The organism is Tepidibacter sp. Z1-5, assembly GCF_037844525.1.
Lineage (GTDB): Bacteria > Bacillota > Clostridia > Peptostreptococcales > Peptostreptococcaceae > Tepidibacter_A.
The window spans coordinates 1-57,671 of the sequence record NZ_JBBMMD010000020.1; the positions used below are offsets into that span (position 1 = coordinate 1).

46 protein-coding genes and 2 pseudogenes (1 of these 48 running past the window's edge) are annotated in these 57,671 nt (G+C 29.4%); 42 read left to right on the forward strand and 6 right to left on the reverse strand.

From position 1 onward, the window contains the following. Nucleotides 1-120: 120 nt before the first annotated feature. The 3 genes from WJW32_RS04530 to WJW32_RS04540 all read right to left on the reverse strand — a co-directional run bounded on the left by WJW32_RS04530 (nt 121) and on the right by WJW32_RS04540 (nt 3,969). Nucleotides 121-1,467: an MATE family efflux transporter gene (locus WJW32_RS04530; RefSeq protein ID WP_340255629.1), complete on the reverse strand. Its 1,347-nt coding sequence runs from the start codon at nt 1,465-1,467 to the stop codon at nt 121-123. 5 nt (nt 1,468-1,472) lie between these two features. Beyond that, nucleotides 1,473-1,946, reverse strand: a complete 474-nt coding sequence (locus WJW32_RS04535) for a MarR family winged helix-turn-helix transcriptional regulator (protein WP_340255632.1) — start codon at nt 1,944-1,946, stop codon at nt 1,473-1,475. Nucleotides 1,947-2,118: 172 nt separating this feature from the next. Then, nucleotides 2,119-3,969 carry a leucine-rich repeat domain-containing protein gene (locus tag WJW32_RS04540; protein ID WP_340255635.1) on the reverse strand — a complete coding sequence of 617 codons (1,851 nt, stop codon included), beginning with the start codon at nt 3,967-3,969 and terminating at the stop codon, nt 2,119-2,121. 154 nt (nt 3,970-4,123) lie between these two features. Between WJW32_RS04540 and recQ the strand changes: the two genes are divergently transcribed. The 13 genes from recQ (at nt 4,124) to WJW32_RS04605 (ending at nt 17,323) form a co-directional block, all read left to right on the forward strand. Continuing rightward, nucleotides 4,124-6,241, forward strand: coding sequence for a DNA helicase RecQ (gene recQ / locus WJW32_RS04545; RefSeq protein WP_340255638.1), 2,118 nt, complete (start codon nt 4,124-4,126; stop codon nt 6,239-6,241). A gap of 509 nt (nt 6,242-6,750) precedes the next feature. Beyond that, nucleotides 6,751-6,897 (forward strand): hypothetical protein, encoded by a 147-nt coding sequence (locus tag WJW32_RS04550; protein WP_340255641.1) that lies wholly within the window; start codon nt 6,751-6,753, stop codon nt 6,895-6,897. Nucleotides 6,898-7,767: 870 nt separating this feature from the next. Beyond that, the gene (locus WJW32_RS04555; RefSeq protein WP_340255644.1) at nt 7,768-8,031 is read left to right on the forward strand and encodes a DUF4153 domain-containing protein; all 264 of its coding nucleotides are present in this window, start codon (nt 7,768-7,770) and stop codon (nt 8,029-8,031) included. 200 nt (nt 8,032-8,231) lie between these two features. Then, nucleotides 8,232-8,375: a hypothetical protein gene (locus WJW32_RS04560; protein WP_340255647.1), complete on the forward strand. Its 144-nt coding sequence runs from the start codon at nt 8,232-8,234 to the stop codon at nt 8,373-8,375. Nucleotides 8,376-8,438: 63 nt separating this feature from the next. After that, nucleotides 8,439-8,846 (forward strand): hypothetical protein, encoded by a 408-nt coding sequence (locus WJW32_RS04565; protein ID WP_340255650.1) that lies wholly within the window; start codon nt 8,439-8,441, stop codon nt 8,844-8,846. Between the two features lie 75 nt (nt 8,847-8,921). After that, entirely contained in the window at nt 8,922-9,332 is a 411-nt protein-coding gene (locus tag WJW32_RS04570) for a hypothetical protein (protein ID WP_340255653.1), read from the forward strand. A gap of 196 nt (nt 9,333-9,528) precedes the next feature. After that, entirely contained in the window at nt 9,529-10,923 is a 1,395-nt protein-coding gene (locus tag WJW32_RS04575; RefSeq protein ID WP_340255656.1) for a dihydrolipoyl dehydrogenase family protein, read from the forward strand. 33 nt (nt 10,924-10,956) lie between these two features. Continuing rightward, nucleotides 10,957-11,424 carry a DUF1499 domain-containing protein gene (locus WJW32_RS04580; RefSeq protein ID WP_340255659.1) on the forward strand — a complete coding sequence of 156 codons (468 nt, stop codon included), beginning with the start codon at nt 10,957-10,959 and terminating at the stop codon, nt 11,422-11,424. A gap of 405 nt (nt 11,425-11,829) precedes the next feature. Continuing rightward, nucleotides 11,830-13,965: a formate dehydrogenase subunit alpha gene (gene fdhF / locus WJW32_RS04585; RefSeq protein ID WP_340255793.1), complete on the forward strand. Its 2,136-nt coding sequence runs from the start codon at nt 11,830-11,832 to the stop codon at nt 13,963-13,965. Nucleotides 13,966-13,993: 28 nt separating this feature from the next. Next, entirely contained in the window at nt 13,994-14,794 is an 801-nt protein-coding gene (fdhD, locus tag WJW32_RS04590; protein WP_340255662.1) for a formate dehydrogenase accessory sulfurtransferase FdhD, read from the forward strand. Beyond that, entirely contained in the window at nt 14,787-15,371 is a 585-nt protein-coding gene (locus WJW32_RS04595; protein WP_340255665.1) for a 4Fe-4S dicluster domain-containing protein, read from the forward strand. Before fdhD ends, WJW32_RS04595 begins: the two co-directional genes overlap by 8 nt. Before the next feature lie 18 nt (nt 15,372-15,389). After that, nucleotides 15,390-16,763 carry a [FeFe] hydrogenase, group A gene (locus tag WJW32_RS04600; RefSeq protein ID WP_340255668.1) on the forward strand — a complete coding sequence of 458 codons (1,374 nt, stop codon included), beginning with the start codon at nt 15,390-15,392 and terminating at the stop codon, nt 16,761-16,763. 2 nt (nt 16,764-16,765) lie between these two features. Next, nucleotides 16,766-17,323: a 4Fe-4S dicluster domain-containing protein gene (locus tag WJW32_RS04605; protein WP_340255671.1), complete on the forward strand. Its 558-nt coding sequence runs from the start codon at nt 16,766-16,768 to the stop codon at nt 17,321-17,323. Between the two features lie 181 nt (nt 17,324-17,504). Here WJW32_RS04605 and WJW32_RS04610 read toward each other — a convergent pair whose 3' ends face one another. Next, the gene (locus WJW32_RS04610) at nt 17,505-18,368 is read right to left on the reverse strand and encodes a formate/nitrite transporter family protein (RefSeq protein WP_340255674.1); all 864 of its coding nucleotides are present in this window, start codon (nt 18,366-18,368) and stop codon (nt 17,505-17,507) included. A 284-nt stretch (nt 18,369-18,652) separates the two neighbouring features. On the opposite strand from WJW32_RS04610, the gene WJW32_RS04615 reads away from it, so the two are divergent. The 9 genes from WJW32_RS04615 to WJW32_RS04655 all read left to right on the forward strand — a co-directional run bounded on the left by WJW32_RS04615 (nt 18,653) and on the right by WJW32_RS04655 (nt 27,538). After that, entirely contained in the window at nt 18,653-19,468 is an 816-nt protein-coding gene (locus tag WJW32_RS04615) for a formate/nitrite transporter family protein (protein WP_340255677.1), read from the forward strand. A gap of 378 nt (nt 19,469-19,846) precedes the next feature. Next, nucleotides 19,847-21,886: a methyl-accepting chemotaxis protein gene (locus WJW32_RS04620; protein ID WP_340255680.1), complete on the forward strand. Its 2,040-nt coding sequence runs from the start codon at nt 19,847-19,849 to the stop codon at nt 21,884-21,886. Nucleotides 21,887-22,145: 259 nt separating this feature from the next. Continuing rightward, nucleotides 22,146-23,060: a UDP-N-acetylmuramate dehydrogenase gene (gene murB, locus WJW32_RS04625; protein WP_340255683.1), complete on the forward strand. Its 915-nt coding sequence runs from the start codon at nt 22,146-22,148 to the stop codon at nt 23,058-23,060. A gap of 15 nt (nt 23,061-23,075) precedes the next feature. Beyond that, entirely contained in the window at nt 23,076-23,798 is a 723-nt protein-coding gene (locus tag WJW32_RS04630) for a PHP domain-containing protein (protein ID WP_340255686.1), read from the forward strand. A 5-nt stretch (nt 23,799-23,803) separates the two neighbouring features. Next, on the forward strand, nt 23,804-24,661 hold the full coding sequence (gene rapZ / locus WJW32_RS04635) for an RNase adapter RapZ (protein ID WP_340255688.1): 858 nt from the start codon (nt 23,804-23,806) through the stop codon (nt 24,659-24,661). 12 nt (nt 24,662-24,673) lie between these two features. Continuing rightward, entirely contained in the window at nt 24,674-25,798 is a 1,125-nt protein-coding gene (locus tag WJW32_RS04640) for a gluconeogenesis factor YvcK family protein (protein WP_340255691.1), read from the forward strand. Nucleotides 25,799-25,864: 66 nt separating this feature from the next. Further along, the gene (locus tag WJW32_RS04645) at nt 25,865-26,287 is read left to right on the forward strand and encodes an NUDIX hydrolase (protein WP_340255694.1); all 423 of its coding nucleotides are present in this window, start codon (nt 25,865-25,867) and stop codon (nt 26,285-26,287) included. Nucleotides 26,288-26,318: 31 nt separating this feature from the next. Next, a complete protein-coding gene (whiA, locus tag WJW32_RS04650; RefSeq protein ID WP_340255697.1) occupies nt 26,319-27,275 on the forward strand; it encodes a DNA-binding protein WhiA in 957 nt (318 codons plus the stop codon). Further along, the gene (locus tag WJW32_RS04655) at nt 27,272-27,538 is read left to right on the forward strand and encodes an HPr family phosphocarrier protein (RefSeq protein WP_340255700.1); all 267 of its coding nucleotides are present in this window, start codon (nt 27,272-27,274) and stop codon (nt 27,536-27,538) included. The genes whiA and WJW32_RS04655 overlap by 4 nt, the downstream gene beginning before the upstream one ends. A gap of 503 nt (nt 27,539-28,041) precedes the next feature. Here the strand turns inward: WJW32_RS04655 and WJW32_RS04660 are convergent. Beyond that, nucleotides 28,042-28,560, reverse strand: coding sequence for a GNAT family N-acetyltransferase (locus WJW32_RS04660; RefSeq protein ID WP_340255703.1), 519 nt, complete (start codon nt 28,558-28,560; stop codon nt 28,042-28,044). Between the two features lie 1,074 nt (nt 28,561-29,634). Between WJW32_RS04660 and dnaE (WJW32_RS04665) the strand changes: the two are divergent. The 14 genes and pseudogenes from dnaE (WJW32_RS04665) to rlmD all read left to right on the forward strand — a co-directional run. Continuing rightward, nucleotides 29,635-31,293 (forward strand): annotated as a pseudogene (gene dnaE / locus WJW32_RS04665) (DNA polymerase III subunit alpha); the annotation flags it as partial. Nucleotides 31,294-31,993: 700 nt separating this feature from the next. Further along, complete coding sequence (gene ltrA / locus WJW32_RS04670; RefSeq protein WP_340255709.1) at nt 31,994-33,865, forward strand: group II intron reverse transcriptase/maturase; 1,872 nt, start codon at nt 31,994-31,996, stop codon at nt 33,863-33,865. Between the two features lie 142 nt (nt 33,866-34,007). Next, nucleotides 34,008-34,367, forward strand: a pseudogene (gene dnaE, locus WJW32_RS04675) (DNA polymerase III subunit alpha); the annotation flags it as partial. A gap of 775 nt (nt 34,368-35,142) precedes the next feature. Beyond that, nucleotides 35,143-37,008, forward strand: a complete 1,866-nt coding sequence (gene ltrA / locus WJW32_RS04680; protein ID WP_340255712.1) for a group II intron reverse transcriptase/maturase — start codon at nt 35,143-35,145, stop codon at nt 37,006-37,008. A 112-nt stretch (nt 37,009-37,120) separates the two neighbouring features. Then, nucleotides 37,121-38,617 (forward strand): helix-hairpin-helix domain-containing protein, encoded by a 1,497-nt coding sequence (locus WJW32_RS04685; protein WP_340255715.1) that lies wholly within the window; start codon nt 37,121-37,123, stop codon nt 38,615-38,617. A 285-nt stretch (nt 38,618-38,902) separates the two neighbouring features. Beyond that, nucleotides 38,903-39,862: a 6-phosphofructokinase gene (gene pfkA, locus WJW32_RS04690; protein ID WP_340255718.1), complete on the forward strand. Its 960-nt coding sequence runs from the start codon at nt 38,903-38,905 to the stop codon at nt 39,860-39,862. Between the two features lie 207 nt (nt 39,863-40,069). After that, on the forward strand, nt 40,070-41,827 hold the full coding sequence (gene pyk, locus WJW32_RS04695) for a pyruvate kinase (protein ID WP_340255721.1): 1,758 nt from the start codon (nt 40,070-40,072) through the stop codon (nt 41,825-41,827). 165 nt (nt 41,828-41,992) lie between these two features. Next, a complete protein-coding gene (locus tag WJW32_RS04700) occupies nt 41,993-42,580 on the forward strand; it encodes a TetR/AcrR family transcriptional regulator (RefSeq protein ID WP_340255724.1) in 588 nt (195 codons plus the stop codon). A gap of 90 nt (nt 42,581-42,670) precedes the next feature. Then, nucleotides 42,671-42,877: a hypothetical protein gene (locus tag WJW32_RS04705; protein ID WP_340255727.1), complete on the forward strand. Its 207-nt coding sequence runs from the start codon at nt 42,671-42,673 to the stop codon at nt 42,875-42,877. A gap of 10 nt (nt 42,878-42,887) precedes the next feature. Continuing rightward, entirely contained in the window at nt 42,888-43,811 is a 924-nt protein-coding gene (locus WJW32_RS04710) for a HAMP domain-containing protein (protein ID WP_340255730.1), read from the forward strand. Between the two features lie 101 nt (nt 43,812-43,912). Next, nucleotides 43,913-44,617 (forward strand): methyl-accepting chemotaxis protein, encoded by a 705-nt coding sequence (locus tag WJW32_RS04715; protein ID WP_340255733.1) that lies wholly within the window; start codon nt 43,913-43,915, stop codon nt 44,615-44,617. 213 nt (nt 44,618-44,830) lie between these two features. Then, nucleotides 44,831-46,411: a sodium-dependent transporter gene (locus WJW32_RS04720; RefSeq protein WP_340255736.1), complete on the forward strand. Its 1,581-nt coding sequence runs from the start codon at nt 44,831-44,833 to the stop codon at nt 46,409-46,411. A gap of 246 nt (nt 46,412-46,657) precedes the next feature. Then, on the forward strand, nt 46,658-47,353 hold the full coding sequence (locus WJW32_RS04725; protein ID WP_340255738.1) for a hypothetical protein: 696 nt from the start codon (nt 46,658-46,660) through the stop codon (nt 47,351-47,353). Between the two features lie 409 nt (nt 47,354-47,762). After that, nucleotides 47,763-49,121, forward strand: coding sequence for a 23S rRNA (uracil(1939)-C(5))-methyltransferase RlmD (rlmD, locus tag WJW32_RS04730; RefSeq protein WP_340255741.1), 1,359 nt, complete (start codon nt 47,763-47,765; stop codon nt 49,119-49,121). Nucleotides 49,122-49,201: 80 nt separating this feature from the next. Here the strand turns inward: rlmD and WJW32_RS04735 are convergent, their stop codons facing one another. Next, a complete protein-coding gene (locus WJW32_RS04735) occupies nt 49,202-50,386 on the reverse strand; it encodes a tyrosine-type recombinase/integrase (RefSeq protein ID WP_340255743.1) in 1,185 nt (394 codons plus the stop codon). A 420-nt stretch (nt 50,387-50,806) separates the two neighbouring features. Here WJW32_RS04735 and WJW32_RS04740 point away from each other — a divergent pair, with 420 nt between their 5' ends. The 6 genes from WJW32_RS04740 to WJW32_RS04765 all read left to right on the forward strand — a co-directional run. Further along, nucleotides 50,807-51,790: an HNH endonuclease gene (locus tag WJW32_RS04740; RefSeq protein WP_340255746.1), complete on the forward strand. Its 984-nt coding sequence runs from the start codon at nt 50,807-50,809 to the stop codon at nt 51,788-51,790. A 42-nt stretch (nt 51,791-51,832) separates the two neighbouring features. Beyond that, nucleotides 51,833-52,567: a hypothetical protein gene (locus WJW32_RS04745; RefSeq protein WP_340255749.1), complete on the forward strand. Its 735-nt coding sequence runs from the start codon at nt 51,833-51,835 to the stop codon at nt 52,565-52,567. Nucleotides 52,568-52,728: 161 nt separating this feature from the next. Continuing rightward, a complete protein-coding gene (locus tag WJW32_RS04750; protein WP_340255752.1) occupies nt 52,729-53,922 on the forward strand; it encodes a hypothetical protein in 1,194 nt (397 codons plus the stop codon). Nucleotides 53,923-54,073: 151 nt separating this feature from the next. Continuing rightward, the gene (locus WJW32_RS04755; protein WP_340255754.1) at nt 54,074-54,292 is read left to right on the forward strand and encodes a hypothetical protein; all 219 of its coding nucleotides are present in this window, start codon (nt 54,074-54,076) and stop codon (nt 54,290-54,292) included. 330 nt (nt 54,293-54,622) lie between these two features. Continuing rightward, the gene (locus WJW32_RS04760) at nt 54,623-55,711 is read left to right on the forward strand and encodes an AAA family ATPase (RefSeq protein ID WP_340255757.1); all 1,089 of its coding nucleotides are present in this window, start codon (nt 54,623-54,625) and stop codon (nt 55,709-55,711) included. 2 nt (nt 55,712-55,713) lie between these two features. Beyond that, a protein-coding gene (locus WJW32_RS04765) for a S8 family peptidase (RefSeq protein ID WP_340255760.1) crosses the window boundary here: on the forward strand, nt 55,714-57,671 show its 5' portion. 340 nt of this gene lie beyond the right edge of the window; 1,958 of the gene's 2,298 nt are visible here — the first part of the coding sequence; the start codon lies at nt 55,714-55,716; its stop codon lies beyond the right edge, outside the window.

Sequence of the window (57,671 nt, forward strand, 5' to 3'; positions counted from 1 at the left end):
TTGTTTGACCTTGAGGGAGTTCAGAACTTTTAGGAGATTCAATAAGATGTAATTCTTAGTTTTATTAAAAATATTTACAACATTAGCGGTATTTTAATGTCATTTATTTTGGGATTAAATCTATTGCTTTGCCATAAGATTCATTTCTCTTTTTAGCATAATACCTGTGATTAAAGTTGATATAGCATCTGACATAGGAAATGTTATCCATACTCCTAAAAGTGAAGGATTAATTATTCTAGGTAGAATAATTAGTAATGGAGCGAATAATATTACCTGTCTTAAAGCAGATAATACAAGTGCTGGAATAGCTTTACCTATGGACTGATAAACAGATCCTCCAACTGATTGAATTCCTATTACTGGCATGAATAAAAGTATTATTCTAAGAACTGTAGCTGATTCATCTACTAGTTTTGAATCAGTTAAGAATAGTCCCATAAGCTGCTTTGGAAATAACATACCAAACAATACAGATGTAGTTGCAAATACTGTAGTTCCTATTAAAGCATATTTAATAGATTTGTTAACTCTATCCATTTGACGAGCTCCATAATTGTAGCCAACAAGAGGTTGAAGCCCTTGAACTATACCGAATAAAGGCATCATTAAAAACATCAATATTTTAAAAGCTGCACCGTAAATTGCAAATGCATCATTTCCACCGTATATTTTAAGCGAGTGATTTAAAAGTATAGCTACAAAGCTACTAGCTATTTGTCTTGCAAAAGACGAAAATCCAATTGAAAATATTTGATTTAATATATTTTTATCAGGCTTATAATGGTGAGCCTTAGGTTTCATATTTGTTTTATCGCCTTTTAAGTAGAATATTACAAAAAGGAATGAACAAAATTGAGATAAAGATGTAGCAATAGCAGCACCTTTAATTCCCATACCAAATCCGAATATAAATATAGGGTCTAGTATAGTATTAAGTACAGCACCTACAAGCATTGTAAACATTGCAGTCTTAGCATTTCCTTCAGCTCTTATAAGTGAGTTAGTAGACATAGCGAATTGATTGAATAAACTTCCTATTAATATAACGCTTACGTAATCTTTAGCATAAGGCATTATTTCAGTTGTTGCACCGAATAACACAAGTATAGGGTCTATGAATATAAGACCAATTGAAACCATTAAAGCACCTAAAACTATATTACATAAGAATGCATTACCTACTACACTTTCAGCTTTTTCATAGTTTTTTTCACCGAGAGATCTTGAATACACAGAAGATGCTCCCATACCTACCATTTGAGCTACTGCTGTCATAACCATTTGGATTGGAAAGGCTACTGTAAGAGCTCCAAAAGCTAAAGTTCCTGCTCCTTTGCCTATAAATATACCATCTATTATATTGTATAGAGCACTTACCAAAAGACCTATTATAGCCGGTAGAGATAATTTAAATAAAGTCTTTTTAATATCACCAGTTTCTAGCATTTGATTACGTTCATTCATGTTTATCACTCCTTATTTTTCAAATGATGTGCAAGTTTTACGTCTCCAGAGTATTCACATGCATTTATAGTTAATTTTGTTATAGTCTTTATAAATTGTTCTATTTCATCTTCTGATATTCCATCAGTTATTATATCCATCCATTTTGCAAGAGATTCATATATATGAGGTTTAACTTTTATAGCCTTTTCTGTTGGATGTAATCTATAAGCTCTTTTATCATCTGGATCTACTTGTCTTACAACATAACCGTTTTCTTCTAGTTTTTTAACTCCACGTGCTATATTTGCTTTATCTATTCTAAGCTTTTTGGCTACATCATCTTGAGTTATTCCATCGTGATAAAAAAGGCATATCAAAATAGAATATTGACCTTTGCTTATTGATAATTCTTTAAATTCATCATTAAAAAATATTTGACCATATCTGTGCAGAATCGATATAGACTTGCCTATTATGTGTCTATCTTCAGCTTTCAATTTAATCTCTCCTTTACTTTGGTTGTCATCGCAACTAAATGTAATTTTAACATAGAATTGTTGCTAGTGCAACTAAATAAAAAAAATATAGTGGCTACATTAGCAACCACTATATTTGGATAGATAGTTTTATTTTGTGTTTCTAGCATGCACTCAATTGCTTATCAATTATTTAATCATCTTTGCTAGATTGTTTCAAATTAGGCAATGTATCTAGAACTGACGTATCCTTTATTTTGTGCTCATCAAACCAGAAATATTCAAGATTTGTAAGATTAGATAAAGAACTTATATCATCAATTTCATTATTTATAATACTTATGTTTACTAAAGAAAGTATATTTGATAAAGGGCTTATGTCTTTTATTTTATTATTATTAATACTTAAAATACTAAGGTTTGGTAAAGAACTAAGTGGTGTTATATCTGATATAAAATTAATGTCCATATAAAGTGTTTTTAAATTAGTTAAGTTTTTAATTGATGAAATAACACTTATATTATTTCCTGAAATATCCAGAAATGTTAAATTGCTTAAACTAGATAGAAAACTTATATCTGATAAATTATTATCGCCAATATTTAGTTCCTTTAGATTTTTTAATTTAGATATATTAGATAAATCAGTAATTTTATTTGATGATAGATCTAAATAATTTAAACTATAAAGGTTTGATAAATCTGGAACAGAATCTATATAATTAGATCCTAGATCTAAGCTTGTAACTCTAGATAAATTAGACACACTTGAAGCATCTTTTATCTTATTATTTTCAAGATTTAATGTATGTAGTTTATTTAGACTGTTTAAAGGTATTATATTTTCAATAAAATTATCTGAAGCATCAAGGTTAGTTAAGTATTCAATAGAGCTAAGAGGTGATATATCTGTTATTTGGTTTTCACCTATATATAAACAATTAAGACTTGTTAAGGTGTTAAAGCAGCTAATATCCTTTATATTGTTATTATCAAGATAAAGGTCTTTTAAATATTTTAAACCACTTAATGTATCTACATTAATAATATTGTTTTCTCCAAGATACAAAGACTCTAATTGTTTGAGGTTATGTATAGGAGTTATATCTATAATTTTATTAGAAGAAAGATCTAAATCTTGCAAGTATCTTAAATCCTTCAATGGGGAAATATCTTGAATTTGATTATCACATAAATCTAAATTTTTTAAACTTGTTAAATTCTTAATATAAGAAATATCGCTTATTTTATTAGATACTAAACTTAGAGTCTCTAAATACTTACAATTGGATAAAAATGACATATCTGATATATTACAATCTTTAATAGAAAGACCATTTAAGTATTTTAAATTACTAATTGAATATATATTTGAAATATTCATACTTTCTATATTTAAAAACTCTAAATTCGGCAAGTACTTTAATTCTTCAAGGTCTACATAAGTTGAAGAATCACTGTTATGTGGAGTGTCTATATATAGTTTAGTTACCTTCTCTAAATCACTTTTTAATAAATCTCCCTCTGCTTTGTCCAAATTAGAGCTTAATCTTATAGATTGATCAAGGATTTTGTCATTTATCTTAATAACAGTATCTTTTGTATCTTTTTTTTGGAAATTAGAATCTGGTTTTATAAGAACGCTCTTTGTTGTTGAATCCCAAAAGACCTTACAGTTAAAGCTTTCAGATACGAATCTTACAGGAACCATAGTTCGATTATTACTAATAGTAGCTGGTGAGTCTAGATTTACTTTAACATCGTTTACAAGCGCGTAATTACGTCCGATTACTAATTCAATTTCAGTATCATTTTTTCTAGCGATAACGGTTTTAGTATTACTATCCCAGTATATACTAGCACCTAAGGATTCAAAGATAGCTCTTACAGGAACCAAAACTCGCCCATTTTGAATTATAGGTTGTGAGTCCATAACTAAAGGTTCATCATCTATATATACTTTGATAGAATCCGCAAAGCATATAGAAAGAGATAAAAAGCTTAATATGAGAGTTAATAATAAAGGTTTAAAATTTAATTTCATAATACAACTCCTTTTGTGTAAATATTTTCAAATATATACTATTATACAATATATGGTGTATATATGATTATTTGATTTGTAAACCATAAGAATTTGTTAGAAAATAAAGATTTAGTATATAATAACAGTATATTTAGTTTAAAGGAGTAAAGATATGATTGATATACAAAAAGATATATTAAAAAGATATTTTGGATACGATAGATTTAGAAAAGGGCAAGAAGAGGTTATAGATAGCATAATACAAGGAAATGATACGATAGCTATAATGCCTACGGGTGCTGGTAAATCACTTTGTTATCAGGTTCCAGCTATGGCACTTTCAGGAATAACAGTAGTTATTTCTCCATTAATATCATTAATGAAGGATCAAGTTGATACACTTAATGAAATAGGCATAAAATCAACATATATAAATAGTACATTAACAAATCTTGAGATAACAGAGAGATTATTTGATGCAAAAGACGAAGAATATAAACTAGTTTATGTTGCACCAGAGAGACTTAACTCAGGTGAATTTCTGAATTTTTTAAATGAAGCAAAAGTATCTTTAATAGCAATAGATGAGGCTCACTGTGTATCTCAATGGGGACATGATTTTAGACCAAGCTACACAAGAATTAGTCAAACTATAGAAAATTTAAATAAAAGACCTATAGTTTGTGCATTTACAGCAACTGCTACGAGCGAAGTTAAAGATGATATAAAAAAATTATTAAAACTTAGAGAACCTAATGAGTACATAAGTGGATTTGATAGAGAAAATCTTACATTTTCAGTTATAAGAGGAGAAAATACTAAAAAATTTATATGTGATTTTGTTGAAAATAATAAAGAACAGACAGGCATAGTATATACATCTACAAGAAAAGAAGCAGAATCTATATATGAATTATTAATTAACAAAGGATATAAAGCAGGTATATATCACGCAGGTCTTACAGATGAGCAAAGAAGTAAGATGCAGGAGGATTTTTCATATGACAATATAAATGTTATTGTAGCAACTAATGCATTTGGTATGGGAATAGACAAGTCAAATGTAAGATATGTAATACACAATAATATGCCTAAAAATATGGAAAGCTACTATCAAGAAGCTGGGCGTGCAGGACGTGATGGAGAAAAAAGTGAATGTATACTTTTATTTAATCCAAGAGACACTCAAACTCAAAAATTCTTCATAGAAGAAACTATACACAATATAGAAAGAAAAGAATATGAGTATAAAAGACTTCAAGACATGATAGATTATTGCCATACCTCAAACTGTTTGAGAAAATCTATACTAGAGTATTTTGGTGAGGAAAATGTAGATGATAAATGTGGAAATTGTAGTGTATGTAATGACAATGAAGAAAAAGAAGATATAACGGTACTTGCTCAAAAAATAATTTCTTGTGTTTATAGAATGCAGGAAAAGTATGGAGCTATACTTATAGCAGAGGTTTTAAGAGGATCTAAGAATCAAAAAGTATTAAAGTTTGGATTAGATAAGCTAAGTACTTATTCAATAATAAAGGAATATACGGTAAAGGAAATACAAGAGATAATAAACAAGTTGATAGCTGATGATTATCTTGTATTGTCACAAGGTCAGTATCCTGTTGTCAAAATGAATAAAAAATCTATAGAGGTTTTAAAGGGCAATGAAAAGGTATTTATGAAAATAAATAAAAAGGTAAAGAAAATATCAAATACTGGAAATGAGCTGTTTGATATATTAAGGGATCTTAGAAAAGAAATATCTACAAAAGAGAATATACCTCCGTATATAGTATTTTCAGATGCATCACTTAAAGAGATGAGTACCTATATGCCTGAGGGTGAAGAGGAGTTCTTAACTATAAAAGGAGTTGGACAATCAAAGCTTGAAAAGTATGGGACTGTATTTATGGAAAAAATAGATGAATATAGAAAAAGCAAAAATATAAAGACTAAAGAAGTCAAACAAGAAAAGGAAAATAAAAAAGAAAAGATAAAAAGCCATGTAATAACTCTTAATATGTATAATGAAAATAAAAGTGTAGAGGAAATAGCAAGTGAAAGAGGTATAGAACCTGCGACTGCAAAGGAACATTTATTTAGATGTGCAATTGAAGGAATGGAAGTTGACTTAGATCAATTACTTCCAGAGGAATATGAAAAACAAATAGAAGAAGTAACAAATAGAATTGGATACAATGGTTTAAAAACTATAAAAGAAAATTTACCAGATGAAATAAGTTATTTTCATATAAAGGTGTTTTTACACAAAGCCAAAGGATAATATTGGAAATGTTTATATAAATATGGTATTATTATAATGCTTTAAATCAAAGGGGGAAATATATATGGAAAATGATAAAAGTGTTATAGATACCAATATTAAAATACAAGATGAAATAGATTCTAAGATTAGCTTAGCTACCTAGATTTCGTACAAACGAAATCTGGGTTATTTTTTTAGGGTCTGTAGGTTATTAAAAATTAAAACTTCATCCCCTATTTTTACCATAGAATAAAAGACAAAAAAATAATACCATATTCTTATAAAAGAATTACCATTCGACAAGTACTCTAAAATAAGAAAGGTGGTATTATTTATGAAAAGCTCGGAACTGAAAAACTATCAGCAAATTTATTTAACATAGATAGTTTCCCTGACCAATCTCAAATTAATATTCTTTTAAGGCGAATGAATGCTACAAATATATCTCAATTTGAAGATATTCATAGTAAACTAAAGAAACATTATTAAAAGATACTCAACTGAAAAATATAGGTATAGGAGACTTAGTGAAAAAAGTAGAAAATGTAAAAGGATTTGTAAAGCGTACTTTCAATGAAATAATTGTAGATATTCCGACCGTAACTAAACTTGCAAACCTTATTGCTAACGCAATGTGTAATCCTTCGTATGAGCAGTTGAGTTTTAATTTATGATGATTTAGGTAAGAAATAAAACAGAATATTCATTACAAATAATGGTAATCAATTAATTACCTTTGTTTCTTTTTGTCTTTTTTGAAAACAACATATATTTAAATCCATTTCATATCTAAGAAACATATTAAAAAACAAATGGCATTAAAATGTTAGCGAATGATTTAAATATTTTTGTATAAAACTTGAATTACAGCGTTTGAATATCCGTTAAGAAAGTTCGTTGTTTGACCTTGAGGGAGTTCAGAACTTTTAGGAGATTCAATAAGATGTAATTCTTAGTTTTATTAAAAATATTTACAACATTAGCGGTATTTTAATGTCATTTGTTTTGGGATTAAGAACTATAATTTTTCCAAATTAGAGATTTGATCAATTGGTATTTTATAGTGAATAAATAATTACATTTGTACGAAATTTAGGTAGCTAAGAAATTAAAAATTGTAATTATATCTGTTTTATTAGGAATTATATTTAGATATTTTTACAATGGAGATAGCATTGGAATATCTGAGCTAATATTTGTATCTTTATTTATTATATCTTGTATATATTCTGTTAAAGATAAGGTTGATTTTAAGAATAAATTCAGCAACTTTATTCTTTTATTTATATTCATAATGTGCTTGAACTTTTGTATTTACAATAATAGTTTAATAAAATTATTTAATTTCTTCTTAGTTCCTATAGCTATAAGTGCTTACATTATAACTGTAAGATATGAGAATATAGATTTTATGAGATTATCAATTGTAAGATACATTATGAATAGACTTTTAAATAGTCCATTTAGTAATATGAAAAAGATATTTTCTTTTTCAAAACAAGTTATAAAGAATGATAAAACAAAGGTTAAGAATGATTATATATATGATAGTCAACTGCGTTAATATAGATAAAATGATAGTAAATAAAAATATAAAAAGGTACAATGAAACTGGTAGATTAGATAAACAATATATACGAAGTCTTTCATATGATGCTATAGATGTTATAAATCAAAATAAGTATAAATTAGATACAAAACTTGTTGAAGAATATATAAAAGAAGAAAAAGAGTACTTACAAGAATCATATGATCATTGGTATGAGTACAATTATTATAGATGTAAGTTTTTAAATACAAACTTATAAACCTAAACTACGCATAGATGAAATTTTTGAATATGCTATAAATTTACATTTTAATTAAAATATGTTAATATTAAATTCTATAATGGCTTAAGATAAAAACACGATCCGGTTGGTAGTCCGGATGCAGATATTCTGTCAGTAACCTGCCCTCCTGGGGTTGTCCATTCTTAATAATAGCCACTAAACAGGAGGAATGGAACATGAGTAGTATTTTATCAGGTAAATTAACAGTTTATTTTGAAACCCAATTTTGGGTTGGGGTATTTGAACGAGTTGAATTAAAGAAAAAAATAGATTTCGAAAAAAAACAAGCAAAGAAAAAGCAAAAGAAAAAAGGACATTAACAAAAATACACAGGGAAAAACTCCCTGTGTATTTTTCTTTTATACAGAAAAGATATTGACTTAATGGTAATAAGAGTTTATAGTGAATCTCAATTTATAATAAATGAATTGAAGTTAACAAAATACAACTACTATCCAAACAAGAAAAAACTTTATGCCGAGATAATTACAAAGAGTTGGGAAGCTACTTTAAAAAAGGAAGACGATATAATGGATATAGATAGTAAAGAAAAAATAAAAGAAATGATAACTACATTGTACGAAGAAACTGTAAAAAGACAAGGTATAGGAAAGGAACTTATAAAGGATATAAATAACAATCAAGGAATAAAGCTAGATGATAATATGCAAAAAAAACTAGCTCAGACTATATTGATTCTTACAATAACTTTTATAAATGAGAATAAGAATGAAAAAGATCAGAATATAAAGTTCATAATAGAACTTTTAGAGTGTACTTATAGTGAATAAATGAAAGGAGATATTTAAATGGAAAGCAGAGAGAAAAGAGTAAAAATGATGTGAGAAGCTAATGTTAAAAAGGTTTTGACTAAACTTACAATTCCTGGAATAATAGCGATGCTTATAAATGCAATTTACAATATAGTAGATACAATGTTCGTTGGAAAGTTAAATAATGCCAGTTCGGTAGCTGCAGTAGCGTCTATGGGAGTAAGTCTTAGGGTGTTTTCGTTAGGAGTTTACGCATCTCTTTTTCAATCACTTGGAAAAGGTAAAGAAGCTTTCTTATTATCAGCTTCAAGACAGGGGATATTCTTAATACCTGCTATATTGATATTGCCTAAGTTTATGGGACTTGATGGGGTAATATTCAGTCAAGTTGTAGCGGACTTCTTCACTATAATAGTGACGTATATACTTTCTAGAAGACTAATTCATAGATTAAAAAATGAAGATAAAAAATTCAAAGGCAATCTAAAAAATATACAAATATAAAGGGAAACTTAATTCAGATGGAGTTTATTGAAATGTTTTTATTTCAATAAATTCCATTTTTTTTCGTATAAGAATCGAAATCATAATAAAGTTCAGAGTGTTAGTTATATCAAATTGTTATAATATCAATATATTGGGTATTAGAATAATATTATTACACAAGCTCAATTTAGGGAGATTAAGTTGGAGGTTAACAATGAACGAATATGACGTAGTAATAATAGGTTCTGGTGCAGGAGGATTAACTGCAGCTTATACAGCTAAAGGTTTTGGAAAAAAAGTAGCATTAATTGAAAAAAATAATTCAGGAGGAGAATGTACTTGGTCAGGATGTGTTCCAAGTAAAGCCTTAATAAATATTGCAAAAGATGTTCATATAGCTAAGAAGTACGCTAATATAAAAGTAGATACTGGTGAAGTTTTACAAAAAGTACGTCAAGTAATACAAAATGTATATGAAGGAGAAACTCCAGATATATTACAGAAAGACGGTATAGATTTTATCAAAGGATTTGCAAAGTTCGTGGATAAAAATATATTAGATGTAAATGGAAATGTAATAAAAGGGAAAAAAATCATTATTTCTACTGGTTCATCTCCATTTATACCACCTATTAAAGGACTTGATAAAGTCGATTTTTTTACAAATGAAAATATATTTACACAAAAAAAGTTACCAGATAACATTATAGTGTTAGGTGGAGGAGCAATTGGGGTAGAATTATCACAAGCTCTAAATAGGTTAGGAATAAAGGTTTCATTAGTTGAGATGATGGACTCGATATTATTTAGAGAAGAAGATGAATTAGTAAAATTATTAGAAGAAAAGCTCACAAATGAAGGCGTAAATCTTTATACATCAACTAAGGCAGTTGATGTTAATGAGGAAAATAACAAAATTATACTTAAAGTTGAGAGAAACAATGAGATGGATATATTAGAAGGAGATGCAATATTATTAGCTCTTGGTAGAACTCCTAATATTAGTGATTTAAATTTAGAAGAAATAAAAGTTAAGTTTAACAGAAAAGGAATAGAAGTTAATGAATATTTAGAGACGAGTGTTAAAGATATTTATGCTGTAGGAGATGTTGTAGGTCCTTACCAATTTTCTCATATGGCAAATGTTCAAGGGATAACTGCTGTTCAAAATGCAGTTTTACCAATAAATAAAAAAATAGATTATTCACATGTTGCATGGTGCACATTTTCAGAACCAGAACTTGCTAGATCAGGACTTACAGAAAAAGAAGCAAGAGAGAAGTATAAAGATAATATAAGAGTTTATACAGAAACCTATAAAAATCTTGATAGAGCTAAAACTAAAGAGGATAGTTTAGGTGTTGTAAAAATTATTTGTGATAAAAAAGGAAACGTTTTAGGTGCTAGTGTTTTAGGAGATCGTGCAGGTGAAATAATTTCAGAAGTTCAAATAGTTAAAACCTTAGGAATAAACTTTGCTAAATTATCTAAAGTAATTCATCCTTATCCAACTTATAGTGAGATACTAGTTAAAATATCAAAGAAGGTTTATGTTGATAATATCTTAAATAATCCTTTTATAAAATTGATTAATGGTTTTAGAAAGTAAGCTTCACTTTATTTTGAAATAGGAGTGATAAAAATGAAAATGTTTTTAACAATTTTAACTTTGATTATAGTTTTGATGGTTATTAAAAATAATACGACACCTAAAAATCTGGGTGTAAAAGATGGTAAACTAGCTAAAATTCCAAGTTCACCAAATGCAGTGTCTTCTCAAACGGATATTGAAGATAAAAAAGTTGAACCACTTAAATTTAATGGTGATTTAGAAGAAGCAAAAACTAAAATAATAAATGTAATAAATGATTATGAAGGAACAGAAATAATTAAAAACGAGAAAAATTATATCCATGCTGTATTTACAACAGGTGGAATGAAATTTAAAGATGATGTAGAGTTTTACTTTGATGAAAATAGTAAGCTTATTCATTTTAGATCGGCGTCAAGAGTTGGATATTCTGATATGGGGTTGAATAAAAAAAGATTCAATGAAATAAAAAATTCGCTTATTTATAATCATTTAAAAGATACTATACAAATAGAATAATTTAGTATTGTAAAAATAACTTAATACTATAGTACTGATTTTAGAGTGAATTTCAAATTTACTCTTTTTTTGTATATTAATACTTAATACTTTTATAAAGTGAAACTTAATGCAGAAGCTGTTAAGTTCTTATCTCTAGCCTTAAGAGGATGGAGTATTAGAACTTTTAGCTTTTGGATAATGGTTTTTATTATAATTATACATTAAAGTGCATAATTATAATGTATACAATATAGCAAATGGATGTATTATTTAAGATTATAAAGGAAATTTGATTTTTCGTCGAAATAAGGGGATTGTTGAATCTTTTTGGTATTTGACTGGAAAATGTATATTTCTTAGAATGGGGATATGTATTTAAAAAAGAAAGTTATTACTCGACATAAAAGGGAGATGTAAAGTTTGATGGAAGAGAAGATATTAACGGTCTGCCCATATTGTGGTGGAGGATGCCAATTATACTTGGTAGTCAAAGATGGAAAAATAGTAAGAGCCGAAGCTGCTGATGGAAGAACCAATGAAAAAAATCTATGTCTGAAGGGATATTATGGATGGGATTTTTTAAATGATCCAAAGATCTTAACATCAAGAATTAAACACCCTATGATAAGAAAAGATGGAGAATTAGAAGAAGTTTCATGGAAAGAAGCTATAGAATTCGTAGCTACTAGACTTAATGATATAAAAAGTAAATACGGACCTGATTCGATAATGGGAACAGGATCTGCAAGAGGACCTGGAAATGAAGCAAACTATATAATGCAAAAATTTATGAGGGCTGTAATTGGAACTAATAATATAGATCATTGTGCTAGAGTGTGACATGCTCCATCAGTAGCCGGTCTGGCTTACTCATTAGGAAATGGTGCAATGTCAAATGGTATACCTGAAATAGAAAATACAGACTTATTATTTGTATTTGGATATAATGCAGCAGATTCACACCCTATTGTTGCAAGAAGAATAGTAAAAGCAAAAGAAAAGGGAGCAAAAATTATAGTTACAGATCCTAGACTTACAGAAACGGGAAGAATATCTGATTTATGGTTACCTATAAAGGGTGGAACAAATATGGCACTAGTTAATGCGTTTGCGAATGTATTAATTAATGAAAACCTTTATGATAAAGAATATGTAAAAAATTATGTAGACGGATTTGAAGAATATAAACAAATGGTATCTAAGTATACACCTGAATATGCTGAGAGTATAACAGGTGTTAAAGCTGATGATATAAGAAAATCTATGAGAGAATATGCAAAAGCTAAAAATGCTATGATACTTTATGGTATGGGAGTATGTCAATTCTCTCAAGCAGTTGATGTTGTTAAGGGTCTTGCATCATTAGCTCTTTTAACTGGTAACTTTGGAAGAGAATCAGTTGGAATAGGTCCAGTTCGTGGTCAGAATAATGTACAAGGAACTTGTGATATGGGAGTATTACCCAATATATATCCAGGATATCAAAGTGTTACAGATGATAAGATTAGAGCTAAATTTGAAAAGGCGTGGGGAGTTAATCTTCCAAGTGAGCCAGGTTACAAGTTGACGGAGGTTCCACATTTAACATTACATGAGAAAAAGATAAAAGCTTATTATATATTTGGAGAAGACCCAGTTCAAAGTGATCCAAATGCAGCGGAGGTAAGAGAAGCTTTAGATAATATAGATCTTGTTATAGTACAAGATATATTTATGAACAAAACAGCTCTTCATGCAGATGTTGTACTTCCTGCTACTTCATGGGGTGAGCATGAAGGGGTTTATTCATCAGCTGATAGAGGATTCCAGATAATGAGAAAAGCAGTAGAGCCTAAAGGCGATGTTAAGCCTGACTGGAAGATTATATGTGAAATAGGTACTGCTATGGGATATCCTATGGAATACAATAATACTAAGGAAATCTGGGATGAAATGAGAAGTTTATGTCCTGATTTTGCAGGAGCAAGTTATGAACGTATAGAAGAATTAGGAAGTATACAGTGGCCGTGTCTAAATGAGGAGGATGAGGGAACTCCATATTTATATGAAGGAAATAAGTTTTCAACTCCTAATGGAAAAGGAAAATTATTTGCATGTGAGTGGAGACCACCAATGGAACTTCCAGATAAAGAGTACCCATTGAGCCTTTCAACTGTAAGAGAGGTAGGTCATTATTCAGTTAGAACTATGACTGGAAACTGTAGAGCATTAAAAGCGCTTGCAGATGAACCAGGATATATACAAATGAGTGTTGAGGATGCTAATCATCTTTCAATAGAGCATGAAGAATTTGTAAGAGTTACATCGAGAAGGGGAAGCGTAATAACGAAAGCTTTTGTTACTGATAGAGTAAAAGAAGGATCTACTTTTATGACTTACCAATGGTGGGTAGCATCTTGTAATGAGTTAACTAGTGATCATGTTGATCCTATCACAAAAACACCTGAGTATAAGTATTGTGCTATAAGAGTTGATAAAATAGATGATCAAGCTTCGGCAAAGCAGTATGTGGCAGATGAATATGAAGATATAAAAAGAAAAATGAATGCAAATAAGTAAAATAATACCATAAAAATAGGGGGTATTTATGGATAAAACTATAAAATATAGTGCTATAAAAATTGAAGAAAATAAAGCGGTTCTTTGTGAAGAAGAATTAGTCTGTGAATATCCACTTAATATTTATGTTAATCAAAAAAAGATGGCTACACTTTTGTGTACTCCAGATAAACTTAAAGAATTAGCAATCGGATTTTTAAGAACGGAAGAGATAATATATAAAAAAGAAGATATCCAATCGATTGAATTAGATGAACTCAAAGGCTTTATAAAAATACAACTTAAAGATGATATAACTATTAAAAATTTCCAGTCAAAAAAGTTAAATATGCAAAATAATCACAATAACTGTATTGATGATTTTTTAGATTCAATAGACTGTGCGATTGTAACTAGTGATATTAAGTTGAGACAAGATAAAGTCCATGAATTTATGAAAAAGAATTTAACGTATTCAGACATATTCAAAAGAACGGGTGGAGTTCATAGTGTAGCACTTTGTGATACACAAAATATAATTATTATAAATGAGGATGTTGCACGTCACAATGCTGTGGATAAGGTTATAGGACAATCTTTTTTAGATGATATAAATTTGAAAGATAAAATAATCGTATTGAGCGGAAGGGTATCTTTTGAGATGATTTTAAAATCTGCTAAAATGCAAATACCAATTATAATATCAAAGTCAGCTCCTACTAATTTATCAGTGGAACTTGCTAAAAAATTGGGAATTACATTAGTTGGTTTCGTAAGAAAAGAAAAAATGAACATATACACAAATAAATATAGAATACAACAATTGGAAAAAGGTGATATATATGAATAATAATCTAAACTCATTCGTAGTAGCTGACTCAAGTAAGTGTATAGGTTGTAAAGAATGTGAAGTTGCATGCTTTGCAGTTCATAATAAAAATAATAATGTCGGATATACTGTTGGAACTGTACAAACACCAGTGATTCCTAGATTATACCTTGTGAAAACACCTTCAGTTACTATGCCTATACAATGTAGACAATGTGAGGATGCACCTTGTGCTAAAAGCTGTTCGGTTAAAGCTATAAGTCAAATAGATAATACTATAGTAGTTGATGAAAAAAAATGTATAGGATGCAAAAATTGCATTATGGCATGTCCGTTTGGAGCAATAGATTTGCTACCTAAATACGATAATGGAAAAGAGGTAGTTCAATTTAATTTAAAAGAAGAATCACATGATGAATTAGAAGAAATTGTGAAAAGTACTGCTTATAAATGTGATTTATGTATAGATAATGGTGAACAAGCATGCATAAAAGCTTGTCCTAACAACGCTTTAAGGTTAGTAAAACCTCTAGATGAAAAAAAATCTAAAAATAAAATGGCTGCACAAGCCCTTATAAATACTATAAAACAACTATAATAAGTGAGGTTAAGTAATATGTCTATAATCAATATCGATAAAGAATTGTGCACAGGGTGTAGACGATGTGCTAGTGTATGTCCTGTTGGGGCTATAAAAGGAGAGCAGGGAGAGGTTCAAACTATAGATGAGCATAAGTGTGTTATTTGTGGTCAATGCGTTCAAATTTGCAGTTCTTATGCATCTGAATTTGATACAGAAATAACTTCTATTGATCTCAAGTTAAAAGAAAGAGGTATGCTAGAAGGTACTAAGGAACCTTTATTTGCAGCTTATAACATGGGAAAGATAGATTTATTAAAAAAATATTTATCTGATGACAATAAATATAAGATTGTTCAGTGTGCACCAGCAGTTAGGGTTGCATTAGCTGAAGAGTTTGGTATGGAACTTGGTAAGTTGACTCCTGGAAAAATGGCGGCAGCTCTTAAAAATCTAAATTTTGATAGAGTATATGATACTAACTTTGCAGCAGATTTAACTATAATGGAAGAGGGAAGTGAACTTATAAAGAGAGTTACAGAAGGGAAAAACTTACCTATGTTTACTTCTTGTTGTCCTGCTTGGGTTAAGTTTGCTGAGACTGAGCATCCAGAAATTTTAAATCATCTATCAAGCTGTAAATCTCCACAGCAAATGGCAGGAACTATATTTAAGACTTATGGAGCTAAAATAGACAATGTAGATCCAAGCACTATATTAAGTGTTGCAGTTATGCCTTGTACTTGCAAGCAGTTTGAATGCGATAGAGAAGAGATGAACGGTAGTAACTATAAAGATGTAGACTTAGTTATAACAACTAGGGAACTTGCTTATTTGATAAAGGATATGGGAGTAGATTTTATAAATATAAAAGATGAAGAATTTGATAAGCCTTTGGGAGAATATACTGGAGCTGGAACTATATTTGGATCAACTGGTGGAGTTATGGAAGCTGCACTTAGAACTGGGTATGAACTTATAACTAAAAAAAGTATACCAAATATAGATTTGAAATTCATAAGAGGTGGACAAGGTTTAAGAAAAGCTACTGTTGAGGTCGGAGATTTAAATTTAACTGTAGCTGTAGTTTCTGGTCTTAAAAATGTAATGCCTATAATTGAAAGTATAAAAAATGGAAAATGTGAGTTTCATTTTATAGAAGTTATGACATGTCCCGAAGGATGTGTAAGTGGTGGAGGTCAACCTAAATTATTGATAGAAGAATATAGAGATATAGCATATAAAAAGAGAAAAGAATCTATATACAATCACGATTCAAACTTAAAAATAAGAAAATCTCATGAAAGTCCAGCTATAAAAAAATTATACGATGAGTTTTTAAAAGAGCCTCTTGGTCATAAATCTCATCATTTATTGCATACGAATTATGTGTCAAGAAAGGAACTTTAAATATGAATACTTTTGTAATAGCAGATCCAGATAAATGTATAGGATGTAGAACTTGTGAAATAGCTTGTGTTGTAGCGCATTCTGAGCAAAATATATTTACTCAAGAAAGTAATGATATAGAGTTTAATCCTAAATTAAGCGTTGTAAAAACTTTAGAAGTAAGTGCACCTATACAATGTAGACAATGTGAAGATGCTCCGTGTGCAAATGTGTGTCCAAATGGTTCGATTGTAAATAAAGATGGAGTAATATACATAAATAAAGAAACCTGCATAGGATGTAAAACATGTGTTATAGCCTGTCCTTTTGGAGCTATTGAATTAGTAAGTGAGTACAAAGGTGGAAAAGTTGTAAATCAAGAAAATCTGAAGTGCATAGACAATAATAAGTGTTATTTTAAGGAACGTATGATAGCTAATAAATGCGACCTTTGTATAGATTCACCAGATGGACCAGCGTGTGTTAAAGCGTGTCCAACAGATGCTTTTAAGATAGTAAAAGGAACGGATTTAGATGAATCTATAAAGAATAAGAGAAAGCAAAGTGCAGCATTTCTTTAAAATTATAATTTAGTAAGTGGGTATAAAAAACTATCTATAAAAATACCGGTAATACTTCGATACTTTGAATATATCTAAAAGCATTCCCTAACATTTTTATAGATAGTTTTAGTAGTAAGTATTTTAATTCTCTTTATTTTGGATTAAACACATAAATCTATTTGTTTTAATTAAATTTAGCTTATACAGATAACTTTTGTGTTTGGCTGTTTTTTCTTACGTATATAAACCAATATGCAGCTCCTACAAATAAAGCTCCTCCGACTATATTTCCTAAAGTTACTGGAACTAAGTTGCTGAATATAAAGCTTTTCCAGTTAAGTGAATTCAAGACTTCCTCTGATAGATGAGAGGCATGTACATAGTGAGGATTTGATTTTGCTAGTATTCCAGCTGATATATAGTACATATTAGCTATACTATGTTCAAATCCTGAAGTTATGAACAACCATATAGGGAAAAATACTCCTAATATTTTACCGGTTATATCTTTAGCAGAATATGCTAACCATACTGCAATGCATACAAGCCAGTTACACATAATACCTAAGAAAAATGCATTTGTAAAAGATAAAGATACTTTATAAGATGCTATTTTTATAGTAGCACCAGCTAACATATTACCTCCCATATGAAGTTGTCCAGACTTAACTATCATGTATGCAACTAAGAGTGATCCTACAAAATTCCCTAAATAAACTAAAGACCAATTTATAAGCATATCTTTTAATTTAACTTTCTTTTCAAGAACTGCCATTATTATAAGGGTATTACCTGTAAAAAGATCCGCTCCTGCTATAAGAACCATCATAAGACCAGTTCCGAATAAAGCACCTGCAATAGCTTTTCCAAGCCCATAAGTTTCAGGTTTTGCCCAAAGTCCGTAAGCTGAAACGTTAGACCCCTCAGCGGCAAATGCTATGAAAGCGCCTGCTAATATACCTAGTATAAATTGTGTGATATAAGGGCGAGTAACTTTTTTGATGCCTGTTTTAACTGTATAGGATGCAATCTCATCAGGTGTTAAGTAATTTTTATTATTCATAATAAAGAATATCTCCTTTCGATGATGTTAAAATATTAATAATCACATATGATTATACATAAATTATATCGCTGTGTATACAAAAAACTACGCATTATTAATAAAAATCAAATTTTAAAAATAATTAGATTGTATATTTTACATAAAACTGACGAAAAATGAAAAAATACACATTAAAAAATCGGAATAAATTGATATTTTATAGACAAGGAAATATTGTAAAAATTTAGGAAGTGGGATAAAATATAAATTAAAGGGGTATAAAATATAAAGGGGGAGAGAGTATGGAAAAAAGATATTTATTACCACCACAAGTAGCTAATGCTACTATAAAATCAGGTGTAGCTAAAGCAAATCTACCAATAAGCAGAATTATATTTCTAGCAATTTTTGCAGGAATGTTTATAGGATTTGGTGCTTATGGAGATATTGTTATAATGCAGACTTTAAAAAACATAGATGTTGGGGTTATGAAGTTTTTTGGGGCTTCTGTATTTCCTATAGGACTTATGCTTGTTGTAATGGCAGGGGGCGAACTTTTTACAGGGAATAACCTGATGACACTTGCTTTAATGGATAAGAAAATAACATTAAATGGACTTTTAAAAAATTGGATATTTGTATATATAGGAAATTTTATAGGATCATTTTTATTAGCTTTAGTTATTTATAAAACCGGACTTTTAAAAGATGCAGCTGCAGATTTATCTCTAGGTATAGCAAAAGGAAAAGTAGGACTAACATTTGAGGTTGCTTTTTATAGAGGAATACTTTGTAATATATTAGTTGTACTTGCAGTATGGATGGCAACAGCAGCTCAAGATATAGTTTCAAAAATATTTGCATGTTGGTTTCCTGTAATGCTATTTGTATTATCAGGATATGAGCATAGTGTTGCAAATATGTTTTTTTTACCAATGGGTAAATTATTAGGTTTATCAATAACTTGGGGAGAAATTTGGTTTAATAATATAATTCCTGTAACCATTGGAAATATAGTAGGTGGAGGTATAATAGTTCCTTTAGTATATTATATATGCTATGTAAAACCTTTTAAAGAAAAGGAAAACGTTAACAAGGACAAAGTTTTAACTAAATAGCTTGAATTTAGAAATCCCACATTATTTTTATTGATTACTTAAACATAATGTGGGATTTTTTGTTTTTCATAAAAATTCAAATTTAAATTATTCGTGAAATTATTTTGAAACAGCACCTTACACTTTATGAAATCAAAGGAAAAATAAAAATAATGTGAATTAAAAAAAACATTGAAAAATATAGAAAAATTTCCGATATATACTAAATGAGCCAGTGAAAATATAATGCAATTGATATTCACATACTAAAATTATACATAATATGAATTTTTATGTATTCAAAATATGGTTGTATTTGATATTATATTTATTATGGTTGGTAATAATAAATGAATTTATATAATTTATAGAAAAAAATGCACTACTAAGGAGGAAAATATGAAAAAGAATAAAAGACAAAGGATTAACATTATACCAAAAAGTTTTAAAAATAAGATGATAATGATATTACTATTAGTAATAATTGTACCTATGTGTATATTGGGGTATATGAGTTATTATAAATCTTATGATGTTTTAGATGAAAATCTTATAAGTTCAAGTCAAGAAACCATAGCATTAGCAGAAAAAATAATAGATGGATATTTTAGTACCATAGAAATACAACTTGATATGCTTACTGATAGTACGGATGTTAGAAGAATAAATGAACTTCAAAAAGAAGGTATAGATAAGGATTTAGAACAAAAGAAAATCGATGAATATTTAAGAGTTAACAAAGAAAAGAATATAAATATAGAGCATAGTTATATAGCTGATAATAATAAGAACTTATATATTTATCCATATGTAGAATTACCTGATGGTTTTGATCCAACTACTAGGCCTTGGTATACAAAGGCTGTTGAAAATAATGGAAGTGTAGCTTGGACAGATCCATACATAGATACTGATACTGGACAGATTACTATAACTGCATCAAAAGCTATAATTGATAATGGTCAAGTTTCAGGGATTGTTGCTCTTGATGTCTCATTAAACGAGCTGTCTAATGAAATAAATAAGATAAAAATTGGCAAAGAAGGTTATATTTCTTTAACTACTATTGAGGGTATGACTATTTCACATAAAGATGAAAGTCAAGTAGGAAAAAACAATGCAACTAAACTAGACGTTTGGAATGAGATTAAAAGCAAAGATTCTGGTTTTGTAGAATATACATATAGTGGAGTAGATAAGTTTGCATCTTTTGTAACAGAAGAAAGATTAAACGTTAAAATAATTGGATCTATGAATGAATCTGAATTAGAAAATGATACTAATGCAATAAAGCACTTTATACTGTATTGTATAATAGGTGCTATAATTATAGGAATAATAGTATCTTTATTAATCGCAAGAAGTGTTACAAGACCTATAAATTCTTTAAAAGAAGTATTTTTAAAGGCTTCAAATGGAGATTTAACTGTAAAATCAAATATAAAAACTAAAGATGAATTTGAAGATTTAGGAGAAAGCTTTAATTCTATGATAGAAAATATAAGGGATTTGGTTAAGAATGTAAAAGATTCTTCTGAAACTATATTGAAATCATCAGGATCGCTTGCAGAAACTACTGAACAAACTAGTGTTGCAACAAATGAAATTGGGCAAGCAATAGAGCAAATTGCAATGGTATCTAGTGATCAGGCTAGAGATACTCAAGAAGGTTTAAATAAGGTAGAAGAACTTGCTAAAAGTATAGCAGAGGTTGTTGAATTGGAAACTAATATAAGTGATATAACTTTAAAAACTAATGAGCTTAGTAGTAAAGGTACAGATATAGTTAAGGTATTAGATGAAAAATCAGAAATGACAAAACAATCATCTGAAATTGTAAGTGAAATAGTTTTTGAGGTTGATAAAAAATCTCAAGATATAGGGATTATAACTCAGGCTATAACTAATATATCAGAGCAAACTAATTTATTAGCATTGAATGCTGCTATAGAGGCTGCACGTGCAGGTGAAAATGGAAGAGGATTCGCAGTTGTTGCAGAAGAAGTAAGAAAACTTGCTGAACAGTCAAATGAAGCATCAAAAGAAATAGAGGAACTTATAAAGGGTATACAAGAAAAGTCAAAACAAGCAGTTGAAAGAATGGAAGATGGAAAAGATATAATAATAGATCAAAATAATGCTGTTTTAGATACTAAAAATATATTCGCTCAAATTTCAGATTCTATTGAGTCACTTATTAAAAACAATGAATATGTGGTTGATCATACTAATTCTATGGATAATAAGAAAAATGATATAGTAGGAGCTATACAAAATCTTGCAGCATCATCGCAACAAACTTCCGCATCAACAGAGGAAGTATCAGCATCAACTGAAGAACAGCTTGCATCTATAGAAAGTGTTGCAAGTCTAACGCAAGGCTTGAATGATCTTGCAAACAATCTAGCAATAGCTATAAATAACTTTAAAATTGATTAAAAAAATAATATATTTAAAATCATTTTTAAGAGATACTTTATATAATAAAGTATCTCTTTTTATACTATAGGAAATTATATGATTTTGAATCTGTGGATAACATTGATTTAAGAATTATACTTACAGTTATATAATTTACGTTATGAATTTCAAAAAAGTCTACATTGACAATCATTATAATAAAGACTTTTTTATTTTGACCTTGTATTAATTTAGTTATATACTTAAAGATGGTACAATTTTTTATTGGAGGGATATTATGAATAAGCAAAATATATATGATAGATTATGTGAAATTATTGGGGAAGAAAATATACTAGTAGATGAGCCTATGAAGAAACATACTTCATTTAAAATAGGAGGACCTGCAGATATTTTAGTTACGCCAACAGATGAAAATCAATTGAAAGATATTATAAAATATATAAAAGAAGAAAATATTCCATACTTTTTAATGGGAAATGGTTCAAATCTTTTGGTTAGAGATGGTGGAATAAGAGGTATAGTAGTTAAGATAGCTCAAAATTATAATAAATTCGAAATAAATGAAAATATTATAAAAGCTCAATCGGGAATACTATTATCAACTCTTGCAAAACATATAGCTAAAAACTGTTATAAGGGATTTGAATTTGCAAGTGGCATCCCTGGAACATTAGGTGGAGCTATTGCAATGAATGCAGGAGCTTATGGTGGAGAAATAAAAGATGTAGTAAAATCTGTAAAAGTATTGAATCAACAAGGTGAAATAGTAGAACTTTCTAATGAACAGATGAAATTTGGTTATAGAACTAGTTTAGTTAATAAAGAAAAATTAATAGTATTAGAGGTTAAATTATCTCTTGAAAAGGGTAATTATGAAGATATAAAGAATATACTTGACGATTTGACAGTTAAAAGAACTACTAAACAGCCTCTTAATGTTCCTAGTGCAGGAAGTACATTTAAAAGACCAGAAGGTTATTATGCAGGTAAGCTTATAGAGGATAGTGGTCTAAAGGGAGTTAGATTAAAAGGAGCTCAAGTATCTGATAAGCACAGTGGCTTTGTTATTAATGCAGGAGGTGCAACTGCAAAAGATATAATAGAGCTTATAGAATTTATTAAGAAGACTGTATATGATAAGTTTAAAGTTGAACTAAATGAGGAAGTTAAAATCGTCGGAGAAGATTAAAGAGGAGACGATAATATGAATATTGTAGCTGATTATCACACTCATACGGTATATAGCCATGGCAAAGGAACGATAGAAGACAATGTAAAGGTAGCTATAAATAAAGGTCTTAAGACAATCGGAATATCAGACCATGGATATAAACATATGGGGTTTGGAATAAAATATAAAGATATAAAGAAGATGAGAGAAGAAATAGATCAACTAAATGAGAAATATAAAAACATAGATATACTAATGGGCATAGAAGCCAATATACTAGATGATGAAGGTAATATTGATGTAGACGATAATATAAGACAATATTTGGACTATATTATGGCAGGATATCATTTTGGATCAACTCCAACGAAATTGATAAAGGGAAGTATAAGTCATTTTATCAATTACACAGGCTTATTTAAAAAATCAGCAATTGAGTATAATACAAGAGCTGTTATTAATGCTATGAATAAGAATGATATATTTATAATAACTCATCCTGGTGCAAAGGCAAGTGTAGACCTTTTAGAAATAGCGAAAGAGGCAAAGAAGACTAATACATTACTTGAGGTGAATTCAAAGCATGGGCATCTAACTGTGGATGAACTAAAGCTTTTAAAAAATAGTGGAATAAAATTTGTATTAGGATCTGATGCTCATGACCCGAACGATGTTGGTAATTTCACAAATGGTATAGATAGGATAAAACAAGCTGATATAGATATAAGTAACGTTATAAATATAGACGGGAGATGAAATAATTGAAATTTATAATAGTAACAGGTCTATCGGGGGCAGGAAAAAGTGAAGCTATGAAGGCTTTAGAAGATATAGGATTTTATTGTGTAGATAATTTACCGCCTACTCTTATATCAAAATTTGCAGAGATATGCTATCAATCAAAGGGAGCTATTGAAAAAATAGCCCTTGGGATAGACATAAGAGGAAGAAGTTTTTTTAATGATTTAAATGAAAGTCTTGAAATGCTTAGAAAATTTGGATATGAATATGAAATACTATTTTTAGATTGTAGTGATAATACTCTTGTAAAAAGATATAAGATGACAAGAAGAAACCATCCTCTATCATCTAATACAGATATAGTAGAGGGTATAAAAAAAGAAAGAGAGATTTTAAAAGAACTAAAAGAAAGATCAAATAATATAATAAATACTAGTAATATGAAACCAAGGGATTTAAAAGAAGAAATAAATAAATCTTATACAAGTGGGGATGCAAGTTCAAATTTAATAATATCTGTAACTTCATTTGGATTCAAACACGGAATTCCAATGGATGCAGACTTAGTATTTGATGTTAGATTTTTGCCAAATCCATACTATATAGAAGAACTTAGAGAAAAAACTGGTGAAGAAGAAGTTGTTAGAGAATATGTTATGAAATCTGATATAAGCATACAGTTTTTTGAAAAACTAATAGATATGATAAATTTTTTAATACCTCAATATATTAAAGAAGGCAAAAATCATTTGGTTATAGCTATAGGCTGTACTGGTGGTAGACATAGATCTGTAACAATATCTAATTTGTTGTATGATTTTCTTAAAGAAAAAAACTACAGTGTGCTTAAAAAACATAGAGATCATACATTGAGATAATTGGAGGATACTATGCATAATTTAGGGGTGTGGCTAGTATTTGTAGGTATAATTTGCTTATTGTTATCAGCTTATTTAAACTATGAAACTATAAAAAAAAGAAAATTTGTAGATAAAGCTAAGAGAGGTCCTAAGGTAGTTGTTATAGGAGGAGGAACTGGTCAATCTATATTTCTTAGGGGTCTTAAAAAGTTTACGAATAATATAACTGCTGTAGTTACTGTTGCAGACGATGGAGGAGGATCTGGAGTATTAAGAGAAGACCTTGGAATGTTACCTCCTGGAGATATAAGAAACTGTATATTGGCTCTTGCAAATATGGAGCCTACAATGGAAAAAATAATGCAGTATAGATTTGAAGAAGGAAAGTTAGAAGGTCAAAGCCTTGGAAATCTATTTTTAGCTGCTATGAATGGAATATATGGAAATTTAGAACGAGCAGTGTCTAAAATATCAGATATATTCGCTTTAACAGGAAAAGTATATCCTGTAACAATAGAGGACATAAACCTTGTAGCTAAACTTAAAAATGGAAATATTGTAAGAGGGGAATCGGCAATACCTGAGGAAGTTAAAATTCAAGATACAAAGATAGACAGGATATATCTAGAGCCTAACAAGCCTAAGCCATTACAAGGAGTCTTAGATGCTATAGAGGGTGCCGATATAATTGTAATGGGTCCAGGTAGTTTATATACTAGTATAATACCTAATTTAATAGTAGATGGTGTTACAGAAAAGATAGACAAAAGTGATGCACTTAAAGTCTATATACCAAATATAATGACTCAACCCGGTGAAACGGATGATTACGATGTATGTGATCATGTTAATGCTATACTTAAACATACTAAGTATGGCATAATAGATTTAGTCATAGTTAATAATGAAAGAATAAATAAAGATGATTTGATAAAGTATGAAAATGATGGATCAAAACAAGTATTAATAGATAAAAATCAAATAAAACAATTAAACTCTATGAATATTTCGGTTATACAAACTAATCTTGTTGAGGTTAGAAAAAAGTATATAAGACACAACTCTGAAAAGATGGGTAGCATTATAGTCGGGTTGACTAATAAGTGTGGTTGTAGTTGGTTAATTAAAAATTTTATTAATAAATTTAACTCCTAATATAGAGGATTTGAAGCTTTTATGTAGAATTTTTTATTATTATGCTTTTTTTAAGGAGTGAGGAATATGAGAGAAGAGATTAGTGCTGGTGGCGTAGTATTATTTGGAAATGCAATACTTCTCTTAAGAAAGTATAACGGAGATTGGGTACTTCCAAAGGGGAAAGTAGAAAAGAATGAAGAAAAAGATGAAGCGGCGTTGAGAGAAGTACTTGAAGAATCAGGTGTAAAAGGAGAAATTATTAAATACTTAGGAGAGATTCATTATACTTTTAAAGAAAACTGGGATGAAAATAAGACTGTTCACAAAACTGTTTTTTGGTATCTAATGAAAGCAAAAACTATGAATACTATTCCTCAAAGAGAAGAAGGCTTTGTAGATGCTAAATTTATACACATTAATAGGGTTGTAGATCTTGCAAAGTATGATGATGAAAAAGAAATAATTAAGGTTGCACTTGATGAAATAAAAAAATTATATTTAGTCTAAACAATTTTTAAAAATGGTATAGGTGAGGAAAATGTCGTTTTCAAGTAAAACTAAGAATGAACTAGTAAGAGTTAGTTCTTCAAAGCAAAAATGTAATATAGCAGAACTTTCAGGAATAATAAGAATGAGTGGAACTATTAAATTAAAGGGATTTCAAAAGTTAAATCTTGAAATAGCTACGGAAAATGCGGCAATAGCTAGGAAGGTATTTAAACTTTTGAAATCAAACTTTAATATTCACACTCAAATAATGGTAAAGAAAAATAGAAATTTGAAAAAAAACAATAGTTATATACTTAGTATAACTAGTGAGATGGGAGCAAGCACTTTATTAAAGGAGTTAGATATACTAAATGAGGGTAACAACCTTATTATAAATAATAATATATCTAGCGATATAATGGAGGATAATGAGCTTAAAAAATCGTATATAAGAGGTGCGTTTTTAGGAGGAGGATCAGTTAGTGATCCAGAAAAAACGTATCATTTAGAATTTGTAACTAATAAAGAACAGTACAGCATATCTCTTAGTAATTTAATAAATTCACTTGGATTTAACAGTAAAATAGTTATTAGGAAAAATAATTATGTTATTTATTTAAAAGAAAGTGAGCAAATATCAGACTTACTAAATATAATGGGAGCTCATAGTGCACTTCTCGATTTAGAGAATGTTAGAATAGTAAAGCAGATGAGAAATGATGTAAATAGGATTGTTAATTGTGAAACAGCAAATCTAAGTAAAACTGTAAATGCAGCTATAAGGCAGATACATAATATTGAATATATAAAAAATACAATTGGACTTGAATCATTACCTAAGAGTTTAAAAGAGATAGCTTGCATGAGAATAGAGTATCAAGATTTGAGTTTGAAAGAATTAGGTGAAATTCTAGATCCTCCAATTGGAAAGTCTGGGGTGAACCATAGACTTAGAAAATTAGAAAAAATAGCGGAGGATTTAAAAGGAGAGGGTAGGGGAATATGATAAAAAAAGAGTTTGGAATTTTTAATAAAGTAGGGCTTCATGCAAGACCAGCAGCTTTATTCGTTCAAACCGCTAGTAAATTTAAATCAGAAATATCTATTGAAAAAGGAAATAAAAAAGTAAATGGTAAATCTATAATGGGAGTGTTAACACTAGGAGCATCATCTGGTGATAAGGTGACTATTATTATAGATGGGTCTGATGAGGATGAGGCTATTAAGGTTATTGAAGAGTTTTTTAATAAAAAATTGAAGAATCTATAAAAAATCCCCTTTATTTTAAGGGGATTTTTATTTTTGATCCTAAGAGCAAAATAAGGCTTACTAAAATACCGATAATGTGTTAAATATATTTAATAAAACTAAGCATTCCATCTTATTGAATATACTAAAAGTTCTAAACTCCCTTTGGTCAGACAACGAACTTTCTTAACGTATATTCAAACGATGTAATACAAGTTTTATACAAATATATTTAAATCATTTTCTAATATTTTAATGAGTCTTATTTTTAAGCGTAGTTTTTAAACCTTAAATAGATTCAACAATTAAATTACTTCATAAAAGGAAATAAGAAATAAAAGCAATTAACTGAAAGGAATTTATTTAAATAAATTCCTTTTATAAGAATGTGGTATTATTTTTGCTTTTTATGATAAGAGGCTCTGTTAGACTAAATTGTTAATTTATGCAATTTAAAAAATAGGTAATCCGTTTTCGGATTACCTATCTGTTCGTATACTTAAAAATTTTATTATATCAAATTATTAACATACTGATTTAATAAATTCCCAGTAAATTAATTCATTATCTCTATTAACTTCTTTCAATCCAGCCTTTTCTAATATTCGAGCAGAAGGCTTGTTACTAATCAAACATTCAGCCTTAATAACTTTAACACTTTCTTGAAAGTTTAACCAATCCATAATAGTATTTAAAGATTCAGAACCGAAACCTTTTCCTCTTTCATATTCTACTAATCCAAATCCAATTTCAACTTCGCCATTTTCATTAGGCTTTCCGTGAAAACCTATATCCCCAATTATTTTCTTATTGTTTTTGTCTACTATCATCCAAGTTTCAAATCCAGTTGGTATTTTACTCTTTTCTAATGAATCATGTATAATAGGCAAAATATCCATTGTATCTTCTGTAGGCCATTTTTTATCGCATTTAAGTCCAATATTCTCAATCTCTTTACTACTTCCATTTATTAAAGATTTGGTTATTTCCAATGTTATAGGTATTAATGTTAATCTATTTGTGTGTATATTTTTTAAATTCATTTTATTTTCCACCTTTCAATATAAAAAAATTAACTTTTAGAAATAAAGGTGGATTAATACTTGTAAATTTAACTTAAGTAATAAACCACCTTATTTCCATTTATAATACTTTTCATAAAACCAACTCCTGTTACAATTTTTTATAAAAGGATAAAAATATAATATGTCTATCCTTTGGTATAAATTGTATTATATATGCAATTAAATGTAAATAGGTTGCACTAAAACTTAAGTAATAGTTCTTTATTATAATTGATGTTAAACAAATGTAGCCACCCTTCCCTTGTAATTATTAATCTTAGTGTCTACAAATATGTATTAGCATATTTGTAGTTCTAATTATTTCCTTATCATAATTAGAGTATGAAAGCCATTTATACCAAGCTATATAATTCATAATGTTTTGATATATATTATTATAATATCTTTTCTAATTTATATAGCTATATCAACATTATTGTCTAACAGAGCCTATAATAAAAATAGTGGGGCAGGGTTCGACTTTATAATAAAATACTTACTATTAAAACTAGATATGAAAATGTTAGTGAATGCTTTTAGATATTTTGATTAATATAACTTAGTTTTTAGTGTTTAATAATCCGTTAAGAAATTTGCGTGTCTGACCGTAGGGAGTTCGTAAATTTTAGGCTTATTAATAAGATAAAAGCTTAGTTGTATTCAAAATATCGTTGCATTCGCGGTATTTTCATATATAGTTTTGATAACCCGAATGTTATCTCTTATTATGTGCCATAACACTAGCGATTACTGAAGTCAATGGGATAGTCATAATTAAAATCTTTTTCGATTTTTATCCTTACTTTATTTCCTTTTAATTATCCTTCCTTGCTAAAATATAGTATGTAATTTAGAGAAGCATTAGAACAAAAAATTTTTATCCTATTTTAAAAAAATATACATTCATGATAAAATAAAAAAGTCTTCATTTGTAAAAATTTTAATGTAGATTTTTTTGAAATTCGTAACGGAAATTATACCTATTTAGAATTTGAATAGGTATATAATTTTCTACTCATTATAAAATAATAATCTTAAAATGGAGGTGATTGTGTGGTAAAAGATTTTGCTCATCTTCATGTGCATACACAGTATAGTTTACTTGATGGATTTGCTCGAATAGATAAGCTTATTAAAAGAGCTAAAGAGCTTGATATGAAGTATGTTGCTATTACTGATCATGGATGTATGTTTGGGGTGATAGATTTTTATAAAAAGGCTAAGAAAGAGGGAATAAAGCCTATTGTAGGATGTGAGGTATATACAGCTCCTAGATCCTTAAAAGATAAAGATCCTAATTTCGATAAATACCAAGGACATTTAGTTCTTCTTGCAAAGAACATGAAAGGATATAAAAATCTTATAAAGCTTGTTTCAAAGGCTTATGTTGAAGGTTTTTATTATAAGCCAAGGGTTGATTATGAAGAGCTAAAAAAACATAGTGAAGGAATAATAGCTTTATCAGCTTGCCTTGGAGGCGATATACAGCAACATCTTATGAAGAGAAATTATGAAAAGGCAAAGGAGTTAGCTCTTAATTTAAATGAGATGTTTGGACAGGATAATTTTTATCTTGAGCTTCAAAATCATGGTATAAGGGAACAAAAAGAGGTTAATTTGAGTCTTTTGAAATTGTCAAAAGAAACGGGTATACCTCTTGTTGCTACTAATGATGTTCACTATGTTAATAAAGAAGATTCAAAAACTCATGATATATTGCTTTGTATTCAAACTGGAAAGACTTTTCAAGATGAGAAAAGAATGAAGTTTGAAACACAGGAGTTTTATTTAAAGTCAAAGGAAGAGATGTATGAATTATTTTCATATGCACCTAGCGCTCTTGATAACACCGTCAAAATAGCTGAAATGTGTAATGTAGAATTTGATTTTAATCAAATTCATTTACCTGAGTATGATGTACCAAGTGAATTTACAAAAAGTGATTATTTAAGAAAATTATGTACGGATGGATTGTATGAAAGGTTTGAGAATCCATCACAGGAAATGATAGATAGATTAAATTATGAGCTAGATGTAATAAATAATATGGGATATGTAGAATACTTTTTGATAGTTTGGGATTTTATAAACTTTTCAAAAGAGAACAATATAATGGTAGGTCCAGGAAGAGGAAGTGCTGCTGGATCAATAGTTGCGTATACTCTTAAGATAACTGATATAGACCCTATGAAGTATGATCTTATATTTGAAAGATTTTTGAATCCTGAAAGGGTTTCAATGCCAGATATTGACATTGATTTCTGCTATGAAAGAAGAGAAGAAGTAATAGATTATGTTAAAAGAAAGTACGGAGATGATCATGTAGCACAGATAATAACATTTGGAACAATGGGAGCCAAGGCTGCTATAAGAGATGTCGGAAGAGTTTTAGATGTTAGTTATGCTCAAGTTGATAAAATAGCAAAAGAAATTCCATTTGCACTTGGTATGACTATAAGTAAGGCCTTAGAACAGAATAAAAACCTTAAGAGTATGTATGAAGAGGATAGGATAGTTAAGGAGATAATAGATACATCAAGAGATCTTGAAGGTATGCCAAGACATGCATCAACTCATGCGGCAGGGGTTGTTATATCTAAGGATCCTGTAGATAATTATGTTCCTTTATATATGCATGAAAATGGTGTTACAACTCAATACACTATGACTACACTTGAAGAGTTAGGCCTTTTAAAAATGGATTTTCTAGGTCGTGCGATACGTTAGTTTGAAAGGTTATCAGAAATGGTAATCGAGGATAACTTATTAGAAAACTGTAATTCTGATGGTTGGAATGAGAGCAGTCAGGTTTGCTCGAAACACCACGCTAATATCCCACATGCATTATGTTTCATATAAAATATGGTGTGTGAAGCTGGGTGAAGTCGTCGAATACCAAGGGAATTCAACCGAGGTACAGAGTAGGCGGGCGGTGATAGGATATGGTTAGAATGTGGTTCAACACCACTGACGAATCTTCGAATGTAAGGCTCTTGAGGAAGTTGTATAACCTGAGATGGTTATATAGTACCGATGCGGTATGCTTGATAGGGAAAAGTAGTCATGTCCTAAGCAAAATTCCTGATACTCGACAACGAGAGTATAATGCAAGCAGGGTTAAAGAAGAAACCTAAGTCTTATCAATACTAGGAGTTACGGAACGTAGAAAGCTAGTGATTGCTATTTAAACCTTATATGAGGGGCAAGTGTAACGAAAAGATAATTTATCTATAAGTTATTTAACACTAGTGAGAGTGGAGTCACAGTACCAATGAAACCATGATAATAAATGGTGAAGGGATAGGCTCTAGTCGTTTTATGAGATATTAATTAATTGATAAACTATTTCGCTTTTCGAGTATGACAGGGAAACAACCACCTCTAGTTTTATACAAGGAGGTTGCCCAGCGAAATGAATATATACAGATACAATCAATACTACCAAATGCAAGAAATATTTGATGGATTATATAACGATTCATCAAACCAAGTTGAATTTAAAAACCTTATGGACACTATTGCGAATGATAACAACATTAGATTAGCTTTCAGAGTTATCAAATCTAATACAGGCAGTAAAACCGCTGGAACTGACGGTATAACCATTCAAGATTTTAAGAAAGAATCTTTAGATGAATATATTTCACTCGTTAAAAACAAGTTAAATAATTTTAAGCCAGATACAATTAGACGAGTATTCATACCTAAAGAGAATGGTGACAATAGACCGTTAGGCATTCCATCTATGATTGATAGATTAGTGCAACAATGTATTAAACAAGTGCTAGAACCAATATGTGAAGCAAAGTTTCATCCACATAGTTATGGTTTTAGACCTAATAGAAGCACTAAACATGCCATAGCAAGACTTAATAGTTTAGTCAATCAAGCTGGTCTACATTATGTTGTAGACATAGACATTAAAGGATTTTTCGATAATGTCAGCCATAACAAACTTATAAAACAAATGATTGCATTAGGTATTAAAGATTTTAAATTACTCAAAATCATTAAATTAATGCTTAAAGCACCTATACAGGGCGAGGGTATTCCAAATAAAGGTACACCTCAAGGAGGAATATTATCACCGTTACTTTCTAATATTGTGTTAAACGAATTAGATTGGTGGATTAGCTCTCAATGGGAAACACATCCAACACACCATGAATACACTCAACTAAATAAATATAATGCAATGAAAAAATCTAAACTAAAAGAATTCTTTTTAGTAAGATACGCAGACGACTTTAAAATTGTTTGTAGAAGTTACACTGTTGCAAAGAAAATATTTATTGCAGTTGAAGAATGGCTAGGTAAAAGACTAAAACTTAAAATCAGTAAAGAAAAGTCCAAGATAGTAAACCTTAAAAAAAATTATTCAGACTTTCTAGGCATCAAGGTCAAGGTAATACAAAGACCCAAAAGTAAGCATGGCTATGTTGCTCAATCAAGAATAGCGGACAAAAGATTTAATAAAATTTTGCAAGTCTATAGGGATAAAATTAAAAAGATTAAGGAAACACAAAATATAAAGTATGTTGCAGAGTTAAACAGCATGACATTAGGTATTCACGAATATTACAACATCGCAACATATGTTAGCTTAGACTTCAAAAAGATAAATTGGAAGTTATTAAGATATATGTTCAACTCTTTTAACAAATATGGTAAACAGGAAGTGCCAAACATTAATATGACAGATTCAATTTACAAAAAGTTTTACGGTAATTCTAAAAGTAAAACATGGCTGATGTTTGGGAAATACATTTATCCAATTCATTATGTGAAGCACAAATCAACAATGAACTTTAAACAAACCATTTGTGATTACACAATGAAAGGGAGAGAATACTCTAACAAAGCATTGAAATCAAAGACACATGTATTAGCGATTGAAATGGCAAAAAGATTTAATATAAACGAAACAGTGGAATTCAATGATAATCGAATTTCACGTGCATCTATGACAAATATGAAATGTGAAGTCACTAAAATTGAATTAGAATTAGAAAATATACACTGTCATCATGTTATTCCACGAGAAATGGGTGGAGATGATAAATATGATAATCTAAGAATTGTCCATAAGGACATCCATATGCTAATACATGCAACAAATGAAGATACGATAAAGAAATACATTCACAAGATAAAGGATTCAAAAAATACCATTAAAAGAGTATTAACGAACTTAAACAACCTTAGAATAAAAGCTAACAATTATAAACTTGAAGAAGCTACTGTCAGAGAGTGGTTAGAGGTTAAAACTTGGAAAAATAAATAGGTAGTAATATCAACTAATTAGTATTCAAGAAGGAAACGATGGAACGCCGTATGATGGGAAACTATCACGTACGGTGTGAAGCGGGGGAAAGGGAGTAATCATAACAGGTAATGCTGATGAAGAAACCTACCTATCGCTATTTAGAACTCTTACTGTAATAAGAGATGCTCTTGAACTTATACAAAAAAATCATAATGTAGAAATAGATTTTTCTAAAATGGAATACGATGATGAAAAGGTGTATGAACTTTTAAGTTCGGGTAATACGCTTGGAATATTCCAGTTGGAAAGTGCTGGAATGAGACAATTTATGAAGGATTTAAAACCTAATAATTTTGAGGATATAGTAGCTGGAATATCTCTTTATAGACCAGGACCTATGGATTCTATACCAACTTATATAAAGAACAAAAATAACCCAGATCAAGTAAAATACCTTCATGAAAAATTAGAGCCTATACTTGATGTAACTTATGGATGTCTTGTATATCAAGAGCAGGTAAGTGCGACACGTTCCGTCAAAAGATAGAAATATCGAGGAGACGGCAAATTGAAGATTTCAATTTGAACTTATAATTTGAAGAGTAGAATGAAGGAGTAACGCCCTGAAATGCTCTCTCTAATAGTCCCCACATGCATAAGAAGTTGAATATTCGGTTGTATGAAGCTGGGTAAGGCAGGTTGAGAGTTATCCTAACAGAGAAGCTATGGCTGAGACAGTTAGTGATGTGACACTTAGTGGAGCTGAGGAAAATCACATAGAGGTATGTGACATAACCTATAGACCGAGAGGCTATAAAATATCTATGGTGAGAATGTATTTATAAATACTGACGAACTTCCGAATGTACGGGTCCTGAGTTCTAAATAGTAGAAATGCTATACCCTCGTTTGAGGAGTCAGTGAGGTTGAGTAAGAGTTTGCTTTATGAAAGACCTTATAGTGTTACAGGCACTATCAAGCTGACGGGCTTAAAGGAAGCACCTAAGGATATATGAAAAAGCTAAAATTATAGGAACGTGGAAAGCTTAGAACATGGAGGAAATTCAATTCCTAAGAAATGTTGATAAGGAAAGGATTATTAAATCTATAACTTATCTTAATCTAAGTGATAGTGAAGCCATAGTACCGACGAAACGATGATAATAAATCGTGGAGGGATGGGCTTTAGTCGGAAATTGCAAATAATAAAATATAACATTATTATCAAAATACGATAATTTCAAAGGTTCGAGTATGACTAAGAGAATGCACTGTTAAATCTAATTTGATGGGGTATGACTTTGATAAGACAAAATCAAGAAAAGAAAAAGAAAAAGAGTTCACTTAGATACAATGAATATTATAGTATGCAAAACACATTTGATTTTCTATATGACAAATCCAAAAGAAACGAAAACTTCTATAAACTGTATGAAATAATCATTAGTGAAGAAAATATACTTTTAGCATATAGAACAATAAAATCAAATAGGGGTAGTACAACTAAAGGAAGTAACTCGAATACTATCAAAGATATAAAACTATGGAGTGAAGAGGATATAGTAAAATATATCAGGAAGAGACTTGATAACTATAATCCCCAAGCTGTTAAAAGAATATTCATTCCAAAACATAATGGTAAAATGAGACCTTTAGGTATACCCACAATTGAAGATAGAATTATTCAACAATGTATCAGACAAGTGATGGAACCAATATGTGAAGCTAAGTTTTATGATTATAGCTTTGGATTCAGACCAAACAGAAGTGCTAAACATGCGATAGCAAGATGTTATCATTTAATGCAAAGAGCTGACCTACATTATGTTGTAGATATTGATTTAAAAGGGTTCTTTGATAACGTCAATCACAGTAAACTACTAAAACAAATTTATAGTTTAGGTATTAGAGATAAAAGGCTAATAAGCATACTGTCGAAAATGCTAAAATGTGAAGTAGTCGGTGAAGGTATACAGGATAAAGGAACACCTCAAGGTGGAATCCTAAGTCCTTTACTCTCGAATATAGTTCTTAATGAACTTGACTGGTGGGTAGATTCTCAATTTGCAGGAATAAAAACAAGACACAAATACCAACACCAATTAACACATAATAGAGCACTCAAAGGAACGAATCTTAAAGAAATGCACATAGTAAGATATGCAGATGACTTTAAAATCTTTTGTAGAGATTATAATACAGCGTATAAGATTAAAATAGCAGTTATGGATTGGTTAAAAAGCAGATTAAATCTTGAAATTAACCAAGAAAAATCCAAAATTGTAAATCTTAAAAATAATTTTTCAGAATTCCTTGGATTTAAAATGAAAGTTCATAGGAATGGAATAAAACGCTATAACGGCAATGATAAAATAAAATACACAGTTAAAAGCTATGTATCAGATAAAGCCGTTAAAAATCTTACAAACAAAATCAAAAGACAAATTAAAGCCATTCAACACTCAAGTAATCCACGAGGTGATTTAGCAAAACTAAATCAAATGATATTTGGATATCATAATTACTATGACAGTGCTTCTCATGTTTGTAAAAGTTTTCATACTATAGAATATAATGTTCTAAAATATATGAAAAACAGACTCAAACCTTTAGCAACAACAACTGGTAAAAAGAACAGAGTTATTGAAAAATACTATGGGAATAGTAAAGCCGTAAAATATTATTGCGATTATGCAGTAATACCTATTGCATACATTAAAACAAGAGCTCCAATGCAATTTAAACAAGAAACTTGTGACTACACAGAAATAGGAAGAGAGAGAATACATGAGTATCTCAAACTTACAATTTCAAGTAGAATTGCAGATATGATGAGATTCTTCGCTAAGTCTGGTACAGTTGAATATAACGATAACAGAATTTCCTTATTTTCAGCACAAAACGGACAATGTGCAGTAACAAAAAGAATCCTTAAAACGTTTTATTTTCATTGTCATCATAAAGTACCAAAACATTTGGGTGGTGACGACAGTTATCAAAATCTTGTAATTGTAGAAAGTAGAATACATCAATTAATACATTCTGTAAATAAGAATATAATTGATAAATATATTAAGGAACTTGGGCTTAATGAAACCCATATTAAGAAAATTAACAACTACAGAAAACTCTGTAATTTAAAGGAAATTGATGTTGCATAAGAAATAAGAAAATCTTGATTTATACTTAATGTTAATTATTATATTATTTGTGTTTCGATGGAACGCCGTATGAGTAGGAAACTCTCACGTACGGTGTGAAGTGGGGGAAAAGGTGGAGATTACATCAAAACCTTACCTATCACTATTGAGGGTTGTTAGAGATTTAGCTGGATATTCTTATGGTCGAAGTGATTTAGTTAGACGTGCCATGGGTAAAAAGAAAATGGATGTAATGGAGCAAGAAAGGCAATACTTTATACATGGTAAACTTGATGATAATGGAGATATCGAAATAGACGGTTGCGTTAGAAATGGAGTAAGTGAAGAAATAGCAAACCAAATATACGATGATATGATAGATTTTGCCAAGTACGCATTTAACAAGTCACATGCAGCTGCATATGGAGTTTTAGGATATCAAACTGCATATTTAAAAGCACATTATCCTGTAGAATTTATGGCAGCTCTTATAACTAGTGTAATGGGCAATACAAATAAGGTTGTGGAGTATATAAGAGAATGTAACTCGCTTGGTATACAGGTTTTAAAACCAGACATAAAAAAAAGCTTTGGAAAATTTTCAGTTGAAGAAAAAAATATAAGATTTGGACTTGAAGCTATAAAAAATGTAGGAGCTAATGCTATAAGGGATATAGTAGCACAAAGAGAAATAAGCGGTGAATTTGAGGATTTTGTTGAATTTTGCAAAACCGTTAATTCAAAGGATTTAAATAAAAGAGTTATAGAATCACTTATAAAATGTGGAGCTTTTGACAGTATAAGTCCTAATAGAGCTCAGCTCATGGCTGGTTATGAAAAAATAATAGAGAGTATAACAAATGATAAGAAAAAAAATATTCAAGGACAGATATCTTTGTTTGAAATGGGTGATAAACAAGAAGAAAATAATATATATATACTTCCTAATGTATCTGAATTTAAAGAAAAAGAGAGACTTTTATTAGAAAAGGAAGTTTTAGGCATGTATATAAGTGGACATCCATTATCACAATATGAAAGAGAACTTAAATTAAATACTAATATGAATAATTTTATTCTTTCAAAAAACGAAGAAGAAGATTATGAAAAATTCTTAAAAATGGATAATAAAGATGTTATTATAGGTGGTATAATAATAAGCAAAACTATAAAAACTACTAAGAGAAACGATATAATGGCATTTATAGAAGTAGAAGATTTAGATGGGAGTATAGAGGTAATCGTATTTCCAAGAATCCTTCAAAAATACTCAGATATTATAATGGAAGATAAAATTATATATATAAAGGGAAATATGAGTATAAAAGAAGGAGAAAATGCAAAAATTATAGCTAATAAATTTGAAGAAATAACAAAAATTGATGATAGAGAGTTATGGGTTAAATTGAACGATATAGAAGATAATGAACAGTTATATAAATTGAAAAAAATATTAAATAAGCATAAAGGAAATTCATTAGTTTGTTTATACTGCCAAAAATCTAAAAAAGCATTTAAAGCAGAAAAAAATTGCATGGTTGACTTGAATGAAGAGTTAATAAATGAATTACAAGAATTTTTTGGTGTTCAGAATATTAAAATCAAAAATATAAGTTCAAAAAATATTTAAAATTATGTTATAATATATGATAGTTAGAGATAAAATATAGTTTTTATATTTTATCTTTAAGTAAATCATAATATTTTCAATTTAGGTATGAAATTTAAAAGTGAGCTAAAATATCAATTGTTTTAAGCAATGAATTCCATCGGAACTCGTTGACTATATAAATTATGCGATAGCATGAAGCAAATTTTTACACATAGAATAGAAATAATATTTTTTTAAATGTGGTGGGATGGAAAAGAATACATAGGGACAAAAGATGTCCCTTGATAATAGGAGGTACAAAAAATGAAAAAAATAGCTGTATTGACTAGTGGAGGAGATGCTCCGGGAATGAACGCTGCTGTGAGAGCGGTTGCACGTTCTGGTATATATAATGGATGTAAGGTTTATGGAGTTAACAGAGGATATAGAGGACTAATAGATGGAGATTTATTTGAAATGGATTTATCTTCTGTTGGAGATATAATACATAGAGGAGGAACTATACTAAAATCTGCGAGATGTCTAGAATTCATAGAAGAAGAAGGAAGACAAAAAGCACTTAATGTACTTAGAATATTTGGTATAGATGGACTTGTCGTAATAGGAGGAGATGGATCTTTTCAAGGAGCTCAAAAACTAAGTGAAATGGGATTCCCTGCAATAGGTATTCCTGGAACAATAGACAATGATTTAGCTTATACAGACTATACTATAGGATTTGATACAGCTCTTAACACAGTTATAGATGCGATAAGTAAAATAAGAGATACTACATCTTCTCATGAAAGATTGAGCATAATAGAAGTTATGGGAAGACATTGTGGAGACATAGCCCTTTATGCAGGACTTGCAGGTGGAGCTGAGAATATAATAATCCCAGAAGCTAATTATAATGAAGATGATATATGTAAAAAATTAATTCAAAGTAAGAATAGAGGAAAAGCTCATAGTATAATTATGCTTGCAGAAGGTGTAGGAGGATCTCAAGATTTAGCTGAAAGAATAAAGGAGAAAACTGGTATAGAATCGAGAGCTACAATACTTGGACATATTCAAAGAGGAGGAAGTCCTAGTGCATTTGATAGAATAATAGCTAGTCAAATGGGTGCGAAAGCAGTTGAATTATTAATAAATGGAAAATCTTCAAGGGTGGTAGGTATAAAGAATAATTCTATAATAGATATGGATATACATGAAGCTTTAGCTATAGAAAGAAAGCTTAATAAAGATATATATAAGTTAGTAGATGTATTATCTATATAGATTGTAATTTTAGTTTAAATATAAAGCCAAACTTAATTCAGATAAAGTTTTTGCTTTAATTGAATTTTTAGTTGCATAAGTGCCCTTTGGGGTAAGCTAATCCAGAAGTTCTTAAGTTCTTAAGTTCTTAGCTTTAGCCTGAACAGGATAAAGTTTTAGAACTTTTAGCTTTCGGATAAAGTTAAAATTATTTGAGGAGGATGAATAATGTTAGAAAAAAAGACTAAAATTGTTTGTACAATAGGACCTGCGAGTGAAAAAAAAGAGGTTTTAAAAGAACTTGTGAATAATGGTTTAAATGTATGTAGACTTAACTTCTCTCACGGAGATCATGAAGAACACGGAAAAAGAATAGATACGATCAAAGAATTAAGAGAAGAATTAAATAAGCCAGTAGCAATACTTCTTGATACAAAAGGACCTGAAATAAGAACTGGTAAGTTTGAAGATCCTGAAGTTTTACTTGAAGAAGGTCAAACTTTCACTATCACTATGAAGGAGATTCTTGGAACAAAAGAAATGTGTACAGTAAGCTACAAAGAACTTATAAATGATGTAGTAGCTGGAGACACTATATTAATAGATGACGGTCTTGTAGGACTTAAGGTACAAGAGATAAAAGGTGAAGAAATAGTTTGTATAGTTGAAAATGCAGGTATTGTAAAGAATAATAAAGGTGTAAATGTACCAGGAGTAAAGATTAATCTTCCAGCTATAACTCAAAAAGATAGAAGTGATATAGAATTTGGTATAAAGCAAGGGATCGATTTTATAGCAGCATCTTTTGTTAGAAAGGCAGCAGATGTTATAGCTATAAAAGAAATACTTGAAGCTAATAATGCAGCAGATATTCAAATTATATCAAAGATTGAAAATCAAGAAGGGGTAGACAATATAGATGAAATTCTTGAAATTTCTGATGGTATAATGGTAGCTAGAGGTGATTTAGGTGTTGAAATACCAACTCAAGAAATACCAATAGCTCAAAAAATGATGATTAGAAAATGTAATGAACTTGGAAAGCCTGTTATTACAGCAACTCAAATGCTTGACTCTATGATGAGAAATCCAAGACCTACAAGAGCAGAGGTTACAGACGTTGCAAATGCTATTTATGATGGAACAGATGCTATAATGCTTTCAGGAGAAACTGCTGCGGGTAAATATCCTGTTGAAGCGGTTAGAACAATGGCATTAATAGCTAAAAGAACAGAAGAATCTCTTGATTATAACAATATATTAAAATCAAAGAAATTAAATCAAGTAAATGTTACAAATGCAATCAGTCATGCGACTTGTACAACAGCTATTGATTTAAAAGCTTCTGCAATAGTAACATCAACATCTTCAGGACATACAGCTAGAATGGTATCTAAATTTAGACCACAAGCTCCTATAGTTGCAGCTACTAACTGTGAAAAATCTATGAGAAGACTTGCACTTAGCTGGGGAGTATATCCAGTATTAACTCAAGCGGCAACTTCAACTGATGAAGTTATAGATAACTCTATTGAAACAGCTCTTGAAGCAGGATATATTAAAAATGGTGAATTAGTGGTTATAACTGCGGGAGTACCTGTTGGAGTAGTTGGAACAACTAACTTAATAAAGGTTCATGTTGTTAGTGAAATAATAACTAAGGGTATAGGTATTGGAAGAAAAGTTGTAAGTGGAAAAGTTCGTTTAGTAAATAATGTTTCTGATATAAAAGATAACTTTGATGAAGGAGATATAATAGTTACTACTTTAACTGATGCTGATATGAACAATTATATTGAAAAATCATCTGCTATAATCGCACAAGAAGGTGGAATTACAAGTCATGCAGCTATAGTAGGGCTTAACTTAGAAAAAGCTGTAGTAGTTTCAGCAAAAGATATAATGAGTCTTGTAAAAGACGGAGAAATAATTACTGTAGATACTGCTAGTGGAATAATATACAAAGGAAATACAAGAGTTTTATAAAATGAAAAAGCAAGCTTATGCTTGCTTTTTTTTGTTTTAAATTATCCCTCAACATAAATTACCATATTCAAAATTGATGATTTTATAAAGATTATATAAAAAATAATATAATTGTGACGATAAATATATTAAATAATACAGGTGTAATTATTAATGGGGGATCGTATGATGACAGCAAAGAAAATAAAACAATCAGCTCTAGAACTGATATCACAAAGAGGATATTCAGATACAACCCTATCTTTAATAGCAGAAAGAGTGGGAATAAAAAAACCTTCTATATACAGTCACTTTGAGAGCAAAGAAGATATTTTCTTTTGTATATTAGAAGATGAAACTAAAAATTTAAAAAAATATATAGAATCTATATTGGATGATATAAAAGAATCCGAATTAGATGAAAGTTTATATCTAATTATATATAAATTTGCTAATTATTTTAATAAGAATAAAATATTAGCGAAATTTTGGAATATAGTTATGTATTTTCCGCCATATAGTTTAGAAAAAGAGTTTAAATCTGAATTTAACTTAGTTAAAGATAAAATTTATCAGCATATTTATATTAATTTTAAAGAAAAACATAAGAATGAAAAATTTGATGAAGAAGAAATGAAAAATATAATTTATTCATATGAATTAATATTAAGAGGAATTCTTACTATGATTATATATGACAATGATTTTAATATGGAAAAAATAAAGCCATTGTGTATAATTTATTTTAATGGAATAAGGAATGCATTAAAATAAAACCTTTCTCATAACAAAATAAGAAAGGTTTTAGGTTAATGTATGATAAAATGGTATAAAAAGTATAGTGGTATAGGGGATGTATTATTTATGGAAGTCAATATAAAAAACAAAATAATGTATAAACTGACAATTGTATTTATTTTACTTATAAGTATATCTATAGGTATTTTAGGTATAACTACATATTATAAAGCGAATTGTATACTAGAAGATACATTAAAAGATACGTCTAAACAATTATCGAAGCAGATAAGAGGAAAACATTTTAACTATAATAGAGGAAAATCAATTTAATTTAGTTCAAATGTCTAGGGATCCTAATATACAGAGATTAGCAGAGGATAATTCTGTAGAATCAACAGTTATAAAAACGTTTGAAAGTTTTAAAAATGCTCATATGAGTGTAGATAATATATATATAGTTATGGAAAATAGGAAAACGGTTTCGTATCCTGAAAATAAGTTTGACAAAGAATATGATGCTACTCAGGATATGTGGTATAAAAATGCTATTGATAAGGATAATATTTTTTGGAGTAATCCATATAAGGATAAAAATACAGGAAAAATGATAATGACTATGAGCATACCTGTATACAATCTTATGAATAAAAATGAGTTTGTAGGTATTTTAGGCGTTGATATGTCTATAGATACACTGTCTAATAAAATAAATGTATTGAAAGTAGGAAAAAAAGGAAAAGCTACATTGGTAGATAAAGAATTAAATATTATAACAGATAAGAAACAGTCTATAAGAGGTACTAAATTAACAGACAAGATATTGATCGATGGGATTAAAAACAACAAAGATGATATATTAGATTTAGATAACGAAATAATAATTTATAGATCTATAAAAGGACTTGATTGGAGTATTATACTTACAGTATACAAAGATGAGATAAAAAATAATAATAAGGTATTACTTGAAAATATATCAATGGTTGGAATTATATCTATATTGGTTGCTTTATTTATATCGTATAAATTTTTAAAAAAAATTACAAAACCTATAAATGATTGTTTATATACTATTGAAAATATGAAAAATGGTGATTTTAGTACTAGGTGTGAGATAAAAAACAATGATGAAATAGCTAAAATAGGAGAAGGATTAAATGATATGCTGGACAATGTTTCAAAATTGATAAAAAATACACAAAGTGTATGTGAAAAAGTCAATATGTCGTCTCAGAAGCTATATCTTTTACTGTTAATGAAATAGCCAGTGGGTCTATAAAACAAGCTACTGAGGCTGAAAAAGGAGCGAATTTAACTAATAGTTTATCCAATAAGCTTAAAGTACTTTTAACCAATACACAGGATATGCTAAAAAGTATAGAGAATGTAGAAAATGCTAATTTAAATAGTTCAAAGGTTATAGACGAACTAAGTGTTAGCACCAAATTAAATAATAAAAATACATCACAGGCTCAAGATGCTGTACTTGAACTTAACAAAAAAGCTAAAAATATATCTACTATATTAGATACTATAACAGCTATAGCTGATCAAACTAATTTGTTAGCTCTGAATGCATCTATTGAAGCTGCAAGAGCAGGTGAAGCAGGTAGAGGATTTGCAGTGGTTGCAGATGAAATAAGAAAGCTTGCAGAAAGTTCGAATAATGCAGCTGATGATATAAAGAATATATTAGATTACATACAGATAGATAGCAATAATACTGTCAATATAATAAATATGCTTGAACAAAGTAATTTGAAACAATCGAGTACTGTAGAATATGTAAATAATTCGTTTAATTCAATAAAAGCATCTACAGATGAAATAATAGAAAAAATAAGGTTTATAGGCCAAGATGTTGAATGCTTAAATGAGGATAGACTAAATATAGTTGACACTATACAAAGAATATCTGATATATCAGAAAATGCTTCGGCAGGAGCTCAAGAGGTAAGTTCATCTATTGATCAACAAGCAGATGATATAGAAAAGGTAGCTAATGCATCACATTATTTACAAGAATTATCAGCAAAATTGAACCAAGAGATAAGTAAATTTAGAATATAAAATCCACAATAATTGAAGATATTCCCTAGATTGTATTCGATCTAGGGTTTTCTTTGTTAAAAAATAAATTCAGAAAACTTTGAAAAATTAATTGATTTATATTTTTTCAAATAGTATAATAATTATTAAATACATTTAGGATGTGTATAAAATATCTAGAATATGCATACTATATTAGAAACAATTAAAATGATTAAAGGAGGGAACAGCTAAATGTCAAATTCAAGAGAAAACTGGGGGTCCAAGATTGGTCTTATACTAGCCATGGCAGGTAATGCTATTGGACTAGGAAACTTCTGGAGATTCCCATATCAAGCTGCTAGTAACGGCGGTGGAGCATTCATGATTCCTTATTTTATTGCAATTATCGTACTTGGTATACCTGTAATGCTTCTTGAGTGGAACTTAGGTCGTTATGGTGGAAAGTATGGTCATGGTACACTTGGACCAATGGTTTATTTACAAGCTAGAGAAGGAACAAAACCTAGAAATGCAGCTATAATAGGAGCGGTGGCAGGATCATTTGCTTTTGCAGTAACACTTCTTGTTAACTCGTATTACAATCATATTATAGGTTGGTCACTTGGATATGGATTCTTATCATTGACTGGTGGATATACGGATATGAGCGTTTCAACAGGAGAGGTATTTGTAAATTATATTCAAAATCCATCTATGGTATTTACATTCTGGGTAATAGCTTTAGCAGGACTTGGGTTCGCAGTTATGCGTGGAGTTCAAAAAGGTATAGAGACTTGGGCTAAGCTTATGATGCCGGTTCTTTATACATTTGGTATCGTTCTTGCTATAAGATCTTTAACTATGGGAAGTCCAGTTAACCCTGATTGGTCATCTATGAAGGGTCTTAACTTTATTTGGAATCCTGATTTTTCAACATTTACATGGAAGTCAATAGTTGCAGCAGCAGGTCAGGTATTCTTTACATTATCAGTTGGTATGGGTATTATATCAAATTATGCATCTTACTTAAAGCCTGATGATGATATTATAGTTTCATCACTTGCAACAGTTTCACTTAATGAGTTTGCAGAGGTTATACTTGGAGGAACAGCTGTTATTCCTATAGCTTATGCATTCATGGGACCTGATGGAATGGGTCAAGGTGTTGGTCTTGCATTTATAGCACTTCCTAACGTATTTAGAACTATGGGTGGAGGACAGTTTGTAGGAGCTTTATGGTTCTTCTTATTATTCTTCGCAGGATTTACTTCAGCAATAGCAATGTACAACTACTTAGTTGCCTTACTTGAAGAAGATATGGGTATAGCTAGAAGTAAGGGTGCATGGTATATATTCGTAGCATATATTATATTAGGTCTTCCTGTAGGACTTGAAAGTATAATGACAAAAACTGCTGACCTTGCATACTTAACAGAAATAGATAACTGGATAGGTTCATATTTATTAATTGTTCTTGCAGCAGTTGAGGTTATAGCTTGTGCATGGTTAATGGGAGAAAAAGCTTTAGTTGAGATGAATAAAGGTGGAATTTGGAAAATACCTAAGTGGTTCTTCAAATTATTCCATCAAACATTAACTCCTATAACTACATTTGTAATATTAATATTCTCTACAATTGATTATATAAAGGCTGGATACTTTAGAATGGTTCCATCATTTGTTGAGAATACTCCAGTACTAGTGCCTTGGGTTAATGGAGCTAGAGTAGTTATAATTGTAGTGTTAATTGTAGGATTTATGCAATCTTATAGATCTATTAAGCGTAAATATGGTAAAGAACTTTCTGAAAATAAAGTTTCTATACGTATATAATTAGGAGGGATTAATTATGACTGGTACAGCGCTTGTTTTTATGATTACAATATGGACAGTTATACTTGTTTGTATAGCAGTTACACTAAAACCTCTATTAAAGAAAAATTAGATATATAACCCCACCGATAAGGTGGGGTTTTAAAATATAATATCAAGTTAGTTATTTCAATTATTAGAAAAATATGATACAATAAATTAAAATATTATTCTGAATTTTCTAAAACGCATTTGGAGGTGAATCTAATGAAAGCTCTGACATTAATGAATACATTAAACCAATTAACAGATTTAACTAAAGGTCTAAAGACTATCAAAGAGACGAGAAAAGAAAAATATATTAGTCAATTAAATAAACTATACAGCCAATATGAGAAATTAGAAGTACCTACAAATTTAAGTGACGTATATGATTCTTTATGTAATAAAGGAAAGGATTTAATAAAGGAAATAAAAAATAATAAAAATAATAAGAAAAACGGAGATAATATCGAAGTATATATAAGATATCTAAAAGCTGCTAAGGCAGATTTTGAAGGTCGTACAGAATATGTAAACAAATATTATAGATCATTCATATTTACAGCTATATTGTTTTTAGGATTATCTCCACAGTATTTTGGATTCGTACTTCCAGCAGTATTTTTCGTTCCTATGTACTTAGGAATCAAGGGAGTTAAGAGTAGATCTATAAATGGTCTTTATATGAGTATGTCTTTAGTTCCTGTTGGACTTATGACTTCATTTATATGGATAAGATATGGTGTATATGCAATGGCTAATTATCAAGAGGCAGTTAATAAGGTTATAATGGACACTGGAAGAAGTTTAACTACTGCAAAGGCACTGGTTACTGCACCGCCAATTCTTGCCTGTGTACTACTTTTAGTAGCAATAACTCAGCTTTATAGAGGATATAAAAGTAAGGATTTATTTATATAGCAATCATAATATTTATAATAAAAGTCTTCTTTAATAGAAGGCTTTTTTCTATGGGGTTATAATTTAGTGGTTAATTGAAAAATCATACTCATTGAAATAACACTACTTAATTAATATTTTGATAAAACTAAAGATTGTGCCTTATTAAATATCCTAAAACTTCTTAAACTCTCTTCGTTCAAACAAAGAAGTTTTTTAACGGATTTTTAAACGTCACAATCTAAGTTTTATAGCAAAATATTAATCAAAAGTAGCTAACATTTCAACGAGCATGATTTTTAGGTATGGCTGTTTTGAATTATAAGAGACGTTTAAGATATTTAGAAATAAAGCAAACTTTTTAAGTTGATACATATATTGTTTTTTGGTAATATTAATAGATGATATTTAAATAAGAAGGAGATAAATTATGTTAAATAAAGGTGAGAAGTACACGGTTGATATAGTTGACATAGGGCATACTGGAGTTGGAATAGGCAAATATGAAGGTTTTACTGTATTTGTTGAAGGTGGAATTATACAAGATAAGATAGAAGTTAAGATAATAAAGAGTAAGAAGAATTATGCAGAAGGTGAAATTGTTAAGATTATAGAAAAATCTCCTTTTAGAGTTGATAGAGAATGTTCGGATGAGTTAATAGATTGTGGAGGATGTCAAGTTATGCATCTTGATTATCAGAAACAACTTGATATAAAGACTAATTCAGTTAAAGAGACTATTAAGAGAATAGGTAAAATCGAAGATGTTAAGGTTCACGATACTATAGGAATGGACAATCCTTTTAGATACAGAAATAAGGCTCAGTTTCCAATAGGAAAAAGAGGTAGTGAAACTGTACTAGGTTTTTATAAGAAGAAAAGCCATGATATAATACCTATGGACAAGTGTGTAATACAGCATGATATGAATGATAAGATAGTAGATGTAGTTAAGAACTATATAGATAGAAATAATGTTAGTGTATACGATGAGAGAAAGCATGAAGGAGTTTTAAGACATTTAGTTACTAAGGTTGGATTTAAGACTAAAGAGGTTATGGTTGTTCTTGTAGCCAATGCTAAAAAAATTCCTAATGTAGATGAGCTTATAAATGATTTAAAAGAGAATATAGGTGGATTTAAAACTTTGGTTTTAAATGTTAATACTAAAAAAGGTAATGCAGTACTTGGAAGACAAAACAAGGTTTTATATGGAGAGGGAATTATACAAGATTATATAGATGATCTTAAGTTTAATATATCACCTCTATCATTTTTCCAAGTAAATCCTATTCAAACTGAGATTTTATATAATAAAGCTTTAGAGTATGCAAATCTTTCAGGTGATGAGAATGTATTTGATATATACTGTGGAATAGGAACGATATCTTTATTCTTAGCTAAAAAGGCTAAAAAAGTATATGGAATAGAAATTGTTGATGAAGCTATAGCGGATGCTATAGTAAATTCTAAGATAAACAATATAGATAATGCTGAATTTTATGTAGGAGAGGCTGAAGTGGTAGCTCCAGCGCTTTATGAAGAGGGAAAGGTTGCGGATGTAGTTGTAGTTGATCCACCTCGTAAAGGTTGTGATGAGAGGGTACTAGATACTATAGTTAGCATGAATCCGAGTAAGGTTGTATATGTTTCATGTAATCCATCAACTCTTGCAAGGGATTTAGCTTATTTAGATGAGAGAGGATATAAGTGTGAAGAAATTCAGCCGGTTGATATGTTCCCTCATACTATGCATGTTGAAACTGTAGCTAAGATAGTGAGAAAATAACTGGTGTTGAGCTAGTTTAATATTAAAAAAATAATGATTTGCCACCCATTTGCCACCGTCGGTTTTCGCTCGGTGGCAAATTACTTTACTTTAGAGTTTAAAGATTGCTCGAATTTAATTACACTATCCTCATTCATTTTGCTTGTAACATGTGAATAAGTGTCCATAGTTGTTGATAACTTACTGTGACCTAATCTAGATTGAATATCTTTGATATTTGCTCCAGCTTCTAAAAGTATAGTAGCATGAGTATGTCTTAAAGAATGGAAATTAAAATTAATACCAAGCTCATAATTTACAACTCTACTTAAATACTTTAAGCTATCAGTAGATATCAATTCTCCATTTTCCTTAGTACAAACTAAATCAGTACTATTATACTGTTTTTTAGCTTCTTCAAAATTATATAAATTACTACTATAATATTGGCCATATTTAAGCCTATTTTCTAATTGATACTTTTTATGTTTTTTTAGAATATCAATTAATGTCTTTCCTATCATTATTTCTCTTTCAGAACTAACTGTTTTTGTAGTTCCAAAACACCACTCCATTCCTTTTTTAAGAATGATTTTTTCAACTTTGATTTTACCTTCTTCAAGATCTACACAATCCCAAGTAAGACCACAAACTTCTGAAGCTCTCATTCCAGTATTAAATGCAATTTGTAAAGGAATATAAAAGTTACTGTTAAAAGGAAATCTATCTATCATTCTATTGAATTTATCTAAAGTTATAACTTTTAAATTTTCTTTATCAGCTTTTCTTGTATCGTATTTAGGCATAGAAGTATATTGCATTGGATTTTCTTTTATAAATTGATATGGATATACAGCCATTTTTAAAGCACCAGATAAGACACCATAGAAACCTTTAAGAGTATTTTTAGTAAATCCATTTCTATATTTTTTATTTAGAAATTCTTGCAGCATAGCAGGAGTTAAAGTTTTTAATTTATAAAATCCTAATGTAGGTTTAATATGTCTTTCTATAATAGTTTTATATCCTTGTTGAGTATTATATTTACAGTTTATTAGAACGTATTCATTAAACCAATAATCAAAGTAATCAGCTACACTTATATTACTTTCATCAACTGTAGAACCGCATTTATCAAACTCATCTAAAGCTTTTCTTAGGGCTATAAGAGCTTCTTTCTTGGTATTACCTCCTTTTCTTTCAATCTTTTTTCTTTTACCATCAACTTTTCCAGCTTCGAAATAATAGTACCAAGTGTTCCCCCTTTTTCTTACACCGCCTTGCATATTTTAATTCTCCTCTCGAATGTACGTTCTGTGAAAACTTCTAAAAAAAAGAGCAGTTTTTTCTGCTCTTTAATTATGATATTTTAGTTTCTATATTTATAATATACTAAATCATAAAATATTACTCAATAGAAATAGATATAAAAATTTTTTTTCATACAAATATTAAAAATTACAGAAATAATAAATTTGAAATTATCTAAAATAATTATATATTCTTAAAAAATGTTTATATCTATAAAAAAATGTAAAATAGAGTAATATCATGGTAAAATATAGTTGTTTAAGGGAATAAATTGATTTAAGAGTATATAGTAAATAAATTATACGATTTCTAAGAATGTAATTTTAGAATATAAGATTTATGACCTGATTTTGTTTATAATAATAAGTTTATAAAATATATATTGGAGGCTTTATATGAATTGTTTTTTTGTGTTTCAGAATAAAAGTTATAATAAAGAACGAAAAGGAGGATATTTGTGGGCTCCTAAAACAAATAAAACTGGAAAAAGGGTTTCTCATTGGGTTACTATGGAGAGTGTTAAAAAAGGAGATCTTATTATTCACAGTTTTAATAAAAAGATAATATCATTCAGTATTGCGAAAGATGATTGTTATGAATCTGAACAGCCAGTTGAACTGCAAGAAGAGAAGCTATGGGAGGATGAAGGATGGAGAGTTGATGTGGATCATATTGACATTGTAGATCCAATTATTACATCTGATCATAAGGATCGTATAATGGAACTACAGCCTAAAACTAATGCTCCTTTTAACTGTTTAGGAAGAGGTAATACTGGATATTTATTTCACTCAAACAAAGAGCTTTCACAGTATATAATACATCAAACGGAGTTGATCCAGAAAACAGCGTTAGAACGAAATAGGATTAATGAGTTAAGAAAAAAACTTGGACTACTGTTTTTAGACGAGATCCAAATACTTGATGATTTTGGATTAGTTGATGGTGTAGAAAATTCTATTACAACTAATAATGAGTCAATAGATTATGAAGGTGTACCAAAGGAAAAGGTGGATCTAAAAGTTAATGAAAAAGGAAAAAAAACATATCCTCGACTTCTGAGCATTTCAGTAAATGCTTTGAGAATTGCTGATTTTAAATGCGAATATGATAATAATCATAATACCTTTATAAGAAAAAAAGATGGAAATCCTTATACTGAACCTCATCATTTAATTCCACTAAGCATGCATTCAGAGTTTGAGTATTCACTTGATGTAGAAGAAAATATAGTATCTTTATGTAGTCATTGTCATAACTTATTACATTATGGAAGTGAAAAAGTAGATTTATTAAGGAAATTATATGATGATAGAAAAAGTATGTTAGAGAAAGTTGGTTTAAATACTACTTTTGAGCAATTACTCAAGTATTATTAGAAAATAGTTAATTAATATATCAGATTGATTGGAGTGAGTAAAATGAGCGAATATAAAGTTCTAGATGAGACAACAGATGTGAAGAAAAAATTTTCATGGGGGAGAGTAAATAGCATTGAGTCCATGGCTCTAATTGTTAGCATTGTAAGTCTTGTTTTTGTGGTGACACAAACAATTACATTTTATAAGCAAGCTGAATACATGAATATACAGATTCAACCACATTTCAATGTATCAACAATACTAGGTGATAGAAAGGTAAATGGTAGGTATGCTGACGAAAAGCTTAGAATTTATAATGCAGGTGGGAATTTTTATGCCTTTGAAAGCAATGTTATAACATTTTTAGATATAGAACACAATAATGAAAAATATTTACTTCCTTTAAGTTATTATTTTTTTGCTTCACAAGGTTATTGTGGAGATGGAGGTACCTTAGTGCAAGAAAGTACTGGTTATGAAAATAATATTAAATTTAGCGATTTAAATAAGGAATTTAATGAGTATCTTTTAAACCATGATGATTTTGGTTCTATTGAAACAATTACTTTTTTAAAAATTAACTATCAAGATGTTTTTGGACAAACTCATACTAAATATTTCGATGCTAGGAATGGGCGATTAATTGAAAGTGAATATGGAAATGAAATATTTAAGTTACATGAAGAGTATACGCCTAGAAATTCTAACTATAATATAGATGAAATTAAGGTTTCTGATGTATTAAAATATATAGAAGGGAAAAATAAACTTAGTAGAAATATGTTGCCATATTAAAAGATAATATACAAATGTATACGAATAGCGATTAGTATTATTTTATTACACAAATGTGTATGTATATGTATATGTGATATATCAATGTAGTAAAAGTCTAGATATGTTTTCATTTTCATTAAGTATATTATTCAAAATTTTATAATTGTAAGGAGGAAATCATGGGGGGAAGTTTAATAATTGCAAAATACAAAGATTCTATTATTGGTGTTAATGATTATATAGAAAGTGTACATGGTGAAGAATACTTAATTTGTCCGTTTTGTGAGGACTTAGGTAAAATTTTGAGAGTTAACTATAATAAAAGAGGATATTTTGTTGCATGGAAAGGAATGGATGGTCATATTTGCGGAAGAGGCTGCCTCACATATCTTAATTCTGATTGGGAAGGAGCTCAGTTGGTGGAAGTAGTATCCAATGAAAATGGTGAAAAGGAAGTAGTAATTGATATATTTACTGGGTTTAACAAAGGGGTTAAAAAGATTACTAAACCAAGTGCGGACTGCACTGATGAAGTAGTTAAGCGTAAATATAAACAATATGCTCGTAAGAAAAAAGTTTTTAGAGATGTAATTAGAACAGTTAAGCAAATGAGGCAAATTCTAGAAAAAAATGAAATTACAACTTTGAAGAATTTAAATTTTAAGTATAGAGTTGGATCAGATGAAAAGTTATCAATAGATGAGTTATTAAAAATGCCTAATTCAATAGAAAATAAAAATATTGGTAAGTATAGGTTTGTTTTATTCAAAGCAAAGAGTGCGTCTAAATTAAAAAAAGGAAATAAAAGAAGATATCTAAATGCATATACAGCGAATGGAATAGATTTAGCTGTTACATATGATGTTGTTGAAAACGAGAATCCTTTCAGTGGTTTAAATGGGGAGTTTGCACTTGCATATGGAAGGATTTCAAAAGACAAAAATAATACAAATAAATATTATCTTAATCTATCAAGTGATTTTCATATAGAAAAAGTAGATAAAGAGTTTGGACAACTATTTTTTGAAGATGTTGAGCTAAGTGCCTTTGACTTTAAGCAATACTATAAAGAAAAAAAAGAACAGGAGTCCACTAAAAAAATTGAAACACGAGAAGTTCAAGATCGACATTTAGATCATGATAAAATAAGAACTATGAACAATAAAGGTGTTCACAATAAAGAGGTACAGAAACAGAATGAAAGTAATCAGACAAGTAAAATTCAGCCTAGTAATACTAATAGAGATGAAGAGAACATAGAATTTAGGACCGATAATTCCAAAACCTATAATAATGAAGAAAGCTCAAATAAATCCAATCAAAAAACAGTTGGAATTAAGGGCTTCTTAAAGAAGTTATTTCGAATGAGTTAGAGTAAAAGTATAAAAATTTTATTTATTTTGAGTCTGATTAATCTTCACAAGATAAATCAGAATAGATTAGATAGAAAACAACAGGTAAAATATGGTATAATAAGTATGGTCTTTACGGGAGGGTCTTTTTCAACAAAAAGGAGGACCAAATATGAAGACTTATATAAATTTTCTTTATCCAATAATATTAATATTATTGAGTAAAGAAATAGAAACGTTATTTGATTCTTTAATTTTAGTTGTGAAAAGTAATGATAGTATAATAAAAATAATAGTACTATTGTTAATTTCATTTGTTTTTAACAAAATATATTTATTAAAAATAGCTAAGATTAAGGAAAGTAAAAAAGATAGTGTATCCATCTCATGATGGACTCACTATCTTTTTTCTTTATTATAATGTCTGATTGATAAAATTATAATAAAGAAAAAAGTACACAGTGTATTCGATGATATTGTTGTACTTACTGTTCTAACTTGTGGTGGCATAAGCAATGAAAATAAGACTAGAGAGTATGGAGAAAGATGAATTTTGATATTATAGAATAAGTTTAGATTAAGGGGATATAGACAAAATGCATTGAGTGTATTATAATCAATGATATGATAAAAAAATAATACAAAATCACTTATAAAGTAGGAATACTAATATATATATAATGTATTAATGAAACAATGCAAAGGGAGAAGTGATACGGAAATGAAAATAGAAAAATATATTGCACCTTTGATACGTGCTAGTCTAGACAATGACTTGCGTACTGTAAGAGCATTGTCAACGAAAATAATTAGAAATATTAAAACTGATAACCCTGAGATTGCATATCAAATATCTGAGGCTTTAAATTATAATGGGTCAGGGCTTTCAACTTCACGATCTATAGGCTATGGTTCATTACCTCAAGATTCTGATTCAAGATCAGATTTATTAATTGTTCAAGAACCTATTGAAACAGAAAAACCATTTTTTGATGAAAAATTAAATAATATAATAAAAACAATAGAAGATGAAAGAAAAAATATTAATAAATTGGTTTCAGTGGGACTAAATCCAACTTCTTCAATACTATTGTATGGAGAACCTGGAGTTGGAAAAACTTTTTTGGCAAGATACTTTTCTAGCTTATTTAATTTAAAATTTGCATCTTTAGATATGGCATCGGCAGTTTCTAGTTACTTTGGCAAAACAGGTCAAAATTTACAAAAAGTAATAAATTATGCAAAAGAAGAACCTACATTATTACTTTTAGATGAATTTGATGCAATTGCGAAAAAAAGAGATGATTCATCAGATTTAGGAGAGTTAAAGCGTGTAGTAAATGTATTACTAAAGGAGCTAGAAGATTGGCCATCTCATTCGATTTTAGTTGCTGCAACTAATCATCCTGAATTACTAGATAGAGCAATTTGGAGAAGGTTTGACATGGCTATTGAAATACCGCTACCAGAAAAGGAAGCAAGACTAAATATTATTAATCATGAATTTAGGGGTATGGAATTAGGCAATATAAGTAAATTAGTTGCACTTCTTACTGAAGGAATGTCACCTGCTGATATAGTAAAAATATGCGAAAGAAGTAAAAAACAAGTAGTAATGTATGATGAAAATCTAGAAAAAGCAATAGTCTTAGAGGTTGCAAGTATGAATAAGGGGAAAAATATTGAGTTTAATAAACGTTTTTGTAAAATTGCTAGAGAAGAATTGGGTATGACATATAGGGAAATGGCATCAATCTTAGGAAAGAGTGTTTCAGCTATACAGAATTACTTGAAAAAGGGGGATAAATAGAGATGGACAATAAAAAAAGACCTATTCTAGCAAAGGGTGAAGAGTATATTATACCTCATAAACTTAAGAAGAACATTGACAAACAAGATAAAAGACCAACGTTTGATGAGGCTAGGCATAGACTCAGTGGAGAAATTAAGCAAGCTATAAACCTTATAGATAATACACCTAAAGAATTTTTATTAGATGAGGTTATTGTTAATTTAAGAATGGATGTGGATTATTCAGCAAAATCATATCACCCAAATGTTCTAATTTCTCATATAAATGCAGAAGATGTTGGAAGCAAGAAGTGGACTAAAGAAGTTAATACTAAAAATAAGAATAAACCTATAAAAACTAAAATAGGTAAAGAGATATTTTTAAGAATTAATAGAAATACATTGGAGGAATTAGAGAAACAATTAAATGAAGGTACGGATTTTTCTAAGGGGGCTATTGAAAATATTAGAAGCATAGAAACTCTATTTTTTGATACACATTCAACACTTATTGATAAGTTCGATGCCGACTGGACAGAAGGAAGAGTAGAATTAGTACTTCATCCATTTGAAACAAAATTACAAGATGCCATGGACCACTTGTTACAATTAATAAAACAAAATGGAGGAGATCCATCAAATGTAAGATATAAAACTTATAAATCAGGTATTACTTTTGCAAGTGCATTACTGAACAGAGAAACATTAAAAAATATATTAAAATATAATCCTATAAGGACAGCACATCCTATTTACTTAAAACAAATACCTGGTATACGTTTTGGTGGACCATCTATAAAACTACCTTTACCACCTACGGATGTTCAAAAATCAAGTATTAAAATTGGCGTGTTTGACGGTGGTATAGACATCCTAAACCCGTATTTAAGCAATTTTGTAACTGAAAATAATCCTATTCCAACTCCTAAAAATACAGAGTTTTTAGAGCATGGAACGGGTGTTGTTGGAGCAGCATTGTATGGAGATTTGGCCAAATATGCCTCTGGATCCGTGCTGCCTAGTCCTACTATAAATGTTGAAAGTTTTAGAGTGTTTCCCCTAAGCGATACAAATGACATAGACCTATATGAAGTTATTGATATAATTGAAGATATAGTGCCAAAAAGACCAGATATTCAAGTATATAATCTATCAATTGGGCCCTATGGAGCTATTGATGATGATAATATTACTAGATTTACATATGCAATTGATGAACTGTCTAAAACGGGGGATACTCTATTTACTGTTGCTGTAGGGAATGATGGAGATCTGGGAAATGACGAACTTTGCAGAATACAGGCTCCGGCAGATGCAGTTAATTGCTTAGGTATAGGTTCATATTCTAAAAATTATAATGGGGACTTATCAAGAGCTGAGTACAGTTCATATGGAGATGGAAGAGAAGGATGTAAAATAAAACCTGATTTCTTAGATTTTGGAGGAAGTCATACAAATCCATTTCAACTTGTATCAGTAGATGGTCAAAGGAGAGGTTTTTCTTGCGGAACAAGTTTTTCTACACCTTTAGTTACAGCTAAAGCAGCAGAAATAATTGGCAGATGCAATTTTGCTAATCCTTTGCTAGCAAGAGCGTTATTAGTTCATACAGCACAGCATCCAGAGTATAAGGCAGACAAATTTATGGGTCATGGCATAGCAAATCAAAGTGTAGAAGATATTCTTTCGTGTAATGGAAGTAGCGTTACTACTATATATCAAAGTAAGTTAAGACCAACACAATCTATAAAGTTACCTTTCCCTTTTATTGAAAATATTGGATTTAATGGTAAAGTTGTAGTAGAATGGACAATTGCGCTAGCAACTGAAATTGATGCTAAGAATACAGAGGATTATACTTTATCTTGTATAGAAGATACTTTTTATCCTAATGTTGATAAATTCACTTTTTATAAATATGTTGAAGGAAAGAGAAAAACTAGGACAGTGGATATAAGTAGCGATGAAAAATTAATAAG

Coding starts and splice junctions, on each gene's coding strand:
- WJW32_RS04710 (WP_340255730.1), top strand. CDS start 42,888: ATGTCTAGGGATCCTAATATACAGAGATTAGCAGAGGATAATTCTGTA.
- ltrA (WP_340255709.1), top strand. CDS start 31,994: ATGAATATATACAGATACAATCAATACTACCAAATGCAAGAAATATTT.
- murB (WP_340255683.1), top strand. CDS start 22,146: ATGAATAAGCAAAATATATATGATAGATTATGTGAAATTATTGGGGAA.
- WJW32_RS04560 (WP_340255647.1), top strand. CDS start 8,232: ATGAGTAGTATTTTATCAGGTAAATTAACAGTTTATTTTGAAACCCAA.
- WJW32_RS04750 (WP_340255752.1), top strand. CDS start 52,729: ATGGGGGGAAGTTTAATAATTGCAAAATACAAAGATTCTATTATTGGT.
- pfkA (WP_340255718.1), top strand. CDS start 38,903: ATGAAAAAAATAGCTGTATTGACTAGTGGAGGAGATGCTCCGGGAATG.
- WJW32_RS04720 (WP_340255736.1), top strand. CDS start 44,831: ATGTCAAATTCAAGAGAAAACTGGGGGTCCAAGATTGGTCTTATACTA.
- WJW32_RS04735 (WP_340255743.1), bottom strand. CDS start 50,386: ATGCAAGGCGGTGTAAGAAAAAGGGGGAACACTTGGTACTATTATTTC.
- WJW32_RS04610 (WP_340255674.1), bottom strand. CDS start 18,368: ATGAATAATAAAAATTACTTAACACCTGATGAGATTGCATCCTATACA.
- WJW32_RS04615 (WP_340255677.1), top strand. CDS start 18,653: ATGGAAAAAAGATATTTATTACCACCACAAGTAGCTAATGCTACTATA.
- WJW32_RS04705 (WP_340255727.1), top strand. CDS start 42,671: ATGGAAGTCAATATAAAAAACAAAATAATGTATAAACTGACAATTGTA.
- ltrA (WP_340255712.1), top strand. CDS start 35,143: ATGACTTTGATAAGACAAAATCAAGAAAAGAAAAAGAAAAAGAGTTCA.
- WJW32_RS04540 (WP_340255635.1), bottom strand. CDS start 3,969: ATGAAATTAAATTTTAAACCTTTATTATTAACTCTCATATTAAGCTTT.
- WJW32_RS04760 (WP_340255757.1), top strand. CDS start 54,623: ATGAAAATAGAAAAATATATTGCACCTTTGATACGTGCTAGTCTAGAC.
- WJW32_RS04600 (WP_340255668.1), top strand. CDS start 15,390: ATGTCTATAATCAATATCGATAAAGAATTGTGCACAGGGTGTAGACGA.
- fdhD (WP_340255662.1), top strand. CDS start 13,994: ATGGATAAAACTATAAAATATAGTGCTATAAAAATTGAAGAAAATAAA.
- WJW32_RS04530 (WP_340255629.1), bottom strand. CDS start 1,467: ATGAATGAACGTAATCAAATGCTAGAAACTGGTGATATTAAAAAGACT.
- WJW32_RS04595 (WP_340255665.1), top strand. CDS start 14,787: ATGAATAATAATCTAAACTCATTCGTAGTAGCTGACTCAAGTAAGTGT.
- WJW32_RS04605 (WP_340255671.1), top strand. CDS start 16,766: ATGAATACTTTTGTAATAGCAGATCCAGATAAATGTATAGGATGTAGA.
- rlmD (WP_340255741.1), top strand. CDS start 47,763: ATGTTAAATAAAGGTGAGAAGTACACGGTTGATATAGTTGACATAGGG.
- WJW32_RS04580 (WP_340255659.1), top strand. CDS start 10,957: ATGAAAATGTTTTTAACAATTTTAACTTTGATTATAGTTTTGATGGTT.
- WJW32_RS04725 (WP_340255738.1), top strand. CDS start 46,658: ATGAAAGCTCTGACATTAATGAATACATTAAACCAATTAACAGATTTA.
- WJW32_RS04700 (WP_340255724.1), top strand. CDS start 41,993: ATGATGACAGCAAAGAAAATAAAACAATCAGCTCTAGAACTGATATCA.
- whiA (WP_340255697.1), top strand. CDS start 26,319: ATGTCGTTTTCAAGTAAAACTAAGAATGAACTAGTAAGAGTTAGTTCT.
- WJW32_RS04620 (WP_340255680.1), top strand. CDS start 19,847: ATGAAAAAGAATAAAAGACAAAGGATTAACATTATACCAAAAAGTTTT.
- WJW32_RS04640 (WP_340255691.1), top strand. CDS start 24,674: ATGCATAATTTAGGGGTGTGGCTAGTATTTGTAGGTATAATTTGCTTA.
- WJW32_RS04630 (WP_340255686.1), top strand. CDS start 23,076: ATGAATATTGTAGCTGATTATCACACTCATACGGTATATAGCCATGGC.
- WJW32_RS04740 (WP_340255746.1), top strand. CDS start 50,807: ATGAATTGTTTTTTTGTGTTTCAGAATAAAAGTTATAATAAAGAACGA.
- recQ (WP_340255638.1), top strand. CDS start 4,124: ATGATTGATATACAAAAAGATATATTAAAAAGATATTTTGGATACGAT.
- WJW32_RS04655 (WP_340255700.1), top strand. CDS start 27,272: ATGATAAAAAAAGAGTTTGGAATTTTTAATAAAGTAGGGCTTCATGCA.
- WJW32_RS04555 (WP_340255644.1), top strand. CDS start 7,768: ATGATAGTCAACTGCGTTAATATAGATAAAATGATAGTAAATAAAAAT.
- WJW32_RS04660 (WP_340255703.1), bottom strand. CDS start 28,560: ATGAATTTAAAAAATATACACACAAATAGATTAACATTAATACCTATA.
- WJW32_RS04575 (WP_340255656.1), top strand. CDS start 9,529: ATGAACGAATATGACGTAGTAATAATAGGTTCTGGTGCAGGAGGATTA.
- WJW32_RS04715 (WP_340255733.1), top strand. CDS start 43,913: ATGCTAAAAAGTATAGAGAATGTAGAAAATGCTAATTTAAATAGTTCA.
- WJW32_RS04745 (WP_340255749.1), top strand. CDS start 51,833: ATGAGCGAATATAAAGTTCTAGATGAGACAACAGATGTGAAGAAAAAA.
- WJW32_RS04755 (WP_340255754.1), top strand. CDS start 54,074: ATGAAGACTTATATAAATTTTCTTTATCCAATAATATTAATATTATTG.
- WJW32_RS04645 (WP_340255694.1), top strand. CDS start 25,865: ATGAGAGAAGAGATTAGTGCTGGTGGCGTAGTATTATTTGGAAATGCA.
- WJW32_RS04565 (WP_340255650.1), top strand. CDS start 8,439: ATGGTAATAAGAGTTTATAGTGAATCTCAATTTATAATAAATGAATTG.
- pyk (WP_340255721.1), top strand. CDS start 40,070: ATGTTAGAAAAAAAGACTAAAATTGTTTGTACAATAGGACCTGCGAGT.